Source organism: Pseudooceanicola onchidii (assembly GCF_004959925.1).
GTDB lineage: Bacteria > Pseudomonadota > Alphaproteobacteria > Rhodobacterales > Rhodobacteraceae > Pseudooceanicola > Pseudooceanicola onchidii.
In genome coordinates this window covers 224,771-279,777 of the sequence record NZ_SPUW01000002.1, presented here as the reverse complement: position 1 = coordinate 279,777, position 55,007 = coordinate 224,771, and the positions used below count along the sequence as shown (strand labels likewise).

60 protein-coding genes (2 of these 60 running past the window's edge) are annotated in these 55,007 nt (G+C 63.1%); 24 read left to right on the top strand and 36 right to left on the bottom strand.

Annotated features, from left to right (window positions below):
• Positions 1-284, bottom strand: partial view of a glycine reductase gene (locus E4S58_RS09285; protein ID WP_136636133.1) — the beginning only. 616 nt of this gene lie to the left of the window's left edge; only the first 284 of its 900 coding nucleotides appear in the window; its start codon is at positions 282-284; the stop codon falls past the left edge of the window.
• Complete coding sequence (gene pip, locus E4S58_RS09280) at positions 281-1,264, bottom strand: prolyl aminopeptidase (protein WP_136636132.1); 984 nt, start codon at positions 1,262-1,264, stop codon at positions 281-283. Before pip ends, E4S58_RS09285 begins: the two co-directional genes overlap by 4 nt.
• A 49-nt stretch (positions 1,265-1,313) precedes the next feature.
• On the opposite strand from pip, the gene ubiG reads away from it, so the two are divergent.
• Positions 1,314-2,075, top strand: coding sequence for a bifunctional 2-polyprenyl-6-hydroxyphenol methylase/3-demethylubiquinol 3-O-methyltransferase UbiG (ubiG, locus tag E4S58_RS09275; protein WP_136636131.1), 762 nt, complete (start codon positions 1,314-1,316; stop codon positions 2,073-2,075).
• A 3-nt stretch (positions 2,076-2,078) separates the two neighbouring features.
• Here the strand turns inward: ubiG and E4S58_RS09270 are convergent, their stop codons facing one another.
• Genes E4S58_RS09270 through E4S58_RS09255 form a run of 4 tightly spaced genes read right to left on the bottom strand, consistent with a single transcriptional unit; the run spans position 2,079 to position 4,363 of the window.
• The gene (locus tag E4S58_RS09270; protein WP_136636130.1) at positions 2,079-2,513 is read right to left on the bottom strand and encodes a MarR family winged helix-turn-helix transcriptional regulator; all 435 of its coding nucleotides are present in this window, start codon (positions 2,511-2,513) and stop codon (positions 2,079-2,081) included.
• Positions 2,510-3,343, bottom strand: a complete 834-nt coding sequence (locus E4S58_RS09265) for a carbon-nitrogen hydrolase family protein (protein WP_205965373.1) — start codon at positions 3,341-3,343, stop codon at positions 2,510-2,512. Before E4S58_RS09265 ends, E4S58_RS09270 begins: the two co-directional genes overlap by 4 nt.
• Positions 3,343-3,597, bottom strand: a complete 255-nt coding sequence (gene grxC / locus E4S58_RS09260) for a glutaredoxin 3 (RefSeq protein ID WP_136636128.1) — start codon at positions 3,595-3,597, stop codon at positions 3,343-3,345. Before grxC ends, E4S58_RS09265 begins: the two co-directional genes overlap by 1 nt.
• 31 nt (positions 3,598-3,628) lie before the next feature.
• Positions 3,629-4,363 (bottom strand): ComF family protein, encoded by a 735-nt coding sequence (locus tag E4S58_RS09255; RefSeq protein WP_136636127.1) that lies wholly within the window; start codon positions 4,361-4,363, stop codon positions 3,629-3,631.
• Positions 4,364-4,375: 12 nt separating this feature from the next.
• Here E4S58_RS09255 and E4S58_RS09250 point away from each other — a divergent pair, with 12 nt between their 5' ends.
• The 4 genes from E4S58_RS09250 (at position 4,376) to E4S58_RS09235 (ending at position 8,399) form a co-directional block, all read left to right on the top strand.
• Positions 4,376-5,200 (top strand): methyltransferase domain-containing protein, encoded by an 825-nt coding sequence (locus E4S58_RS09250; protein WP_136636126.1) that lies wholly within the window; start codon positions 4,376-4,378, stop codon positions 5,198-5,200.
• A 51-nt stretch (positions 5,201-5,251) separates the two neighbouring features.
• The gene (hemH, locus tag E4S58_RS09245) at positions 5,252-6,295 is read left to right on the top strand and encodes a ferrochelatase (RefSeq protein ID WP_136636125.1); all 1,044 of its coding nucleotides are present in this window, start codon (positions 5,252-5,254) and stop codon (positions 6,293-6,295) included.
• A 135-nt stretch (positions 6,296-6,430) separates the two neighbouring features.
• Entirely contained in the window at positions 6,431-7,363 is a 933-nt protein-coding gene (locus E4S58_RS09240; RefSeq protein WP_136636124.1) for an IS1595 family transposase, read from the top strand.
• Positions 7,356-8,399, top strand: coding sequence for a BstA C-terminal domain-containing protein (locus tag E4S58_RS09235; protein ID WP_205965372.1), 1,044 nt, complete (start codon positions 7,356-7,358; stop codon positions 8,397-8,399). The genes E4S58_RS09240 and E4S58_RS09235 overlap by 8 nt, the downstream gene beginning before the upstream one ends.
• Before the next feature lie 665 nt (positions 8,400-9,064).
• Here E4S58_RS09235 and E4S58_RS09230 read toward each other — a convergent pair.
• Together E4S58_RS09230 and E4S58_RS09225 are read right to left on the bottom strand one after the other, a co-directional pair.
• Positions 9,065-9,244, bottom strand: coding sequence for a hypothetical protein (locus tag E4S58_RS09230; protein WP_136636123.1), 180 nt, complete (start codon positions 9,242-9,244; stop codon positions 9,065-9,067).
• Positions 9,245-9,384: 140 nt separating this feature from the next.
• The gene (locus E4S58_RS09225) at positions 9,385-10,002 is read right to left on the bottom strand and encodes a L,D-transpeptidase (protein ID WP_136636122.1); all 618 of its coding nucleotides are present in this window, start codon (positions 10,000-10,002) and stop codon (positions 9,385-9,387) included.
• 182 nt (positions 10,003-10,184) lie between these two features.
• Here E4S58_RS09225 and dalA point away from each other — a divergent pair, with 182 nt between their 5' ends.
• The gene (gene dalA / locus E4S58_RS09220) at positions 10,185-10,724 is read left to right on the top strand and encodes a divisome-associated lipoprotein DalA (protein ID WP_136636121.1); all 540 of its coding nucleotides are present in this window, start codon (positions 10,185-10,187) and stop codon (positions 10,722-10,724) included.
• A 93-nt stretch (positions 10,725-10,817) separates the two neighbouring features.
• Here the strand turns inward: dalA and E4S58_RS09215 are convergent, their stop codons facing one another.
• The 6 genes from E4S58_RS09215 to hslO form a co-directional block, all read right to left on the bottom strand.
• On the bottom strand, positions 10,818-11,315 hold the full coding sequence (locus E4S58_RS09215; protein ID WP_136636120.1) for a L,D-transpeptidase family protein: 498 nt from the start codon (positions 11,313-11,315) through the stop codon (positions 10,818-10,820).
• A gap of 75 nt (positions 11,316-11,390) precedes the next feature.
• Positions 11,391-12,608, bottom strand: a complete 1,218-nt coding sequence (locus tag E4S58_RS09210; protein ID WP_136636119.1) for a class I SAM-dependent RNA methyltransferase — start codon at positions 12,606-12,608, stop codon at positions 11,391-11,393.
• Between the two features lie 39 nt (positions 12,609-12,647).
• The gene (locus tag E4S58_RS09205) at positions 12,648-14,489 is read right to left on the bottom strand and encodes an ABC transporter ATP-binding protein (RefSeq protein ID WP_136636118.1); all 1,842 of its coding nucleotides are present in this window, start codon (positions 14,487-14,489) and stop codon (positions 12,648-12,650) included.
• 43 nt (positions 14,490-14,532) lie between these two features.
• A complete protein-coding gene (locus tag E4S58_RS09200) occupies positions 14,533-15,687 on the bottom strand; it encodes a CCA tRNA nucleotidyltransferase (RefSeq protein WP_136636117.1) in 1,155 nt (384 codons plus the stop codon).
• Positions 15,687-16,289: a CoA pyrophosphatase gene (locus E4S58_RS09195; RefSeq protein ID WP_136636116.1), complete on the bottom strand. Its 603-nt coding sequence runs from the start codon at positions 16,287-16,289 to the stop codon at positions 15,687-15,689. The genes E4S58_RS09200 and E4S58_RS09195 overlap by 1 nt, the downstream gene beginning before the upstream one ends.
• Entirely contained in the window at positions 16,279-17,271 is a 993-nt protein-coding gene (gene hslO, locus E4S58_RS09190) for an Hsp33 family molecular chaperone HslO (RefSeq protein WP_136636115.1), read from the bottom strand. The genes E4S58_RS09195 and hslO overlap by 11 nt, the downstream gene beginning before the upstream one ends.
• Before the next feature lie 82 nt (positions 17,272-17,353).
• Between hslO and E4S58_RS09185 the strand changes: the two genes are divergently transcribed.
• Complete coding sequence (locus E4S58_RS09185; protein WP_136636114.1) at positions 17,354-17,788, top strand: NUDIX domain-containing protein; 435 nt, start codon at positions 17,354-17,356, stop codon at positions 17,786-17,788.
• 1 nt (position 17,789) lies between these two features.
• On the opposite strand, the gene E4S58_RS09180 is transcribed toward E4S58_RS09185, so the two are convergent.
• Positions 17,790-19,055 (bottom strand): PP2C family protein-serine/threonine phosphatase, encoded by a 1,266-nt coding sequence (locus E4S58_RS09180; RefSeq protein ID WP_136636113.1) that lies wholly within the window; start codon positions 19,053-19,055, stop codon positions 17,790-17,792.
• A 132-nt stretch (positions 19,056-19,187) separates the two neighbouring features.
• Between E4S58_RS09180 and E4S58_RS09175 the strand changes: the two genes are divergently transcribed.
• Entirely contained in the window at positions 19,188-19,520 is a 333-nt protein-coding gene (locus tag E4S58_RS09175) for an Hpt domain-containing protein (RefSeq protein ID WP_136636112.1), read from the top strand.
• Positions 19,521-19,544: 24 nt separating this feature from the next.
• Here E4S58_RS09175 and ilvA read toward each other — a convergent pair whose 3' ends face one another.
• Complete coding sequence (gene ilvA, locus E4S58_RS09170) at positions 19,545-20,771, bottom strand: threonine ammonia-lyase IlvA (RefSeq protein WP_136636802.1); 1,227 nt, start codon at positions 20,769-20,771, stop codon at positions 19,545-19,547.
• 116 nt (positions 20,772-20,887) lie between these two features.
• On the opposite strand from ilvA, the gene E4S58_RS09160 reads away from it, so the two are divergent.
• From E4S58_RS09160 to E4S58_RS09150, 3 genes are all read left to right on the top strand, one after another.
• Positions 20,888-21,964: a hypothetical protein gene (locus tag E4S58_RS09160; protein WP_169052635.1), complete on the top strand. Its 1,077-nt coding sequence runs from the start codon at positions 20,888-20,890 to the stop codon at positions 21,962-21,964.
• A 269-nt stretch (positions 21,965-22,233) separates the two neighbouring features.
• Positions 22,234-23,460, top strand: coding sequence for an argininosuccinate synthase (locus tag E4S58_RS09155; RefSeq protein ID WP_136636110.1), 1,227 nt, complete (start codon positions 22,234-22,236; stop codon positions 23,458-23,460).
• Positions 23,461-23,651: 191 nt separating this feature from the next.
• Entirely contained in the window at positions 23,652-23,936 is a 285-nt protein-coding gene (locus tag E4S58_RS09150; RefSeq protein WP_136636109.1) for an SCP2 sterol-binding domain-containing protein, read from the top strand.
• Here the strand turns inward: E4S58_RS09150 and E4S58_RS09145 are convergent.
• The 4 genes from E4S58_RS09145 to E4S58_RS09130 all read right to left on the bottom strand — a co-directional run bounded on the left by E4S58_RS09145 (position 23,917) and on the right by E4S58_RS09130 (position 28,492).
• The gene (locus E4S58_RS09145) at positions 23,917-24,639 is read right to left on the bottom strand and encodes a sulfotransferase-like domain-containing protein (RefSeq protein WP_136636108.1); all 723 of its coding nucleotides are present in this window, start codon (positions 24,637-24,639) and stop codon (positions 23,917-23,919) included. The two genes, E4S58_RS09150 and E4S58_RS09145, sit on opposite strands and share 20 nt — an antisense overlap.
• Positions 24,640-24,834: 195 nt before the next feature.
• Positions 24,835-25,248, bottom strand: coding sequence for a DUF7282 domain-containing protein (locus E4S58_RS09140; RefSeq protein ID WP_136636107.1), 414 nt, complete (start codon positions 25,246-25,248; stop codon positions 24,835-24,837).
• Between the two features lie 104 nt (positions 25,249-25,352).
• Entirely contained in the window at positions 25,353-26,231 is an 879-nt protein-coding gene (locus E4S58_RS09135; protein ID WP_136636106.1) for a ribokinase, read from the bottom strand.
• Positions 26,231-28,492: an NADP-dependent malic enzyme gene (locus E4S58_RS09130; RefSeq protein WP_136636105.1), complete on the bottom strand. Its 2,262-nt coding sequence runs from the start codon at positions 28,490-28,492 to the stop codon at positions 26,231-26,233. The genes E4S58_RS09135 and E4S58_RS09130 overlap by 1 nt, the downstream gene beginning before the upstream one ends.
• Before the next feature lie 143 nt (positions 28,493-28,635).
• On the opposite strand from E4S58_RS09130, the gene mutS reads away from it, so the two are divergent.
• On the top strand, positions 28,636-31,260 hold the full coding sequence (gene mutS / locus E4S58_RS09125; protein WP_136636801.1) for a DNA mismatch repair protein MutS: 2,625 nt from the start codon (positions 28,636-28,638) through the stop codon (positions 31,258-31,260).
• A gap of 54 nt (positions 31,261-31,314) precedes the next feature.
• On the opposite strand, the gene E4S58_RS09120 is transcribed toward mutS, so the two are convergent.
• Both E4S58_RS09120 and hrcA read right to left on the bottom strand, forming a co-directional pair.
• Entirely contained in the window at positions 31,315-31,875 is a 561-nt protein-coding gene (locus E4S58_RS09120) for a nucleotide exchange factor GrpE (protein WP_136636104.1), read from the bottom strand.
• Positions 31,876-31,884: 9 nt separating this feature from the next.
• Positions 31,885-32,949, bottom strand: coding sequence for a heat-inducible transcriptional repressor HrcA (hrcA, locus tag E4S58_RS09115; RefSeq protein ID WP_136636103.1), 1,065 nt, complete (start codon positions 32,947-32,949; stop codon positions 31,885-31,887).
• 91 nt (positions 32,950-33,040) lie between these two features.
• On the opposite strand from hrcA, the gene rph reads away from it, so the two are divergent.
• The 4 genes from rph to E4S58_RS09095 are packed head-to-tail and all read left to right on the top strand — an operon-like array spanning position 33,041 to position 35,865.
• Positions 33,041-33,754, top strand: coding sequence for a ribonuclease PH (gene rph / locus E4S58_RS09110; protein WP_136636102.1), 714 nt, complete (start codon positions 33,041-33,043; stop codon positions 33,752-33,754).
• A complete protein-coding gene (gene rdgB / locus E4S58_RS09105) occupies positions 33,747-34,355 on the top strand; it encodes an RdgB/HAM1 family non-canonical purine NTP pyrophosphatase (protein ID WP_136636101.1) in 609 nt (202 codons plus the stop codon). Before rph ends, rdgB begins: the two co-directional genes overlap by 8 nt.
• Positions 34,348-35,502, top strand: a complete 1,155-nt coding sequence (hemW, locus tag E4S58_RS09100) for a radical SAM family heme chaperone HemW (RefSeq protein ID WP_136636100.1) — start codon at positions 34,348-34,350, stop codon at positions 35,500-35,502. The genes rdgB and hemW overlap by 8 nt, the downstream gene beginning before the upstream one ends.
• Positions 35,503-35,505: 3 nt before the next feature.
• Entirely contained in the window at positions 35,506-35,865 is a 360-nt protein-coding gene (locus E4S58_RS09095) for a YbaN family protein (protein WP_136636099.1), read from the top strand.
• On the opposite strand, the gene E4S58_RS09090 is transcribed toward E4S58_RS09095, so the two are convergent.
• From E4S58_RS09090 to hemJ, 7 genes are all read right to left on the bottom strand, one after another.
• Entirely contained in the window at positions 35,849-36,736 is an 888-nt protein-coding gene (locus E4S58_RS09090) for a ParB/RepB/Spo0J family partition protein (RefSeq protein ID WP_136636098.1), read from the bottom strand. The two genes, E4S58_RS09095 and E4S58_RS09090, sit on opposite strands and share 17 nt — an antisense overlap.
• A gap of 12 nt (positions 36,737-36,748) precedes the next feature.
• Positions 36,749-37,558 (bottom strand): ParA family protein, encoded by an 810-nt coding sequence (locus E4S58_RS09085; protein WP_136636097.1) that lies wholly within the window; start codon positions 37,556-37,558, stop codon positions 36,749-36,751.
• Positions 37,551-38,153, bottom strand: coding sequence for a 16S rRNA (guanine(527)-N(7))-methyltransferase RsmG (gene rsmG / locus E4S58_RS09080; protein ID WP_136636800.1), 603 nt, complete (start codon positions 38,151-38,153; stop codon positions 37,551-37,553). The genes E4S58_RS09085 and rsmG overlap by 8 nt, the downstream gene beginning before the upstream one ends.
• Complete coding sequence (gene mnmG / locus E4S58_RS09075; RefSeq protein WP_136636096.1) at positions 38,153-40,030, bottom strand: tRNA uridine-5-carboxymethylaminomethyl(34) synthesis enzyme MnmG; 1,878 nt, start codon at positions 40,028-40,030, stop codon at positions 38,153-38,155. The genes rsmG and mnmG overlap by 1 nt, the downstream gene beginning before the upstream one ends.
• 12 nt (positions 40,031-40,042) lie before the next feature.
• Positions 40,043-41,326, bottom strand: coding sequence for a tRNA uridine-5-carboxymethylaminomethyl(34) synthesis GTPase MnmE (gene mnmE / locus E4S58_RS09070; protein WP_136636095.1), 1,284 nt, complete (start codon positions 41,324-41,326; stop codon positions 40,043-40,045).
• Positions 41,327-41,350: 24 nt separating this feature from the next.
• Positions 41,351-42,622: a transcription termination factor Rho gene (gene rho, locus E4S58_RS09065; RefSeq protein ID WP_136636094.1), complete on the bottom strand. Its 1,272-nt coding sequence runs from the start codon at positions 42,620-42,622 to the stop codon at positions 41,351-41,353.
• Positions 42,623-42,740: 118 nt separating this feature from the next.
• Complete coding sequence (hemJ, locus tag E4S58_RS09060) at positions 42,741-43,187, bottom strand: protoporphyrinogen oxidase HemJ (protein WP_136636093.1); 447 nt, start codon at positions 43,185-43,187, stop codon at positions 42,741-42,743.
• 420 nt (positions 43,188-43,607) lie between these two features.
• Here hemJ and E4S58_RS09055 point away from each other — a divergent pair, with 420 nt between their 5' ends.
• From E4S58_RS09055 to dnaQ, 4 genes are read left to right on the top strand one after another with little or no spacing between them, the layout of a single operon-like run.
• On the top strand, positions 43,608-44,204 hold the full coding sequence (locus E4S58_RS09055) for a Maf family protein (protein ID WP_205965371.1): 597 nt from the start codon (positions 43,608-43,610) through the stop codon (positions 44,202-44,204).
• Positions 44,201-45,037, top strand: a complete 837-nt coding sequence (locus E4S58_RS09050) for a shikimate dehydrogenase (RefSeq protein WP_205965370.1) — start codon at positions 44,201-44,203, stop codon at positions 45,035-45,037. Before E4S58_RS09055 ends, E4S58_RS09050 begins: the two co-directional genes overlap by 4 nt.
• Positions 45,034-45,627 carry a dephospho-CoA kinase gene (gene coaE / locus E4S58_RS09045; protein ID WP_136636091.1) on the top strand — a complete coding sequence of 198 codons (594 nt, stop codon included), beginning with the start codon at positions 45,034-45,036 and terminating at the stop codon, positions 45,625-45,627. The genes E4S58_RS09050 and coaE overlap by 4 nt, the downstream gene beginning before the upstream one ends.
• The gene (gene dnaQ, locus E4S58_RS09040; RefSeq protein ID WP_136636090.1) at positions 45,620-46,312 is read left to right on the top strand and encodes a DNA polymerase III subunit epsilon; all 693 of its coding nucleotides are present in this window, start codon (positions 45,620-45,622) and stop codon (positions 46,310-46,312) included. The genes coaE and dnaQ overlap by 8 nt, the downstream gene beginning before the upstream one ends.
• A gap of 2 nt (positions 46,313-46,314) precedes the next feature.
• Here the strand turns inward: dnaQ and secB are convergent, their stop codons facing one another.
• Both secB and E4S58_RS09030 read right to left on the bottom strand, forming a co-directional pair.
• Positions 46,315-46,803: a protein-export chaperone SecB gene (gene secB / locus E4S58_RS09035; RefSeq protein WP_136636089.1), complete on the bottom strand. Its 489-nt coding sequence runs from the start codon at positions 46,801-46,803 to the stop codon at positions 46,315-46,317.
• A 77-nt stretch (positions 46,804-46,880) separates the two neighbouring features.
• Positions 46,881-47,378, bottom strand: a complete 498-nt coding sequence (locus tag E4S58_RS09030; RefSeq protein ID WP_136636088.1) for an FxsA family protein — start codon at positions 47,376-47,378, stop codon at positions 46,881-46,883.
• A gap of 113 nt (positions 47,379-47,491) precedes the next feature.
• Between E4S58_RS09030 and E4S58_RS09025 the strand changes: the two genes are divergently transcribed.
• The 3 genes from E4S58_RS09025 to E4S58_RS09015 are packed head-to-tail and all read left to right on the top strand — an operon-like array spanning position 47,492 to position 49,760.
• Positions 47,492-48,151 carry a Tim44/TimA family putative adaptor protein gene (locus E4S58_RS09025; RefSeq protein ID WP_136636087.1) on the top strand — a complete coding sequence of 220 codons (660 nt, stop codon included), beginning with the start codon at positions 47,492-47,494 and terminating at the stop codon, positions 48,149-48,151.
• Entirely contained in the window at positions 48,148-49,182 is a 1,035-nt protein-coding gene (gene mltA / locus E4S58_RS09020) for a murein transglycosylase A (protein ID WP_136636086.1), read from the top strand. The genes E4S58_RS09025 and mltA overlap by 4 nt, the downstream gene beginning before the upstream one ends.
• Positions 49,179-49,760, top strand: coding sequence for a Smr/MutS family protein (locus E4S58_RS09015; protein WP_136636085.1), 582 nt, complete (start codon positions 49,179-49,181; stop codon positions 49,758-49,760). Before mltA ends, E4S58_RS09015 begins: the two co-directional genes overlap by 4 nt.
• Here E4S58_RS09015 and E4S58_RS09010 read toward each other — a convergent pair.
• From E4S58_RS09010 to hslV, 4 genes are all read right to left on the bottom strand, one after another.
• Positions 49,757-50,854: an alpha/beta hydrolase gene (locus E4S58_RS09010; protein ID WP_136636084.1), complete on the bottom strand. Its 1,098-nt coding sequence runs from the start codon at positions 50,852-50,854 to the stop codon at positions 49,757-49,759. The two genes, E4S58_RS09015 and E4S58_RS09010, sit on opposite strands and share 4 nt — an antisense overlap.
• Positions 50,855-50,917: 63 nt before the next feature.
• A complete protein-coding gene (hslU, locus tag E4S58_RS09005) occupies positions 50,918-52,225 on the bottom strand; it encodes an ATP-dependent protease ATPase subunit HslU (RefSeq protein ID WP_136636083.1) in 1,308 nt (435 codons plus the stop codon).
• Complete coding sequence (locus tag E4S58_RS09000; protein ID WP_136636082.1) at positions 52,222-53,298, bottom strand: hypothetical protein; 1,077 nt, start codon at positions 53,296-53,298, stop codon at positions 52,222-52,224. The genes hslU and E4S58_RS09000 overlap by 4 nt, the downstream gene beginning before the upstream one ends.
• Positions 53,291-53,857, bottom strand: a complete 567-nt coding sequence (gene hslV, locus E4S58_RS08995; RefSeq protein ID WP_136636081.1) for an ATP-dependent protease subunit HslV — start codon at positions 53,855-53,857, stop codon at positions 53,291-53,293. The genes E4S58_RS09000 and hslV overlap by 8 nt, the downstream gene beginning before the upstream one ends.
• 96 nt (positions 53,858-53,953) lie before the next feature.
• On the opposite strand from hslV, the gene E4S58_RS08990 reads away from it, so the two are divergent.
• Positions 53,954-54,847, top strand: coding sequence for a hypothetical protein (locus tag E4S58_RS08990; protein WP_136636080.1), 894 nt, complete (start codon positions 53,954-53,956; stop codon positions 54,845-54,847).
• A gap of 57 nt (positions 54,848-54,904) precedes the next feature.
• Here E4S58_RS08990 and trxA read toward each other — a convergent pair whose 3' ends face one another.
• Positions 54,905-55,007, bottom strand: the 3' portion of a protein-coding gene (trxA, locus tag E4S58_RS08985; protein ID WP_136636079.1) for a thioredoxin. Its footprint extends 218 nt past the window's final position; only the last 103 of its 321 coding nucleotides appear in the window; its start codon lies off the right edge, out of view; the stop codon is at positions 54,905-54,907.

Below are 55,007 nucleotides of genomic sequence, written 5' to 3'. Positions count from 1 at the left end.
ATCCGCAGGTCGTGATCCTTTCGGACGTCACCCGAATAGACCTGATAGAACTTCGCCGCGGCATTGTAGGGCGCGCCCGGACCCTGATCGCCCTTGTCGGCCTGATAGGGCGCGGCAGTGGTGATCAGCGCCAGTTTCGTCTCTGACACCGGCTTTTTGAGTGGTGTGAAGGGCGTGTCGACGTGATGCGCCCAGACGTAGGGGTTGTCGAAGCCAAGCGCGAGATACCAGTCACGGGTGCGTTGCATGTATGGCACGGGCACATCGTGCGGCGCGACGCTCATGCGGTCACGCCCTCGGCGGCGATCCGGTTCATCGCGCGCACCAGTTCGGCCGAGATGCCGGGTTCGGACAGGGCATGCCCCGCATCGCCGACGATCCGCAATTCGCCACCGGGCCAGCGCGACGCAAGCTCATAGGCGGTGACCGGCGGGCAGATCATGTCGTAGCGGCCCTGCACGATCACACCGGGGATATCGGCGATCCGGTCCACGCGGTCCAGGATCTGGTGATCGTCGCCAAGCCAGCCGTGGTGCGTGAAATAGTGGTTTTCAAGCCGGGCGAAGGCGCGGGCATATTCCCCCGGCGCTTCGCCGCCATGGCCGGTCGAGGTGATGGTGGCCAGCGCGTTTTCCCACGACGACCAGGTGCGGCCAAAGCGGACCTCTTCGCTGAGATCGCCGGAAAACAGCCGCCGGTGGTAGGCGGCGATCATGTCACCGCGTTCCTCGGACGGGATCGGGTCGCAGAACCGCGCCCAGGCCTCCGGCCAGAACTGACCGGCGCCGCCCTGGTAGAACCAGTCAAGCTCGCGCTGCGTCATCAGGAAGACACCGCGCAGGACAAGCCGCATCACGCGATCCGGGTGCGTCTGCGCATAGACAAGCGACAGCGTCGCGCCCCAGCTGCCGCCGAAGACGATCCAGCGGTCGATGCCAAGCGTCTGCCGGATCAGGTCGATATCCGCGACAAGGTGCCATGTGGTGTTGTCGGTGACGCTGGCGTGGGGCCGCGACCGGCCACAGCCGCGCTGGTCGAACAGGATCACGCGGTAGACCGAGGGGTCGAAATAGCGCCGCATCGCCGGGCTGCATCCGCCGCCGGGGCCACCATGCAGCACGACGACCGGCACCCCGTCGGGGTTGCCGCATTGTTCCATGTAGACGGTGTGGCCGTCACCGACGTCCAGCATCCGCTGATCGAACGGGTCGATCGGAGGATAAAGGTACGACACTGCGCTCTTTTGGCCCGAGGACTTGTCCATGCTCTGCCCTATATAGGTTGAAATGCAGCATGACCTCAGGATTCCGGAAATGCAATCAGACGCCCAAACCGCGCCCAAATCCACCATCGACCCCGCCGAGGTCGCCAAGTTCGAAGCCATGGCCGCCGACTGGTGGGATCCCGACGGCAAGTTCAAGCCGCTGCATATGCTGAACCCCTGCCGGTTGGACTACATCACCCGCCAGATCGCGGCAGAGTACGACCGCGACCTGTCTGCGGACCGGCCCTTCGACGGGCTGCGCATCCTTGATATCGGCTGCGGTGGCGGGCTGTTGTGCGAACCCATGGCCCGGCTTGGGGCCACCGTCGTGGGCGCAGATGCCGCCGAACGCAACATCCCTGTCGCCCGTATCCACGCCGAACAGTCGGGGCTTGAGATCGACTATCGCCACACCACGGCCGAGGCCATGGCCGCGGATGGCGAACAGTTCGACGTCGTGCTGAACATGGAGGTCGTCGAACATGTCGCCGACCCGCTGTCCTACCTGACCGCCTGCCACGATCTGCTGAAGCCGCGCGGGCTGCACGTCTGTTCGACGATCAACCGCAACCCGAAAAGCTTTGCCATGGCCATCGTTGGCGCCGAATACGTGATGCGCTGGCTGCCCAAGGGCACGCACGACTGGCGCAAGTTCATCACGCCGGACGAATTGTTCGACCTGATGCGCAAGGCGGGGCTGGATCCGGTCGATCGCAAGGGGTTTGTCTTCAACCCGGTCAGCTGGCAGTGGCGCCTGTCGGATCGGGATCTGAGCGTGAACTACGTGACCGCCTCGATCCGCCCGGAATAGAGCCTATTCAAGCTTGCCGCGCAGTTCCCGCAGGATCGGCAGGACGGCGCGCACGCGGTCTGCGCCAAGCTCTCCGATCAGGTCTTCGACCATGGGCGAGATCCCTTCAAGCGCGGTGTCCCGGGCCAGCCGACCGGCCTTGGAAATCCCCACCATCTTGCGCCGCGCATCGTCCCAGTCGGGGCGGATGTGGACATAGCCGGCCCATTCCAGTTTCGACAGCGTGTTGGTCATCGCCCCACGCGTCACGTGGAAGGTCTGGGCCAGCTGCGCCGGCGATCGTTCCTGCGCGACATGCGCCAGATGGTTCAGAACGGAGAAGTGTGAAATCTCCATCCCCTTGGGCATCGCCTTGGACAGGCGGTTCCGGACCAGCTGATCGGCGGTCAGGATCTCGCTGAAAAGCGCGATCGCAAGGGCATTCGTCGGGTCGGTCATTCGGCCAGAGTGAACCCCCGATCATGGGTGAGCGAGGGGACACGACGCCGCGCCTGATCGACCGCCTCGAGGTCGATGTCGACCAGGTAGACGCCCGGATCGGTGCCCGCATCCAGCAGAACCTCGCCCCAGGGCGCCACGACCATCGAATGGCCGTGGGTGCTGCGCGGTTTGCCTTCCGTCGTGGCATGGGTACCGCATTGCGCCGGCGCCAGGACGAAACAGCCGGTCTCGATCGCCCGCGCGCGCAGGATCGGTTCCCAGTGCGCCGCGCCGGTCACGGGCGAAAAGGCCGCCGGGATCGTCAGGATCCGCGCGCCCGCATGGGCCAGCGTGCGGTAGAGTTTCGCGAACCGCAGGTCATAGCAGATCGTCATGCCGATCTTGGCGAACCCGGCATCGGCGACCACCGCGCGATCCCCCGGACGATATCCCGCGCTTTCGCGATAGGTCTCCTCGGGCGTGACCTCGACGTCGAACATGTGAATCTTGTCGTACCAGCCGGCGATGTCGCCCGAAGGTGAGATCAGGAAGGACCGGTTGGCAAAGCGCCCGTCGGCATCGGTGGTCTTCACGCCAAGCGATCCGATCAGCAGCCAGACCTTCTGCGCCACGGCCTCTTCGATCAGGCCTGCCAGAAAGCTGTTGCCCTCCTGCGGTTCCAGCACCGCCTGCTGGTGCGCCCGGCTGGTCGAGACGCAGTTGGTGACCTCGGGCGTCAGGACGAATTCGGCGCCCTTCGCGGCGGCGTCGCGGATCATGCCGCGCACCATCGCAAGGTTATCGGCCGGCTGGTCCGACGAAGTGATCTGCAGAAGCGCGACCTTCATCAGGCCGCCAGCATCGGATCAAGCTTGCCCGCGCGCTCAAGCTCGTACAGGTCGTCGCAGCCACCGACGTGTGCACCGTCGATGAAGATTTGCGGCACCGTGTGGCGGCCCGCCTTCTGCATCATCTCCTGCTTCTTCTCGCTGTCGCGCATCACGTCGATTTCTTCATAGGCCACGCCCTTGCCGTCCAGCAGACGCTTGGCGGCATGGCAGAAGCCACAGATCGGGGTTGTGTAGATCACAACGGGTTTCATGGTCAGCTCCGGGATTTGGTTTATCCGGAACCTATGTCTCTTTGACCGCCCGCGCCAGTGTCAGCACGGAAACGGTCTGCGCGCCCCCCTGCAAAAGCACCCCTGTGGCCGCCGAAAGCGTCGCGCCCGAGGTCATGACGTCATCGATCAGCATCACAGGACGGTCGCGCATCCGCCCCGCGCGCGCCGTGTTGAGCGTCAGGGCCATCGCCATCGTGTCAAACCTATCCTGCACCGTCATGCCGTCCAGCACCGGGGTCTTGGCGGGGCGCAGCAGCAGATCAGGGCAGAACGCCAGCCCCAGGTGCCGCGCCACCCCGCGACCCAACAGCACCGACTGGTTGTAGCGCCGCTTGATCCGGCGCCGCCAGTGCAGCGGGATCGGCGCGACCAGCATCCCCGGTTGCACGATGTCGCGCGCGGCCCCGGCCATCCAGACGGCGGCGGGCCCCGCGATATCCAGCCGGTCACCGTGCTTCAGCCCCAGCACCAGCTTGCGCCCCGTCCCGCGATAGATCAGCGCCGTGCGCCCCGCCTGCCAGGGGCGCGGCAAGCGCAGGCAATCGTCGCACAGCTCGCCCTCTTCGGCATGATCGGCCAGCAGGGGCGCGCCGCAGGTCTGACAGACCGGCGCACCGACAAAGGGGGTGTCCCGCCAGCAGGCACCGCAAAGCCCATGGTCGACCGAGACCAGCGCATCACAGGTCAGGCAGGTCGGCGGATAAATCAGCCGCAGCCCCGTTTGCAGTATCGCGGCTGCCCGCATATCTATGCCTCCATGTCCGGAACCGAGCCCCCCCGCCTGACCGATCGCACCGCCCTTGGCCGCAACCGCGCCCGGGCGCAGGCCGAGGCGCTGTTCCTGCACGACCTCGCCATCGAGGATCTTCAGGATCGCCTCGCCATGGTTAACAGGTCATTTACGTCGCCCGTGATCGTGACCGGACACCCCGCGAAATGGGCCGATTTCCCGGGACTAGAGCCGAAGGTGATCGCCGACGACGATGTTCTTGACCTGGACCAGGGCGCGCATGACCTGGTGATCCACGCCATGGCGCTGCACTGGGCCGACGATCCGGTTGGCCAGATCATCCAGTGCACCCGCGCGCTGCGACCCGACGGCCTGTTCCTGGCGATTCTGCCCGGCGGGCAGACCCTGACCGAACTGCGCGCCGCGCTGGCGCAGGCAGAAAGCGAGATCACCGGCGGCCTGTCGCCCCGTGTCGCCCCGATGGCCGAGATCCGCGATCTTGGCGCGCTGTTGCAACGCGCGGGCCTGGCCCTGCCGGTCGCCGACGGCCATCCCTTCACGGTCAGCTATGCCTCGCCCCTGCACCTGATGCGAGAGCTTCGGGCCATGGGCGAAGGCAACGCCCTGCACGCCCGCCTGCGTCACCCGACCCGTCGCGCCATTCTGATCCGCGCCGCCGAGATCTACGTAGAGGCCTATGGCAGCGACGCGCGCATCCCCGCCACATTCGAGCTGATCACCCTGACCGGCTGGGCCCCCGACGACAGCCAGCCCAAACCGCTGCGCCCCGGGTCGGCGGCACAACGGCTGGCAGATGCGCTGAATGCGCGCGAAGTGCCGCTGAAGGATTGACGGACCGGGCAAAGTCGCTAGGTCCGGGACAACAGATGTAAGGGACAGAATATGAGCGAATGCCCGGCCCATGCGCCCGCCGATCACCCGAAACTGCCGAAGGAAAAGGTCGGCATCCTGATCGCCAACCTCGGCACGCCCGATGACACCAGCTATTGGCCGATGCGGCGCTACCTGTCCGAATTCCTGTCGGACAAACGGGTCATCGACTATCCCCGGTGGAAGTGGCAGCCGATCCTGCAGGGCATCGTCCTGTCGATCCGGCCGTTCAAATCCGGCGCGGCCTACAAATCGATCTGGAACGAAGAGGCGAACGAATCGCCGCTGATGACGATCACCAAACAGCAGGTGGCCAAGCTGACCACGACGCTGACCGCCCGCTACGGCGACGCCGTGATGGTCGACTACTGCATGCGCTACGGCAATCCGTCGACCAAGTCGAAGGTCGAAAAGATGGTGGCGGCAGGATGTACGAAAATCCTGTTCTGCCCGCTGTATCCGCAATACGCCGGCGCCACGACGGCCACCGCCAACGACCAGTTCTTTCGCGCCCTGATGGAGGAAAAGTGGCAACCGGCCTCGCGCACCCTGCCGCCCTATTTCGACGATGCGGCCTATGTCGACGCGCTGGCGCGGTCGGTGGAACGCGCCTATGCGGCGGCGGATCAGGAGCCGGACATCCTGATCTGTTCCTACCACGGCCTGCCGTTCCGCTATCTGACCGAAGGTGACCCGTACCACTGCCAGTGCCAGAAGACGACGCGGCTGCTGAAGGAACGGCTGGGCTGGGCAGACGACCGGATCATGACGACCTTCCAATCGAAATTCGGCCCCGAGGACTGGCTGCAGCCCTACACCGTCGAAGAAGTCGCGCGGCAGGCGGAAAAGGGCAACAAGAAGATCGCGGTGATTGCCCCGGCGTTTTCGGCGGATTGCATCGAAACGCTGGAAGAGATCAACGAAGAGATCAAGGAAAGCTTTGAACACGCTGGCGGTGAGAGCTTTACCTACATTCCCTGCCTGAACGACGACGATGCGCATATCGCGGCACTGACCGGCAAGATCGCCGAGAACCTGAAGGGCTGGCTGGACTGATCCGGCGGCCCTGCGGCACCGTCTGCGCGCGATACGCTTTGCGCAAATGAAAGGGACCTACATACTTAACTAGCCAAAAATTGCTTGACGTGATCGGCGGGTTTGGCTAGTTATGTTCGGGAAAGGATTTTCCCTATGTGCAGCGACAAGCCCGAAACCCTCTCCACCTTCGAATTCTTCCGGAAGTTCCCGGATGAGGAAGCGGCGCGGAAGTTCTTCGAAACTCGCCGTTGGGCTGATGAGCCGGTTTGCGGTCACTGCGGATCGGTCAATGTGGTTGAGGTCAAGAACCACAAGCCGATGCCCTACCGTTGCCGTGACTGCCGGAAGCATTTCAGCGTCCGCACCGGCACCGTGCTGGCCGAAAGCCGCCTTCCCCTTCAGAAGTGGTTGCTGGCGATCTACATGCTTACCAGCGCCCGCAAGGGTATTCCCAGCACACAGATGGCGCGGGAACTTGGCGTCACCCAGAAAACCGCATGGTTCCTCGCACAGCGCATCCGCGAGACTTGGCTGAAAGACCGCGACGACCACATGGACGGTCAGGTTCAGGTTGATGAGACCTACGTGGGCGGCAAAGAGAAGAACAAGCACGCCAGCAAGAAGCTGAATGCCGGTCGCGGCGCTGTCGGCAAGACCGCAGTTGTCGGCGTCCGGTCGGAAACTGGTGAGGTTCGCGCCGTCCCGGTTGCCAGCACTAAAGCGTCCACGCTTCAGCGCTTCGTTCGGGATCACGCCAAGACCGGCGCAACCATCGTCACCGACCAGCACGGCGGCTACATCGGCCTTGAGGCCAGCGGCTACACCCATATCCGGATCAACCATTCCGTAGGCGAGTATGTCCGCGACATGGCGCACACCAACGGCATCGAAAGCTTCTGGGCGCTGCTAAAGCGCGGTCACTATGGCATCTACCACTACATGAGCGCCAAGCACCTACACCGCTACGTGAAGGAGTTCTCCTTCCGTCACAACACGTCCAAGGTCGGCACCATGGACTTCATCAACATGACCATCGAGCGCATGGCCGACAAACGGCTGACATACAGGAGGCTGATCAATGCCTGATGAGAAGAAAGACGTCATCGAACCTATCGACGCGACCTTTGATGAGGTTGTTGGAGCAGTTGCGCCTAAAGCCCACAAGGCGGCACCCCAAGACGGTAATAACTTCAAGTACTTAGGCAAGGTTTCTGCTGAAAGTCCGGCACCCCCTGTGCAACTACGCCTTGACCTCGGCATTCAGGTTGAGCGTGAAGTTAACGGCATTGAAATGGGCGTCCTACAAAACGGCATGCCATATCTTACGCAACGCGGGTTGGCTCAAATGACCGGCGCGGCCCGAGCGACTATTTACGAGGTTACCCAAGAGTGGGAGCAAACGTTCGGCGATCCGATCCCCCCACGCGGAAGGATGGCATTCTTCAAGGACTATCTCTTCAAGAACGGGTATGACGAGCCGCGAATGTTCATCGAGATTTCGAAGAACGGCTCTCCATACTACGCCTACCCGGACATTGTTTGCATGGCGTTCGTAGAGTACTTCGCGTTCGAAGCGCAGAGGACCAATGAAACTGCGGTTGCAAACTACCGCAACCTTGCTCGTTACGGACTTCAGCAGTTCATCTACAAGGCGCTGGACTATGCGCCTGAAGATAAGTGGCGATACTTCAATGATCGCGTTTCGTTACTCAAGGACAGCTCGCCGGACGGCCACTTTATTCTGTTCTCCGAGACGACCGGCCTCGCCGTGGACCTGATTAACGCCGACCTGACCGTGAATGACAAGACGCTGCCTGACATCAGCGTAGGGCTGGCCTGGGGCAAGTTCTGGACCGAAAACAGCCTTGAGGAGCGCTTTGGGCCGCGCATCAAATACGAACACAACTACCCGGACTACTACCCCCAATCCGCTAGCAATCCGCAACAACCATGGGCATATCCGGACGAAGCCCTGCCAACCTTCAGACGGTGGTTCCGGCACATTTACTTACCGACAAAATTCCCGAAATACATCCTGACCAAGGCGAACCTTCTCAAGGGCGGCAAGGAGGAAGCGGAGCAAATCGCGGCGCTCTTCGAGCAAAAGCGACTGGAGGGCTGATCCGCAATATCTGGTGAAAATGCCAAAATGTTCCGCGCTAACACCCAATTTCTGGTCGCGCCGTGGACTCGCGATTAAAGGTGTGTTAACGACAAAAAGCACGGCTAGGATTCGTGGTCCTGCCGTGCTTCCCGTAACGCCGTTTGGGGGCGCTCTGATGTTATATAACGCTTGTCTTGTACCGTCGTTTAGACGGATGGGTCAACCCCCGGCGGTTCCTTCTGATGCCAACAAGAGGAACTTCTCATGGCAAACTACATCGTAACTTACGACCTAAACGGACCTAACCCGTCTCACCAAGAGATGGATAAACTTCTCTCTCGGCTGGGTTCGAATAGGGCAAGGATTTTGGAAACTGTATGGTGGCTCGACTACGACGGGACGGCTGTTCAGCTTCGTGATCATCTGAAGACCATTCTCCGAAAAGAGGACTCGTTAATGGTGTGCAGGTGTTCTTCGGCTGCATGGCAGAACCTCCTAGTTGATGGGCTTGCTGACGCCTGGAATAAAGCCGCCTAACACGCCTAAAGTAAGGCGACACATCGACTCAGGGCCGGTTTTTCGGATCGGCCCTGCTGATCGGGTCGGCTAGTTAAGTATATAGACCCCAAATGAAAAGGGCGGTGCCGAGGCACCGCCCTTAACCTGAATTGCTTCAGGTGATCTTAGCTTGCAGCTGCGACGGCAACAACGGCCAGCAGCAGGAGCGGGATCACGATGCCAGCGGACGAAGAGGTGGTCTCTTCGACAACGACCGGTGCTTCGATAACCGGCTCGGCGTAGGAGCCTGCGGTTGCGGTCGAAGCGGCTGCTGCCAGAGCGGCGGCGAGAACGAGTTTCTTCATAGTATCCTCCAGATATTCGCTGGAAGGCACACACACCTATCCAGCACCCAAGACTTACCTCGTACTTCGTTCTAAGCAGCAAACCCGCGCGATTGCAAATGCTTGTTAACACCGCGCCATGCTGCAACGCCGCAATGTCGTCAAATAAGCAACACCTGCGTACCGACGTTGGTCAGGTCGAACAGCTCGGTAATGTGTTCGTTGTAAAGGCCGATGCAGCCGTTCGACGACCGGCGGCCGATCTTGCGGGTGTCGTGGGTGCCATGGATGCGGTAGTAGGTCCAACCCAGGTAGAGCGCGAGCGGCCCAAGCGGGTTGTCCGGCGCGCCGCCTTCGACCACGGCGGGCCATTCGGGGTTGCGCTTCTGCATCGCGGGGGTCGGACGCCAGGTCGGCTTGACGACCTTCTGCACGACCGAGGTCCGGCCGCGGCGGGTCAGCTCTTCCGAGACCGGGACCGACGACGGGTAGAGTTTGTAGACCGATTGGTCTTCCGACCAGTAATGCAGCGCGCGGCTGTCGATATCGACAAGGATCGCGCCATTTCTGGTGTTCGAGAAATACGGCCGCCAGTCCAGAGACCGGAAGCTTGAGATATTGTGGCGCACGACTTCGTTAGGGTCACGCTCGACCTCGGTCGAATTCTCGAAAGGGGATGCGTAAAGCCCTGAGTTGCTGGTCTGTCCAAGCGCGGGGCTCGCGAGGACCGCGGCAGAGCCGGCAAGAAAGGCGCGGCGGGAAGGGGAACGTCTGCTCATGTCTGACCTGACTGAAATGGTTCTGTGGAAGGATTCCGGATGTGCCCTACAATATGGCGCGAAAACGACAGAGACAAATCAAAGCCGCGCGACAGGCCGACTCACGCTGATGTGGGTTTGATCGTGGGCACGGCTTTCGCTAGGACTGACCGAAAGATGAAGCACATACGGGACGAAAACTGATGCGGCTACCCCTCATGATCGCAGCGGCACTGGTCGCACTGACCGCCTGCGCGCCGGTCCCCACCTCGCAGCCGCAACGGCTGGGGACGGATGGCAAGCCGCTGCCCAAACTCTATCGCATCCCCGCGAACGGAAAGCAGAAAATTCCCTACGAGGTGCTGGATGCCGTGAACAGCTTGCGCGCGGCCTCGGGCGCGCCGCAGGTGACGCTGGACAGCCGCCTGACCGCCGCCGCCGCGACCCACGCACAGGATATGGCGCGGCAGAATCGGCCCTGGCACTTCGGCTCGGACGGGTCGTCGCCGATGGATCGTGTCCAGCGCGTAGGCTATTCCGGCGCCATGCTGGGCGAAAACATCTCGGAAACCTACGAGACCGAGATCGAGACGCTGTCGGCCTGGATGGACCAGGACGACACCCGCCGCGTGATCCTGGACCGCCGCGCGCGGGACATGGGCTTTGCCTGGTACCAGGAATCCAGCGGCAAGCTGTGGTGGACGATGATCATGGGTGGCGGCACCGGCACGCCCGGCAGCTGATCGGGGATGGGGGCTTTGCCCCCGCCTACGGCTCCCCCAAGGTATTTCGAACCAGAAGAACAAGGGCCCGCGATCACGCCGGGCCCTTTTTGCTTACGGGTAGACGGTGATGACCGTGCCGTCGTTGACCATCGCATAGATGTCTTCGATCTCGTGGTTCTTCACCGCGATGCAGCCGGCCGTCCAGTCCCGGCGCGAGACCTTCTTGAACCGTTCCGGCTGGCCATGGATGAAGATGTCCCCGCCCGGTCGCTGGCCCTGCGAGGTCGCGAAGGCCACGTCGTTTGTGTTGGGGTAATTCATCCCGACGGACAGGTAGAATTCGCTGTTCGGATTGCGGCGGTCGATCAAGTAGGTGCCTTCCGGCGTCTTGCCGTCCCCTTCGAACTGCTTGTGCCCGACCGGCGCGAAGCCAAGGTCGATGTTGTAGCTTTTCAGCACCTTGTCGTGGTGCATCAGGTACATCTTGCGGTCGCCCTTGTAGACGAGCACGCGGGTAACTTCGGGGCCGTTATAGGTCTTGAACTTGGACGCGCAGCCCGACAGCGCAAAGGCCATCGCGACCGCGAGGATCAGGGAAATGAAACGCATGAAGACTGCCTCGGGTTTTTGGGCCTTATACCCTGAATCGACCCTGTCCGAGAAGGGGCCGCGGCCCCCTCACGATCATGTGAGGCGGAAGCCTGCCACCAGTTCGACATGTGCCGACCAGCGGAACTGGTCGACCACGGTGACCGGCCCCATCCTGTAGCCCGCCGCGATCAATCGCGCCGCATCGCGTGCGAAGGTCACCGGGTTGCACGACACATGGGCGATGACCGGCACGCCGGAGTGCGCAAGTTCGGTGACCTGCGCTTCGGCCCCGGCCCGGGGCGGGTCGATGACCACCGCGTCGATCTTCCTGAATTCGTCGCGCAGCATCGGATTGCGGAACAGGTCGCGCACCTCGGCCTGCACTTTCTTGAGGCCCTGCGCCTCGCGCCAGCCGCGATCCAGCGCACGGATCATCGCCTTGTCGCCCTCGACCGCCAGAACTTCGGCCCGCTGCGCCAGCGGCAGGGCAAAGGTGCCCGACCCGGCAAAAAGGTCGGCGATGCGCGATGCGTCGCGGGTGATGTCCTGAACCGCAGCCAGCAGCGCGGCCTCGCCTTCACGGGTGGCCTGAAGGAAGGCGCCGGGGGGCGGGACCACGCGGGCGGGACCAAAGGGCTGCGACGGCGGACGGCGGGTGGCCATGACCTCTCCGTCCCAGGTCAGTCGGGCCAGGTCATGCTGTTCGGCCAGTTGCGCCAACGCGGTCTCCAGCTCGCGGTCCAGCGGCTTGCCTCCGCTAACGGCCAGATCGAGACCCGAATCCGACAGCGTCGCCTGCACGTCCAGCTCGCCCTTGCGCGATCCGCCGGTCATTGCCAGGGCCTCGGCCACCGGCAGGGCGGCCAGCAGGTCGGGATGCAGCAGCTGACAGTCCGGGATCTCGACGATCGTGCCCGAAGCGCGGCCATGGAACCCGGCCAGCGCCCCCTTCTTGGTCCGCCTTGCCGACAGACCCGCCCGCCGCCGCGACCGTGGCGGAGATGTCTCTATTCCGGCGATTTCGGCGTCGATCCCCTGCGCGCGCAGCGCTTCGGCCACGATGCCCACCTTCCACCCGGCGACAAAATCGTCGGACGCATGCTGCACCCGGCAGCCGCCACAGCTTTTGAAATGCCGACAGGGGGGCGCGACCCGATCGGCCGAGGGCGCCTGGATCCGGATGTCGGTCAACCGCTGCCCGTCGAGGGTGCCGCTGACCCGTTCGCCGGGAAGGGTCAGGGGCGCAAAGATCGGGCCGGGGGCGATCCCGTCGCCGTGGTGGCCCAGCTTCTGGATGGTGATATCGGTCATGCCGCCCGGATAGCGCGGTCGGGGCTACAGCGCCAAGCCCTATTCGGCAGCGTCCTGCGCGCCGAAGAACCCGCCGGACTGACGCGCCCAGTAGCGGGCATAGAGACCACCGCGATCCAGAAGCTCCTGATGGGTGCCGATCTCGGCCACGCGGCCGTCGTCGAGCACCGCGATCCGGTCCATATGGCTGATCGTCGACAACCGGTGCGCGATGGCCAGGACCGTCTTGCCCTCCATCACGCGTTCCAGCGCCGACTGGATCGAGGCCTCGACCTCGCTGTCGAGCGCCGAGGTCGCTTCGTCCAGCACCAGGATCGGCGCGTCCTTGAGGATGGCGCGGGCCAGCGCGATCCGCTGACGCTGTCCACCCGACAGCTTCACGCCCCGTTCCCCCAGCCGCGCCTCATACCCTTCGTTGCCAAGATGATCGGCCAGGGTGCGGATGAAATCGTCGGCCTCGGCCTTCGCGGCGGCGGCAAAGACCTCTTCCTCCGACGCCTCGGGATTGCCGTAGCGGATGTTCTCCATCGCCGACCGGTTGAACATCGCGGTTTCCTGCGTGACCATGCCGATCCGTCGCCGCAGGCTGTCCTGCGTCACGTGGCGCAGATCCTGACCGTCGATCAGAATGCGACCCTGTTCCGGGTCATAGAGCCGAAGCAACAGCGCCACCAAGGTCGATTTCCCGGCGCCCGAAGCCCCGACAATCCCCAGTTTCTCGCCGGGGTGGATCGTCAGGTCGATGTCCTGAACCCCGCCGATGTCGCGCCCATAGGCGAAGGAGAGGCGATCGAACCGCACCTCCCCTTTCGGGACGCTCAGGTCGACTGCATCCGCCGCGTCGTCCAAACGGTGCGGCCGGGCCAGCGTGCGCATGCCGTCTTCGAGCTCACCGATATTGGCCGAGATCCCCATCAGCGTGAACGACACCCAACCGGTCATCTGGGCCAGACGGATCGCGACGGTCCCGGCCGCCACGACCGACCCGATGGAGGTTCCGCCCGACGACCAAAGCCACAGTGACCCGCCGACCAGCAGAACGGGCAGCACACCGGCCAGGGTCATCAGCCAGATCCGGAAGGCGACCGAAACCTTGGCAAAGTCGAAAGCACGCGCGCGGAACTGGTTGATCGCCGACAGCGCCACCCGGTCTTCGTGGTCGGAATGGGCGAACAACTTGACCGTCTTGATATTGGTGATCGTGTCCACCACCTGCCCCGACACCATGGCCCGCGCCGCTGCCCGCGCCTTGGACCGTTTGCGGATCCGGGGCAGAAAGTACCGGATCAGAGCCACATATCCCGCCAGCCACACCAAAAAGACCACGACCAGCCAGGGGTCGATCGAAAAGATCAAAGCCCCGGCCCCGATCAGCGACGCCAGCGCGAAGACGACCGAATTGATCGTCTCCATCGTGATTTCGGTCATGGCCGAGGCACTTTGCATCTGCTTTTGCGAAATGCGCCCCGCGAAGTCGTTGTCGAAATAGGTGACGCTTTGGCCCATGGTCCAGCGGTGCAGGCGCGACAGGGTCAGGCTCCAGACATTGGGCATGATGAAAAGCGTGTTGGCGGCCGAAGACAGGCCCATCAGCACCGGCCGTGCCAGGATGAAGAAGGCCACCGCGAACAGGATCATCGCCAGACTGTCGCCGGTGAACGCGGCGTCGGGGCCCGCTTCGGTCGCGCGGTCGATCACCGCGCCCAGCACCCAGGCCGATCCGACCTCGACCGTGCCGGCGATCGCGGCCAGGACACAGGCGACCGTCACCACGGGCCAGGCGCCGCGCAACAGCCAGTTGGCATAGGCCAAAAGTGTCACCGGCGGCGGGCCGTCGGCGCGTTTGAACGGGTCGATGAAGCGGGTCGTGTCGAAAGGCATGGGCGGCAATCCTTTCGGCAAATCTAGCGTAATTCGTCGCGGATCAAAGATCCCCGCCTGCAAGCAGGGCCTTGCGATCGAGGGTAAAGCCCGATGCGATCCAACGATCCTCAAGCTCGGCCAGTTTCTGACCCAGCGCGGGACCGGTAAACCCGGGCATCAGATCGGCGGCCCTGACAGGGAACTGCACAATGGCCCCCGCCTGCGCCGCGGTCAGGGCGGTGGGATCCAAGGGTGTCTCGAACATGGCGGCGCGAAGCAGCAGGATATCGCGGGCGGCGTCATAGCCGTGTCGATATCCCAGCTCTCCGGGTCCTGTCGGCTCTCCGATCTCCGTGCGCAGGATGACCAGCCGCTTGGCGTCGTCGCGAGACAGGCGGAGGTCTGCATCAGGCTCTGATCCGCCCAATAGAGCCATTCTGCGGATCGGGTCAGCCTGCATGTCCCCCTCAAGATGTACGAGCAGGGCAAGCGCGCGATCGTCCGACCCGGGCAGCACCCGGGCCAGGACACCGGTCTGCCGCATCACGGCGACCGAAGGGGCGGGATCGGGGGCGGTAAGCAGCTTGCGCATCTCGTGCCCGATCCGTTCCTTCGACAGCCGGGCGATGCCATCCGCCCCCTCGGCGATGGCGGCCAAGGCCTCGGCGTCCATGCCTTCGTCCGGGTCGCCATACCAGGCATGGAACCGGAAGAACCGCAGGATCCGCAGGTAGTCTTCGGCAATCCGCGCCGCCGGATCGCCGACAAACCGCAAACGCCGCTCCCTCAGGTCAGGCAACCCACCCAGGGGATCGACGACCTCACCCTCGGGGGTGGCATAAAGGGCGTTCATCGTGAAATCGCGCCGCGCGGCGTCTTCGGCCACATCGGTCGAGAAATGGACGACCGCATGCCGCCCGTCGGTTTCAACATCGCGGCGAAAGGTCGTGACTTCGTGGCCGAGCCCCTCGGCGACGAGGGTCACGGTGCCATGGTCGATCCCCGTCGGCACCGCCTTGATCCCGGCGGCGCGGGCCAGGTCGATGACACGGTCAGGGCGGGCGTCCGTCGCGATGTCGATGTCACCAATGGGGCGGTTCAGCAGCGCGTCCCGGACACAGCCACCGACGAAGAGCGCAAGGTGGCCACCGTCGGTCAGCGCCCGGCAGACCGCCCGGGTTCCGGGATGATCCAACCAGGCGCCCGTGATCCGCATCAGGCCAGCCGGTCCGCCAGGACGCGGCAGATCCGCGCCGTCGCACCCCAGATGTAATAGGGGCCCCAGGGCACGGTGAAATACTGCCGACGCTGACCGCGCCAGCGTCGTCCTTCGACCGAATAGTTGGCCGGGTCCAGCAGGTGCGACAGCGGCACGTCGAACACCTCTTCGACCTCGCCGGGTTCGGGAATTCGCCTGAAATCGTCTCTGATCCGGGCCACCACGGGGGTGACGGAAAAGACGCTGACGGTCTCATGCCGGGGCAGATATCCCAGCACCTCGACCTGATCCTGCGGCAGGCCGATCTCCTCCTCCGCCTCGCGCAGGGCGGCGGCGGTGGCGTCGGCGTCCGTGTCCTCCTGCTTGCCGCCGGGAAAGGCGATCTGGCCAGGGTGATGCTTGAGGTGCGAGGTGCGCTTGGTCAGAACGACCCAAAGCGCACCATCCCGTTCGATCAGCGGCACAAGCACGCCCGCGGGGCGCAGTTTGGCGGGCGGCATCATCGACTGCCCGCCGTTCAGGTCGAAATCCGACGATCCTTCCCCTTCAACCGCAAGCGCGGCGCGGATGCGGTCGAATGTGGCGTCGTCAGCCCGCATTCCCGCCCTCGGCTTCGAACCCGACGGTCTTGGGGTCCATGACGTAATGCGCGCCGCAGAACTGGCAGTCGGCAGTCACGGTGCCCTCTTCGGTGGTCATCTTCTGGATGTCCTTCGCCGAATAGATCGACAGCGACTGCCGCACCTTGTCCTCGGAACACGAACAGCCGAACCGCACCGGCTGCGCATCGAAGACGCGCGGCTGTTCCTCGTGAAACAGCCGGACCAGAAGGTCGGTCGGCGTGATGCTTGGCCCGATCAGTTCAAGGTCGTCCACCGTATCGAGGTGGAAGTTCACGCGGTTCCAGTTTTCTTCCTGGTCGCCGTCGATCAGATCGGCCGCGGTCAGCAAGCCTTCTTCACCGGCCCCGCCTTCGCCCGCCACGTGGACACCGGCCTTGGGCATCACCTGGATCATCACGCCACCGGCGCGCCAGTGTTCGACGCCGCCCGCTTCGGTCGATTTGCCGAAGGTCAGCGAGAACCGCGTCGGCAGCTGTTCGGACTGGGCAAAATAGGCTTCGGCACACGCCTTGATGGACCCGCCGGCGATCGGGGTGATCCCCTGGTAGGGCTGCGTGCCCGGACCCTGGTCGATCAGCACCGCAAAATAGCCGTTGCCGACCTGATCGATCGGAGCGCCATTGGTCAGCCGGTCCTTGTCAAAAGAAGCGTAGGCGCGGATGCGCGCGGGCTCCCCCTCTTCTGTCGGGCCATAGTAATCGGTTGCGATCATGCGGACCGGGCCGTCGGACTGCACCTGCAGCGACAGTTTCCAGCGCAGCTTGATCGTCTGGCCGATCAGCGCCGTCAGCAGCGCCATTTCGGCGACCAGTGCTTCGACCTGCGGGGGATAGTTGTGCTGTTTCAGGACATTGCCCAAAACACCATCCAGCCGGGCCACCCGGCCGCGCACGTCCGACACATCAAGCTGGAACGGCAATACAGTGTCGTCCCAGGCAAGTTTCTCACCAAGGGTCATGGGGTTTCCTTCCGCGCCTACGATTGGCATATCTTGCGCAGCACCTATGGGCAAGGACGCCCGGTTACAAGGGAACCCCGCCATGCGCCGTTACGGACACCCGCCCGAAGAGGGCACGCGATACACGCCGCGCGCCGGGGTTTACGCGATCCTGCCGCAGGGTGGCAGCCTTCTTCTGACCCACCAGGCCGAACCTGATCCGGAATTCCAGCTGCCCGGGGGCGGCGTCGATCCCGGAGAGTCCCCCCTGCGTGCCCTGCACCGCGAGGTCTACGAGGAAACCGGCTGGCACATCGCAGATGCGCGGCGGGTCGGCGTGTACAAGCGGTATGCCTACATGCCCGAATACGACAAATGGGCCGAGAAGCTGTGCACCATCTATGTCGCCCGTCCCGTACGGCCCAAGGGCGCGCCGACCGAACCGGGGCACAGCGCGATCTGGATGCCTGCCGACATGGCGGTCGACCTCATGGCAGATCCGGGCAGCGTGGCGATGGTGGCCCGGCTGATCCGCTAGGTCAGTCGTATTCCAGCAGGATCGCCGAGACGTCGTCTTCGAACCATTGCTCTGCCCGGTCCTGCGCCAGGGTCCAGACCATCGATTCAAGCAGGGCATTGCCACGGCTGTCGCGGATCCGGTCCAGCATCCGGACAAGGCCGTCATCGCCCAGCATGGTGCCGTCGGCATCCGTGCATTCGGTGATCCCGTCCGACACCAGCAGCAGGCGATCGCCGGGGAAAAGCCGGTCTTCGACCCTGTCGAACACCGCCTCATCCAGCAGGCCGACCGGGAAACCACCCTGCCCGATCAGATCGATCCGCCCGTCCGCGCGCAGGACGACGGGGTGCGGATGGCCCGCCTGCACCATCTGGACCCGGCCGCTGACCAGGTCGACCTCGGCCAGAGCGAGGGTGAAGTAATGTGCGCTCGCCATCTCTGTCAGCGCGATGGCGTTCAGGCGACCGGCGATTTCGTGGGGCGGCAGCCCGTCAAAACCCTGGTCCGCCCCGATCAGACCGACGTTCTGGTTCGGAACCGCGGACGACAGGACCCCCGCCAGCCGCGCCGTCATGAGGGCCGAGCTGATCCCGTGCCCCGACACGTCGATCGAATAGATCACCACCCGGTCGGCACCGATCGGGTAATGCCCCACCAGATCGCCACCGACCCGCCCCGCAGTCCGCAGGATCTGTGACACCTGCGCCCGTCCGAACCGCACCTGCCGTTCGCGAACAAGCGACTGCTGCAGCTTCTTCGCCTCGAGCAGGTCACTGTCGATGGAGTCGTAGAGCTGCTGCAGTTCATGCAAGGTTTCTTCGATCAGGTGGTTCTTGCGCGTCAGTTCGCGGTGCATCGCATGGATGCGCCCGCCAGCCGCAAGCCGCGCCCGCAATTCACCCGAATTCACCGGTTTGGTAAGGAAATCATCGGCCCCGCTGTGAAGCCCTTCGGCCACGTCAAGCTTGTCGGCCTTGGACGACAGCAGGATGAAATAGCCGTACTGGTCCTTCGGCAGATCCCGGAAGGCACGGCAGAAATCCGGCCCCGACATCCCGGGCATCATCCAGTCCGAGATCACGATGTCGGGCGGTGTCCGACGGCAAGCCTCCAGCGCTTCATCGCCCGACGCGGCTTCGGTCACCTCATACCCCCAGCGTGACAGGGTCACCGCAAGGATACGCCGCTGCATCCCGCTGTCATCGACAACCAGAACGCGCCGCGCGTCGTCCGCCGACCCCTGACCTGCGGGTCGCAGACCGATATGTTCCAATGCTGGGCTCATGCCGCCTGCCGAAAACCTCGATCCCCAAGGGTCTAGACGCAGCGATCTAACGCACCGTTAAACCTAAAATTTTCGATTCCGCTCAAGGAAATGGTAAGCCTGCTGATCTAGCTTGGACCCGGATTGGAGGGCATGCCGATGCTGATCGACTGGACCAAGGTGACCGAACTTGCCGCCGACGTGGGACGCGAGGGGTTCGACGAAGTGCTGGATCTGTTCCTGCAAGAGGTCGAGACCGCCCTGCAGACCATGGCCATGTCCGAGGATCTTGAAGCGGCGCTGCATTTCATCAAGGGCTGCGCGATGAACCTGGGCTTCACCGACCTCGCCACCCGCTGCGCTTCGGGCGAGGCACGCGCGGCGTGCGGCCAGCCCGACAGCGTCGATCTGGATGGCATTCACCAATCCTATCGCGACAGCCGCGATCTTTTCATGTCGGAATTCCGCGCCCGCCTTGCCGCCTAGACCGGGCCGCCCGGACCGGGCGACCTAGATCAGGAACTCAGCCAGGATCGTATCCTGCGTGATGTCGCGATAGGCGAACCCGCTGTCCTGAAGCCGCGCGAACAGACCTTCGAAATCCGCGGCCTCGCGCACCTCGATCCCCAGCAGGATCGACCCGAAGTTCCGGGCGGATTTCTTCAGGTATTCGAACCGGGTGATATCGTCGTTCGGCCCCAGCAGGTTGAGGAAATCCTTCAACGCCCCCGGCCGCTGCGGCAGGCGCAGGATCAGGTACTTCTTCACGCCCGAATAGCGCTGTGCCCGTTCCTTGACCTCTGGCAGGCGTTCGAAATCAAAGTTCCCGCCCGAGGTGATGCAGATCACCCGCTTGCCCCGGATGTCGTCGCGGATCGAACTCAGCGCGTCGATGGCCAGCGCCCCCGCCGGTTCCAGCACGATGCCTTCGATGTTCAGCATCTCGAGCATGGTGGTGCAGATCCGGTCCTCGGGCGCCGACAGAACATCTTCGGCGGCAATCCCCTTGAGCCGGGCAAAAGGCTTGGCCCCGATCCGCGCGACCGCAGCACCGTCGACAAAACTGTCGACCTTGTTCAGGGTCACCGGCTCTCCGGCATCGACGGCGGCGGCCAGGGACATCCCGCCCGTCGGTTCCACGAATTTCAGTCTCTGTTCCGGGCCGAAATAGCTTCGGATCCCTGCGGACAGCCCGCCCCCACCCACCGGCAGCACGATCAGATCCGCACCGCCGGGCATGTCCGCCTCGATCTCGGCCGCGATGGAGGCCTGCCCGAGGATGACGTCCTCATCGTCGAAAGGCGCCAGGAAATGGCCCCCCTGCGCCCGGCAGAACTCCTGCGCTTCGGCCAGAGTGTCGTCGAAGTAATCCCCGACCAGCCGGATCTCGACCTGCTCTCCGCCAAAGATCTTGGTCTTCTCGATCTTCTGCTGCGGTGTCGTCACCGGCATGAAGATGACGCCGCGCACGCTGAAATGACGGCACATGTAGGCCATGCCCTGCGCGTGATTGCCCGCGCTGGCACAGACGAACAGCCCGGCGCCCTCGGCCCGGCGCATGGCGTTGAACGCCCCGCGCAGCTTGTAGGACCGCACCGGTGTCAGATCTTCGCGCTTGAGCCAGATGTCGGCGTCGAACTTGTCCGACAGATGGTCGTTGCGCATCAGCGGCGTGGCCGGAAACACCTGCCGCATCGCAACCATGGCCGCCCGCGCGCGGTCCCGGAAATCTTCTATCTCGCTCATCCCTCAGCAATGACCCGCCCAAGATTTCCTGACAAGTGGCGTGATCTTCGTTTCGCCACATTTCCTCAGATACTGCGACGAAACGAACCATTAAGGACTCTGCCGAAATGCCAGCTGCACGTACCCTCTGCTCCGTGATCGCCGCATCGACCCTGATGCTCTCTCCGATGGCGGTTGACCTGCCTGGCCTTGGTCCGGATGCCGCCTATGCCAAGGGCAATGGTGGCGGCAACGGCGGCGGCAACGGGGGTGGAAATGGCGGCGGAAACGGCGGTGGCCAGGGCGCTGGCAACGGCGGCGGTCATGGCGGAGGAAAGGGCATGGGTGGCGGCAAGTCCGCCAATGCCGGGGGATCCGGCAAGGGTCAGGGCGCCGGTCGCGGCGCAGGCCAAGGTCTGGGCAAGGGACTCAAGGGCTTTTTCGGCGCGCTGAGCGGCAAGCAAACCCAGTCACGCCAGACCGCCAAGGTCAGCCGGACCACGACGGCCAAGGTGAAGGCGACGCAATCCAAGACCGCGCGCCCCGCGCGGCAAAGCCAGATCGTGACGACGTCCGCCCGGCCGCCACAAAGATCCAAAGGCCCCATTGCGTCCGAGCTTAAGGGCCTCAATGCCGCGCACGCCAACTATCACGCCTACGCAAATGCCAGCCCGAACAGTCAAGTGGGCCGCATCGCGACCTTTGCGGCCGCCTATGCCGCCATGGAGGGCCTGCAAGCCGATGTCGTCACCGCCGAGCTTGCTCTGGAAGCGGCCCGGGCGGATCTGGTGGGCACGGAAACGACCATCGCCGCCATCGAAGCCGAATTGGAGACCGAGAAGGCCGCGGTCACACCCGATGCGGACAAGATCGCAAGCCTCGAAGCTGATCTGCAAGAGACCAAGGAGCTGGCCGATACCCAGGCAGAGGCGATCGAAAGCGAGGTTCAGGCAGTGGAAGACGCGACCATCGCGCTGGCCGAAACCGAACAGGCGATCGATGACGCCTTGCCAGAAGCCAAGGACCTGTCGCCCGAGGCCATGGAAGCCTTCCGCGACATGATCGGCGACAAGCCTTCGCAGGCCGCGGCACTGCGCGATGCCCAGGACACGACCGACAGCGAAGAGGACGTCATCGACGACGAAACCGCGACAGAGGTCACGACGCCGCCCGTCGATGACGAGATCATCGTCGCATCCGAATGACGTGACCGGGGGCCGGGATGGCCCCCGCCACCCTCCTGGCCAGACATGCGCCCGCCCTGTGACGGCCAGCATATCCTTCATTCCGACGCATCGACCCATCATGCAATGATCTCTGTTGCCCGCGTCGGATCTTCGCCGCACAGCCAAGCCGCGCCCGGTCGACTCCATGTGACGCCAAGATGCGTCACATCCTGTCACGCAGGCCCATCACCTTGCCCCCCTTTCAAAAAAGGGCTATCGCCTCGCCGGACCACGCAAAGGGGAAAGACATGAGCGCGCCGAAGAAAGTCGTCCTGGCCTATTCCGGAGGTCTCGACACCTCGATCATCCTGAAATGGCTGCAGACCGAATATGGCTGCGAAGTCGTGACCTTCACCGCCGACCTCGGCCAGGGAGAAGAGCTCGACCCCGCCCGCAAGAAGGCCGAACTGCTCGGCATCAAGCCGGAAAACATCTACATCGAAGACATCCGCGAAGAATTCGTCCGCGACTTCGTCTTCCCGATGTTCCGTGCCAACGCGCTTTACGAAGGACTTTACCTGCTGGGCACTTCGATCGCGCGTCCGCTGATTTCCAAGCGTCTGGTCGAGATTGCCGAAGCCACCGGTGCCGATGCCGTCGCCCACGGCGCGACCGGCAAGGGCAACGACCAGGTCCGCTTCGAACTGTCGGCCTATGCGCTGAACCCCGAGATCAAGGTCATCGCCCCCTGGCGCGAATGGGACCTGTCCTCGCGCACCAAGCTGCTGGCCTTCGCCGAGGAAAACCAGATCCCGATCGCCAAGGACAAGCGCGGCGAGGCCCCGTTCTCGGTCGATGCGAACCTTCTGCACACCTCGTCCGAAGGCAAGGTGCTGGAAGATCCCAAGCAGGAAGCGCCCGACTACGTGCTTCAGCGGATCACCCGCCCCGAAGACGCGCCGAACGAACCCGAATACGTCGAGATCACGTTTGAGAAGGGCGATGCGGTCGCGATCAATGGCGAGGCCATGTCGCCCGCCACGATCCTGACCAAGCTGAACGAACTGGGCGGCAAGCACGGCATCGGTATCCTTGACCTGGTGGAAAACCGGTTCGTCGGCATGAAGTCCCGCGGCGTCTACGAGACCCCCGGCGGCACCGTCCTGCTGGAAGCGCACCGCGGCATCGAACAGATCACGCTGGACAGCGGCGCGGGTCACCTGAAGGATTCGATCATGCCCCGCTACGCGGAACTGATCTACAACGGCTTCTGGTTCTCGCCCGAACGCGAAATGCTGCAGGCCCTGATCGACAAGAGCCAGGAACACGTCACGGGCACCGTCCGGCTGAAACTCTACAAGGGCTCCGCCCGCACGGTCGCCCGCTGGTCTGATCACTCGCTCTATTCCGAGGCCCACGTGACCTTCGAAGAAGACGCCGGCGCCTATGACCAGAAGGACGCGCAGGGGTTCATCCAGCTCAACGCGCTGCGGTTGAAGCTTCTGGCTGCCCGGAACCGCCGCCTCAAGGGCTGATCCGCTCCGCATAGCAATCGAAAAGCCGCCGGTCCCCGACCTGGCGGCTTTTTCATGTCTTCACCTTCCCCAAATACTCCGGGGGGGCCCGAAGGGCGGGGGCAGCGCCCCCTTGGCCCCCGCAACGCCGCGTCACGCTTGCCAAATCTTCACGTCTCACCGCTATCTTCCGCAAAACCGATGAGGCCCCCATGACCCTGACCGAAATTGCCGCCACCCTGCAGAAGGCGCTGGATCGCAAGCCGCTGGACAACTCGATCAAGTTCGACTGCGGCGACGACGGGGCGATCACGCTTGATGGGGCCACGGCGCATCTGGCCGACCGGGACGCCGATTGCACCATCCGCATTTCCGAACCCAACCTGGCCAAGCTGATCGCGGGCAAGCTGAACCCGATGACTGCCTTCGCCATGGGCAAGATCAAGGTCTCGGGCGATATGTCGGTCGCGCTGAAACTCAGCCAGCTGCTGGGCTAAGCTTCACCGCCGCAAGACGGTCGTAGAACGGCATCGCGGCCTCGGCCATCTCCGCCATCCGCCCTTCCAGAACCGGCAAATCCCCCTCCGGACCGGCGAACCCGGTCGAGGCATGGACCGCTTTGTACCAGACCGGCGCCCAGACACCGTCGACCGGTTTCGGCCCGGCGTCCCACGCCAGCATGGCGGGATCCCACGGCAGACCGATTTGGTCGCACAGCCTGCGCAGCATGCCCTCGGGGTCGGCCCGCACGTCAGACCCTTCGATCACCACCGGATCGATCCCCTGCGCGACAAGATCATCGTAGATCCCGGCCAGCTGAACCGCGCCGATATCTTCCAGTTGCGCCTCGGCGAAGCCCTTGGTGAAGGACGCGACCACGCGTGCCGGGTGACGGATCAGCAGGACATGCGCCATACCGCTCCACCAGTCGCGACGGATGTGGGGCAGCATGTGCTGTGCCATGTGTTTGTGATAGCTGTGCGGCGTCGACTCCGCATGTAACAGAGACGCAATCACCACCTCTGGATCCGTCGGCTGCGACGCGAGAACCTCGTCCCGCATCGGGTGGTCCTTGCCCGTCGCCGCAAGGTAGGCCGCATAAAAGGGTTCATCCACGGCGCCGCAATCCGCCCGGTTCGCAAAGGCGTACATCAGCGCGGTCGAGATATTGCGAGGGCCAGACCAGCAGGCGATTTTCATGGATACGTCCCGATCAGTGTCCGCGCGACGCTAGAAGCCGCACGATCAATTGCCAAGGGCGGGACCAAAACGCGAGGGAAGGCCGCGAGACTGGGCTGCGGCCTTCCCTGACCACACATATGGGGACCTTGAAGAAGGTATGCGTAGTCTCGAACCGCCGCGGTCACCCGCGACGGCCGACCTCGACAAGAGGTGTTACTTGGCGGTGATCGTCGCCATGACCAGGTTGCCTTCGGGCTTGATCGGGCCGTCTTCCTTGGCACCCAGGGTGTATTCGAAGACGCCGGTCTTCATACCGCCCGCTTCGGAATGCACCATCAGCATCAGCATGTCGCCGGATTTGACCTCTTCGGTCAGGATGGCCGAGACATCCATGTTCTCGCCCATCTTCAGCGGGGCGTAGCCGACAACCGGGCCCGGCTTCATTTCGCTGTCGGTGCGATGCACGACCAGCCAGCCGTTTTCACCGGCAACAACCTTGGAGGCCGTCACGGTACCGCCAGAGACGTCCTGATCGGCGCCTTCAACCATCGGGGCCATGCCGTGGCCTGCTGCGAAGGCGACGCTGGCGGAAAGGGCGAATGCGGTGGCAGTGATAAAGGTCTTCATCTTCAACTCCGTGTTTGGGGCTGGGCCCTTGTCGGCCCATCACCCCTAATCACGGACGGTCGGGATGCAGAGTTTCACGCGACACACAGTTTTTCGAAAAAAGATCAGTTGGCGTCGAAATAGGCGTCGATCTCGGCCTGGGTCGGGATGACATCCGCCGTGCCAAGGCGCGTGACCATGACGGCCCCCGCCCGGGCCGCAATGTCGATCGCAGAGGCCATGTCGTGACCCTGATCCAGCGCCGACAACAGGTAGCCGGTAAAGGTATCGCCCGCCCCCGTGGTATCGACGACCTTGACCTTCGGCGCGGGAAAATCCCGTGTTTCCCCTGAAACAGTGTCGATCCAACGGCATCCGTCCGCGCCAAGCGTGATGACAATATCGGCGACGGGAAGCGTGTCGATCCGGCGTTCCAGCGCAGCCTCAAGCTGCGCGGCCTCGACCGCGTTCAGGACCAGAAGATCGATGTCGGCCATGATCTCGCGCACCGCATCCACGGTGAAGGGCGCCGCGGCATAGGCCGTGCGCAACCCCCGCGCCTTGGCAGCCCGGGCAAACCCCACCTGTGCGCTTGTCTCGTTCTGACAGACCGCGATATCGCCCGGTTCGGCACCGGCCAGAACCGTATCCATCGCGGTGTCGTCCATGGCGCGGTTGGCCCCGGCGACGATGATGATCTGGTTCTCTCCGGCCTGATCAAGGGCGATAATGGCGTGGCCCGACACGGTATCGACCTGGGTCAGATGCGTGACGCCGACGCCATAGTCGTTAAGCCGGTCCTTCATCCAGGCCCCGTCCGACCCGACCGCACCGATGTGTTCGACCCGCGATCCCGCGCGCACGGCGGCGACCGACATGTTCGCCCCCTTCCCGCCCAACCCGCGCTGATGGCCCAGCGCGGTCAGCGTTTCCCCCGGTTCGGGCAGATGCGGCAGCCGGTAGACCAGATCCGCGTTGACCGAGCCGAGGTTCCAGATCGTCATCAGTTCACCTTGCAGGCGGCCAGAAGGGCCATGTTCATGATGTCGCTTACGGTCGAATTCGTCGAACAGATCTGGATCGGCTTGTCGACGCCCGACAGGATCGGACCGATCACGGTCGCCCCGGCCATTTCCTGCATCAATTTGACACTGATGCTGGCCGAATGACGCGCCGGCACGACAAGGATATTCGCGTTGTCGGTCAGCCGCGCAAAGGGAAACTGTTCGCGCGCCCGGGCGTTCAGCGCCACGTCCACGGTCATCTCGCCCTCGTATTCGAAATCGACGCCACGCTCTTCCAGAACCTTGGGCGCGATGTGCATCTTTTCGGCGCGTTCCGACACCGGGTAGCCGAAGGTCGAGAAGCTGACGAAAGCCACCCGCGGCTCAAGCCCCAGGTCGCGCGCGACCTCGGCGCAGCGTTCGGCGATGTCGGCCAGGTCTTCTTCGTCCGGCCATTCGTGAACCAGGGTGTCCGAGATCAGGACGATCCGCCCCTTGTGGATCACCGCCGTCACACCGGCAGCCCCATGGGCCGCGTCGGCGTCGAAGACGTGGTTGATCAGTTCAAGCACATGCGCGGATTTGCGCGTCGCGCCCGTGACCAGCCCGTCACCATGCCCATGCGCCAGCATCAGGGCGGAAAACACGTGGCGGTCCCGTGCGGCCAGTCGATGCACATCGTGCCGGTCGAACCCCTTGCGCTGCATCCGGCTGTAGAGGAAGGACTTGTATTCCTCCAGATGCTCGGTTTTCGCTGCGTTCGTGACTGTTATCTCGTCGAAGGCATCGCCCAGACCGGCCGCATCCAGCTTGGCCTTCACGTCTGCATCGCGGCCCACGACGATCGCCTCGCCCAGACCGGCACGCTGATACTGCACGGCGGCGCGCAGCACCCGGGGGTCGTCGCCTTCGGCAAAGATCATGCGGGCCTGCGCATTGCGGGCGCGGGTGTTGATCGACCGCAGGATCGAGGCCGTCGGATCCATCCGGCTCTTCAAGCTCAGCTCGTAGGCGTCCATGTCGACGATCGGACGCCGCGCCGCGCCGGTTTCCATCCCGGCCCGCGCCACGGCAGGCGGAATGCGGTGGATCAGGCGCGGATCAAAGGGCGTCGGGATGATGTAGTCGCGGCCGAAGGTCAGCGACCGGCCATAGGCCATGGCGACCTCGTCCGGCACGTCTTCCCGGGCCAGTTCGGCCAGGGCTTCGGCGCAGGCGATCTTCATCTCGTCATTGATCGCGCGGGCGTGGATATCCAGGGCCCCGCGGAAAAGGTAGGGAAAGCCCAGGACGTTGTTCACCTGGTTGGGGTAATCCGACCGCCCCGTGGCGACGATCACGTCCTCGCGCACCTCGTGCACCTCTTCCGGCGTCACCTCGGGATCAGGGTTCGCCATGGCAAAGATCACGGCGTCCTTCGCCATGCTCATCACCATGTCCTGCGTCACCGCGCCCTTGACCGACACGCCAAGAAAGACATCCGCCCCCTCCATCGCCTCTTCCAGTGTGCGCAGGTCGGTCTTCACCGCATGGGCCGACTTCCACTGGTTCATCCCCTCGGTCCGGCCCTGGTAGATGACGCCCTTGGTATCGCAGACGATGCAGTTCTCATGCTTCGCGCCCATCCGCTTGAGCAGTTCGATGCAGGCAATCCCCGCTGCCCCCGCGCCATTGAGCACGATCTTGCAGTCCTCAATCGCCTTGCCCGAGATCTTGAGCGCGTTCAGCAGCCCGGCGGCGCAGATCACGGCTGTGCCGTGCTGGTCGTCGTGGAAGACAGGGATGTCCATCTCTTCCTTCAGGCGCTGTTCGATGATGAAGCACTCGGGCGCCTTGATGTCCTCAAGGTTGATGCCGCCGAACGACGGGCCCATCAGCTTGACCGCGTTGATGAAGGCCTCGGTGTCTTCGGTATCAAGCTCTAGGTCGATCGAATTCACGTCGGCAAACCGTTTGAACAGGACCGACTTGCCCTCCATCACCGGCTTCGAGGCCAGCGCGCCAAGATTTCCCAGCCCCAGCACCGCGGTGCCGTTGGAAATCACCGCAACAAGGTTGCCCTTGTTGGTATAGTCATAGACCGTTTCGGGATTGGCATGGATCGCCTCACACGGCACGGCGACACCCGGCGAATAGGCCAGCGACAGGTCGCGCTGCGTCGTCATCGGAACGGTCGCCTGAACCTCCCACTTGCCCGGGGTAGGCTCCAGATGGAACGCGAGCGCATCTTCCGGCGTGATCCGCGATTTCGACTTGGCCATGGGTCTCTCCTCCTTGGGCTTGCGCGTGATACACAAGCGCCGCGCTTCGCTCAACCATTTCGGCTTTTACCCATTGGTCGGGCTTTGTAAGGTCCGGGCCACGAAACCCGGGGGGCACCGTGAGCAAAGACACCGTCACGCCGATGATGGCGCAGTTTCTTGACATCAAGGCAGGCTATCCGGACGCCCTGCTGTTTTATCGGATGGGTGATTTCTACGAACTGTTCTTCGACGATGCCGTCGCTGCCTCCGAAGCGCTGGACATCGCGCTGACCAAGCGCGGCAAGCACCTGGGCGAAGACATCCCCATGTGCGGCGTGCCCGTGCATTCGGCGGAAAACTATCTGCTGACCCTGATCCGCAAGGGGTTTCGCGTCGCTGTCGGCGAACAGATGGAAAGCCCGGAAGAGGCGAAGAAACGCGGCTCCAAGTCCGTGGTCAAACGCGACGTCGTGCGGCTGGTCACCCCCGGCACGCTGACCGAGGAATCGCTGCTCGACGCGCGCCGCCACAACTACCTCGCCGCCTTTACGGTCATTCGTGACGAAGGGGCGCTGGCCTGGGTCGATATTTCGACCGGTGCGTTCCACGTGATGCCCCTGCCGCCTGTTCGTCTCGGGCCAGAACTCGCGCGGCTTGGCCCGTCGGAAATCCTGATGTCCGACGATCAGGACCGCGATTACGCCGAAACAGTGTCTGATTTCGGGATCTCGCTGACGCCGCTGTCGCGCGGATCGTTCGACAGCACCGGCGCGCAGGATCGGCTGTGTCGGCTCTTCAAGGTGTCGTCGCTGGATGCCTTCGGCACCTTCACCCGGGCCGAGGTCGCGGTGATGGGCGCCATCGTCGATTACCTCGACATCACGCAAAAGGGCAAACTGCCGCTTTTGCGCAAACCCGTGCGCGAAGCGGCCGATCGCAGCGTGCAGATCGACGCCGCGACCCGCCGCAATCTTGAGCTGACCCATGCCCTGTCCGGCGGGCGTGCCGGGTCCCTGCTGCATGCCATCGACCGCACCGTGACACCGGGCGGCGCGCGGTTGCTGGAACGGCGGCTGTCCAGCCCGTCGCGCACCCTGTCGGTGATCAACGACCGCCTCACCGCCGTGGACGCCATGGTCGAGGACCGCGCGACGGCCCGCGACCTGCGCGATGCGCTGCGCCGCGTGCCTGATCTGGACCGCGCGCTGTCCCGCCTCGCCATCGACCGCGCCGGGCCGCGCGACCTGGCCTCGATCCGCAACGGGCTGACCCAGGCCGATGAGATCGCGCATCGCCTGCAGGGTGCCGACCTGCCCGCCCTGATGGCCGAAGCCACAACCCAGCTGACCGGCCACGATGACCTGCTGTCCACTCTCGACGCCGCACTGGTTGCCGAACCGCCCCTGCTGACCCGCGATGGCGGCTTCATCGCCCAGGGGTACGACGCCGATCTCGACGAGGCGCGCAAGCTGCGCGACGAAGGGCGCGGCGTCATCGCCGGGATGCAGACCGACTATGCAGAGCTGACCGGGATCAACGCACTGAAGATCAAGCACAACAACGTGCTGGGCTATTTCATCGAGGTCACGGCCACCCACGCCGACAAGATGCTCTCTGAACCGCTGTCGGACCGGTTCAAGCATCGCCAGACCACGGCGAACCAGCTGCGCTTCACCACGCCCGAACTGTCGGAAATGGAGACGCGGATCCTGAACGCCGGCGGTCGCGCGCTCGAGATCGAAAAGCGGCTCTATGACGGGCTGAAAGCGGCCATTCTCGACCGGGCCTCCGAACTGACCGACACCGCCCGCGCGCTGTCCGAACTGGATCTTGCCACAGCGCTCGCCGATCTGTCGCTGGCGGAAAACTGGACGCGGCCGCATGTCACCGAAGACCGCAGCCTGCGGATCACCGGCGGGCGCCACCCGGTCGTGGAACAGTCGCTGCGGCGTGACGGCCAGCCCTTCATCGCCAACGACACCGATCTGTCGGGCGTTCCGTCGTCGATCTGGTTGCTGACCGGTCCCAACATGGCCGGTAAGTCGACCTTCCTGCGCCAGACCGCGTTGATCGTCCTGCTGGCGCAGATGGGAAGCCACGTCCCCGCGCAAAGCGCTGAAATAGGCACTGTTTCGCAGCTTTTCAGCCGTGTCGGAGCATCCGACGATCTGGCCCGCGGCCGGTCGACCTTCATGGTCGAAATGGTCGAAACCGCCGCGATCCTGAACCAGGCGGATGACCGCGCGCTGGTCATCCTTGACGAAATCGGCCGGGGCACCGCGACCTATGACGGCCTGTCCATCGCCTGGGCCACGCTCGAACACCTGCACGAGGTCAACCGGTCCCGCGCGTTGTTCGCCACGCATTATCACGAGATGACCGCACTGGCCGGAAAGCTGAGCGGCGTCGAAAACGCCACCGTCGCCGTGCGCGAACACGACGGCGACGTCATTTTCCTGCACGAGGTCATCCGGGGCGCCGCAGATCGCAGCTATGGCGTGCAGGTCGCCCGCCTGGCCGGCCTGCCCGATGCTGTCGTCGCCCGCGCGCGCGAGGTACTGGACGCACTGGAAAAAGGCGAACGCGAAGGCGGCAGCAAACCGAAGGCGATCATCGACGACCTGCCGCTGTTCGCCGCCGCCGCACCGCCCGCGCCGTCCAAACCCGCGATCCCGGAACAGTTTGCCCAGGTCGCTGACCTGCTGAATACGATCAACCCCGACGACCTGTCCCCGCGCGAGGCGCTGGAAGCGCTCTACAAACTGAAAGAGGCGTCACGCATCTAGCGCAACGCCTCTCTTCATCTTGCCAGAAATACTCCCGCCGGAGGCAGGACCGGGTCAGCTCGCCGGCATCGACGACACGCCGACCTGCGCCGGGCGCAGCAGGCGGTCGGACAGCCAGAACCCTTCGGCCGAGACCTGGATGATCTCGCCTGCCTTGGTCCCGGGCACCGGGGCTTCGAACATGGCTTCGTGGATGTTCGGATCGAACTTGTCGCCGACTTCGGGCGAAATAGGCTCGATTCCGTGCTTCTTGAAGGTGTTCAGAAGTTCGCGCATCGTCAGCTCGACGCCCTCGATCAACGCCGAATTCTCTTCCGTCTTCTCGCCCGCCGCATCCAGCGCACGGACCATGTTGTCGTAGACTGGCAGCAGATCGCGGGCCAGTTTGGACCCGCCGTACATCTCGGCTTCGCGGCGCTGCTTGTCAGCCCGCTTGCGCGCGTTTTCGGCCTCGGCCATCGCGCGCATCCACTTGTCCTTCAGTTCGTCCCGTTCAGCCTTCAGCTCGTCCAGCTCAAGCGCTTCGTCCGTGAACTCTTCCAGATCATCCGCGTAGGTTTCCGCCTCGGCGGCGTCCACGTCATCGAGGAAATCGTCGTTCTCAGGGTTCGCCATGTCTCACCTCTATGTCCGGTCCGCGATCATCCGGCCGACCAGCTGTGCGGTGTAGTCCACGATCGGAACGATCCGCCCATAGTTCAGCCGGGTCGGCCCAATCACGCCGACCGCACCGATTATCTTACGATCCGCGTTCATATAGGGAGAGACCACCAGAGAGGAACCCGAAAGTGAAAAAAGTTTGTTCTCTGAGCCGATAAAAATGCGCACACCCTCGCCGCCTTCGGCCAGATCCAGAAAATCGGCAATGTCGCGTTTGCGTTCCAGATCGTCAAAGAGTGTGCGGATGCGGTCCAGGTCTTCCTCGGCCGAGTCATCGCCCAGCAGATTGGCCCGGCCGCGCACGATCAGACGTTCGTGACGCGCGCCCTGATCGTCCCATTCGGCCCACCCCGAATCGATCAGGTCACGGGCAAGGCTGTCGATCTCTTGCCTGCGCCGCGCGATTTCTTCCGCGATCACGCGGCTCAGCTCGCTCAGCGTGCGGCCTTCGATGATGGCGTTCAGGAAATTCGCCGCCTCGCGCATCGAACTGGGGGTCTGGCCCGGCGGCGGCGTGAAGATGCGGTTTTCGACGTGACCGTCGGCAAAGACCAGGACGACCAGCGCCCGGTCGTGGCCAAGGCTGACAAATTCGATATGCTTGATCGGCGCTTCGTGCTTGGGCGCCAGAACCAGCGACGCGCCCTGCGTCGCGCCCGATAGCGCCGATCCGATCCGGTCAAGCAACCCGCCGACATCGCCACCGTTCGGCCCGACGGTGGCGTCGATCATGGCACGGTCCGTGGTCTGAAGATCCCCGACCTCGAGCAGCCCGTCGACGAACATCCGCAGCCCCTGCTGCGTCGGGATCCGTCCGGCGCTGACATGCGGTGATCCCAGCAGACCGAGGAATTCAAGATCCTGCATCACGTTGCGGATCGTCGCGGCCGACACCTTTTCGTTCATCAGCCGCGTCAGCGTGCGCGACCCCACGGGTTCGCCGCTGGCAAGGTAACCTTCGACCACGCGACGAAACACCTCGCGCGAGCGGTCGTTCAGGTCTTCGAGAATTTTGGTCGTGTCGTTCATCCAGAGATCAGACAGTTTCGCGTGGTTTCAGTCCGGGGTTGCCTTATCTGTCGCCCCGGGACTATCCCGAAGTCGATAAGGAGTTTGCCCCATGCGACCATCAGGACGAGAATTAAGCGAAATGCGCGCGGTTTCAATCGAAACCGGGATCACGAAACATGCAGAAGGGTCATGCCTGATCAAGGTCGGCGACACGCATGTGATCTGCACAGCGACCATCGAAGACCGCGTGCCGCCCTTCATCAAGGGCTCGGGCCTGGGTTGGGTGACGGCCGAATACGGCATGCTGCCCCGGTCGACCTCGTCCCGCATGCGGCGCGAGGCATCCGCCGGCAAACAGGGCGGAAGAACTGTTGAAATTCAAAGGCTTATCGGTCGCTCGCTGCGCGCGGGCGTTGATCGCGTCGCCATGGGCGAACGCCAGATTTCGATCGACTGTGACGTGATCCAGGCCGATGGCGGCACCCGCTGCGCGTCGATCACCGGCGGCTGGGTTGCCCTGCGCCTTGCGGTGAACAAGCTGATGAAGGCCGGCGATATCGTCTCTGATCCGCTGGTCGATCCGGTCGCGGCTGTATCCTGCGGCATCTACGCCGGTCAGCCGGTCCTTGACCTCGATTATCCCGAGGACAGCGATGCGGGCGTCGACGGCAATTTCATCATGACCGGATCGAAACAGCTGATCGAGGTGCAAATGTCCGCCGAGGGCGCGACCTTTACCCGGGCCCAGATGGACGAGCTGATGAACCTTGCCGAAAAGGGCGTCGGCGAGCTGGTCGAAATCCAGAAGGCCGCCTGTGCGTAAGTTCACCGGAACCGAGCTGGTCATCGCCAGCCACAACAAGGGGAAGCTTCGCGAGATCGCGGAGCTTCTGGCCCCCTTCGGCATTTCCGTGACCTCGGCCGGCGATCATGGTCTGGACGAGCCCGAGGAAACCGAAGACAGCTTTGTCGGCAATGCGAGGATCAAGGCGCATTATGCCGCCAGGGCGACCGGCCTGCCCGCCCTGTCCGATGACAGCGGCATCACGGTCGACGCACTGGACGGCGCGCCGGGCGTCTACACCGCCGATTGGGCCGAAACGCCAGACGGCCGCGATTTTCCCATGGCGATGACCAAGGTCTGGACCCTGCTGGAAGAGCGCAACGCCCCTGCCCCGCGCACTGCAGCGTTCAACTGCACGCTGGTCCTGGCCTGGCCCGATGGCCATGACGAGGTTTTTGAAGGCCGCGTTGACGGTCAGGTGGTCTGGCCGATGCGTGGCGATCAGGGCTTTGGCTTTGATCCCGTGTTCCTGCCCGATGGCGAGACCGAAACGTTCGGCGAAATGGATCCGGCGAAAAAGCATGACATGTCGCATCGCGCCGATGCCTTTCGCAAGCTCGTGACGGGCTGCTTTGACTGAGGATTGGGAAGCCGGCGGGTTCGGCATCTATATCCACTGGCCCTTCTGCGCGGCCAAGTGCCCCTACTGCGACTTCAACTCTCATGTCTCGCGACAGATCGACGAAGACCGCTGGCGCCGCGCCTACCTGAACGAGATCGACCGTCACGCCGCGGAAACCCCGGGCCGCGTGGTCCGGTCGATTTTCTTCGGCGGGGGCACACCCAGCCTGATGGATCCCGCCACGGTCGCAGCCATCCTGGATCGGATCCGGATGCGCTGGCCGCAGGCGAATGATCTGGAAGTCACGCTTGAAGCCAACCCCGGTTCCGTTGAATCCGGTCGGTTTAGAGACTATTTCGGCGCCGGTGTGTCTCGTGTGTCCATGGGCGTGCAGGCGCTGAATGACCGTGATCTTCAACGGCTGGGTCGGATCCATTCCGTGGATGAGGCCCTGCGCGCCTTCGATATTGCCCGGTCAGTCTTTGATCGTGTGAGTTTTGATCTGATCTATGCACGGCAGGATCAGACGCCCGAGGATTGGCGCGCCGAACTTGGCCGGGCCCTGGATCTCGCCGTGGATCACCTGTCGCTGTACCAGTTGACGATCGAGGACGGCACCGCGTTTGGCGACCGCTACCGTATCGGCAAGCTACGCGGCCTGCCGGACGAGGATTCGGCCGCCGCGATGTACGACATCACGCAAGAGGTCACGACCAACGCCGGGTTTCCCATCTACGAAGTGAGCAATCATGCCCGCCCCGGCGCGGAATCACGGCACAACACACTGTATTGGCGGTATGGCGATTATGTCGGGATCGGTCCCGGCGCGCATGGACGTCTGACCCTGAATGGCAAACGTTTTGCGACCGAGGCGATCCGGATGCCAAATGGATGGCTCGACGCCGTCGATCAAGGCAGCGGCGACGCCGGACGGTCTGTTCTGACGACCGAGGACCAGGCCACTGAATTCATGCTGATGGGGCTGCGTCTGGTCGATGGTGTCGACATGCGGCGGTATCAAGACCTGGCTGGCCGCCCCGTGTCACCGCAGGCAATCGGGTCGCTGCAGGATCTTGGAATGGTCGAGGTCGAGGCCAATATCCTGAGGGTTACGGATCGGGGCCGTTTGGTTCTGAACTCTGTCATCGCAACGCTGTTGGAGTGAGCCATGCGGTTTGTCTGGGCCGGGTTGGGAGGAGTGAGCCTGCTGTGCGGGTTGATCGGTGTCGTCCTGCCACTGATCCCGACCGTGCCCTTCCTTTTGCTGGCCACCTTTTGCTTTGCCCGATCATCTGAGAGGTTACACAACTGGTTGTTGGATCACCCCAGATTTGGCGGGCCAATTCGTGATTGGCAACAATATGGCGCGATTTCCAGACGTGCGAAGGGCCTGGCCACGGTCAGCTGCCTGGCCGTCCTAGGCCTGTCTCTGGCCCTGGGACTTCGGTGGCAGTTGATCGCGATCCAGGCCCTGACGCTGAGTTGCGTTCTGGCGTTTCTATGGACGCGCCCTAATGCTCCCCGCTGAGCATGCGGCACAGCGTGTCGAGCTGATCCAGCGACAGGTACCGGATCGTCATCGTTCCGCTTTCGGTGCCGGGTTCATGTGACAGGGTGACCTTCATTTTCAAAGCCGCCGACAGGTCGCCTTCCAGCGCTTTCGTGTCCGCGTCCTTTTCCCGCGGCGTGGATGGTTTCGCCGGTTTCGGGTCTGACTTCGTCTCGTTGGCCAGCCGCTCCGTCTCTCGTACGGACAAGCCTCCGGCAACGACGCGTGCCGCAAGGGTCGACGGATTTTCAGCCGTGATCAAGGCGCGTGCGTGGCCCGCGGTCAGTTTGCCCGCCTTCAACATCTCCTGCACGTCTTCGGGCAAGTTCAACAGACGCAAAAGGTTGGCGATGTAGCTGCGGCTTTTGCCCAAAGCCTCGGCCAGCTTTTCCTGCGTGTGACCGAACTTGTCCATCAACTGGCGATACCCGGCCGCTTCTTCGACCGGGTTAAGATCGGCCCGCTGAATGTTCTCGATAATCGCAACTTCGAGCACTTCGGTGTCATTGTAGTCCCGAAGGATGACCGGCACTTCGTGCAGCTTGGCGATCTGCGCAGCCCGCCACCGACGTTCCCCGGCGACGATTTCATAGTCGCCTCCGACCTGGCGCACGATCAGGGGCTGGATAATCCCCTTTTCCTTTATCGACTGCGCAAGTTCGTTCAGCTGATCTTCCGTAAACGTGCGACGCGGCTGATCGGGGTTCGGCCGAACCTGTTCAATCGGAACGATCGTGTCGGCACGACGCGGGGCGGATGCTTCGCTGGTCTCAACCTGGTCATTTGATACATCCGCCATCAATGCGGACAGGCCACGCCCAAGACCCCGGTTCTTTGGTTTGTTGCTCATCTGATCCTCCCCTTACGCGTCTGCAGCTTCGTTTTTCTTGATGAATTCCTGGGCCAGGGCCCGGTAAGCCTGTGCGCCCTTGGACGTGGTATCGAACGTGAGAACCGGCATCGCGTAGGAGGGCGCCTCACTAACGCGAACATTGCGCGGGATCTTCGTCGTGAAAACGATGTCCCCGAGGTTGTCGCGCGCGTCGGCCTCGACCTGTTGGGACAGGTTGTTGCGTGCGTCGTACATCGTCAGAACCACACCTTCGATCCTGAGCTTGGAATTCGCCGACTGGCGGATTTCCCGGATCGACAGCATGAGCTGCGAAAGACCCTCGAGCGCAAAGAATTCGCTTTGCAGCGGCACGAGGACGGAATGCGCCGCAACCATGGCGTTGACAGTCAGAAGGTTGAGCGAGGGCGGACAATCGATCAGGACGTAGTCGAACTCGTAGCGCTCCATCGCGGGCTGGCGGAGTGCGTCGCGCAGAAGAAAGCTGCGCTTTTCATTGGCGATCAGTTCGATGTCGGCCGAACTGAGATCGACGGTCGACGGGACGATCGAAAGGCCTTCAACCTCGGTCTTTAGGATCACGTCTTCCAATGCCGCGTCGTCCAGCAACAATTCGTATGTCGTGTTTTCCCGGGCGTCCGTTTCAATACCCAGTCCGGTCGACGCGTTGCCCTGCGGATCAAGATCGATGATGAGAACGTTGTGGCCCATTTCAGCCAGCGCCGCAGCAAGATTAATGGTCGTCGTGGTCTTCCCCACCCCACCTTTCTGGTTTGCGATCGCGACAATCTTGGGACCATGGACGGTCAACAGATCAGACATGCTCGATTTCCTCGATTCTCAGTATGACGGCCTCTGCATCGGTGTTACTTGGATGAACGGAGTGAGTGAAGCGCCATTCACGCTGCGCATCCTCAATTTCGGTTTTCCAGCTTCGCCCCTTCGGAAAAAGAAGCGTCGTCGTGTTTTTTCCATGACGCTGCGCAAATCCTAGAAGGGTCGAGAGCGATGAGAGAGCCCGCGCGCTGATGATATCCGCGCCGATCGGAGGCGCGCTTTCGATCCGCGCATTGATCACGTCGACCTTTATGCCGACCTCTCGGGCAACGGTCCGCAGAAACACGCATTTCCTCTGGTCGGATTCCAACAAAGACACGTGCGATGAAGGATCGTTCTCGGCCAGGATGATGGCGACCACCATGCCGGGAAAGCCGCCTCCGCTGCCGATGTCGAGCCAATGCGCGTCTTTGACCTCAGCCAAGCTGACCAGCTGTGCGGAATCGACGAAATGACGATCCCATGCGGACGCAAGGGTGGCCGCAGAAACAAGATTTATCTTTGGCGACCACTTTTCAAGCAGCGTCAGATAGGTCTTCAGCCGATCATTTGTTTCACGTGAAACACTCGAGATGTCCATCAAGCTTGCAGCCTTCTGGCATCCGTTTTGGCCTTTCGAATGCGAGCAAGGATCAACGTCAACGCCGCCGGAGTCATCCCTTCGACGCGACCAGCCTGAGCCAAGTTCGTCGGCCGGAACTGAACAAGCTTGGCTTTCAGTTCATTCGACAAACCCACCAGCGCATTGAAATCAAAATCGTCAGGGATGGCTTCGTGTTCATCCTTCTTCAACGCATCGACGTCCCGCAACTGGCGCTCAATATATTTCGCATACAGCGCATCGGTTGCAAGCTGCTGACGAATTTCAGGCGCCAGAGCGGAAACTTCCGGTTCCAAAGCCTGAACTTCCGCCATTGTCACATCAGGAAATGACAAAACATCGAACAGAGTCCGCTTGGAACCGTCGTTACTGGCCTTGATGCCAGCGACCGAGAGTTCTTGCGGCGTATAGGCCTTGGCAGTCAGAACGTCCTTGCCAAACCCCAACTGTTCCATCTTCGCTTGAAACTCAGCCTGCCGCGCAGGGCGAATACAGCCAATCTCCATACCAAGGGGCGTCAACCGTTGATCGGCATTATCCGCACGCAACGACAAACGAAACTCCGCTCGGGATGTGAACATCCGGTAAGGTTCCGTCACACCGCGAGAGGTTAGATCGTCGACCATAACGCCGATATAGCTGTCCGTACGACCGAACTCGACCGGATCCTGATCCATGGCCGACTTCGCGGCGTTCAGCCCGGCAACCATCCCCTGCGCTGCAGCTTCTTCGTACCCAGTGGTTCCGTTGATCTGCCCAGCCAGAAACAGCCCGGGCACGGATTTCACACCCAATTGCAGGTTCAATGATCGAGGATCAACGTAGTCATATTCAATCGCATAGCCAGGCTGAAGGATAACCGAATTCTCCAATCCGCGAACTGAATGCACGTAGTCTTCCTGGACATCAACGGGAAGCGAGGTTGAGATCCCGTTGGGGTACACCGTGTGATCATCCACCCCCTCGGGCTCAAGGAAGATCTGGTGCGAGGTTTTTTCAGCGAAACGCACGACCTTGTCTTCGATAGACGGGCAATACCTCGGACCCACCCCCTCAATATTGCCGCTATACATCGCGGACCGTCCAAGATTTTCCCGGATGATCTCGTGCGTGCGTTCGTTGGTATATGTGATCCCGCAAGCGATCTGCTTGGCGCTAACCGTTTTGGACAGGAACGAAAACAGCACCGGCTCCGCGTCCCCTGGCTGTTGCTCCAAAACCGACCAGTCGATCGTGCGTCCATCAAGCCGCGGCGGCGTACCGGTTTTCAACCGACCCATTCTCAGCCCGAAACTATCCATGCGCTCAGCCAGACGGACCGAGGGTTTGTCACCCATGCGCCCGCCGGGTTTCGTTTGATCGCCTATATGGATTACGCCACGCAAGAACGTTCCGGTCGTCAAGACAACCGATCCCGCGTCAATAGCCGCGCCATCCGCCAACACGACGCCGCTCACACGAACACCGTCCATACGGAAATCGACCACCTCACCCTCAACGATTTGCAGGTTGGGTGTCGCCTCAAGTTCCGCAAGCATCTCGGTGCGATAGATCTTTCTGTCCGCTTGCGCACGCGGCCCCTGTACTGCGGGCCCTTTGCGCCGGTTCAGCAGGCGGAATTGGATCCCGGCAAGATCTGCAATGCGACCCATCACGCCATCCAAGGCATCTATCTCACGTACAAGGTGCCCTTTACCAAGTCCTCCGATGGCTGGATTGCACGACATCACGCCAATCCCGTCACGCTTCAGCGTAACCAAAATCGTCCGCGCGCCAAGGCGCGCGGACGCTGCCGCCGCCTCGCATCCCGCGTGCCCGCCCCCGATTACCACCACATCGACGTCAGAATGTTTCACGTGAAACACCTCTCACTTTCCTATGCAGAAACTTGAAAAGATGTCGTCCAACAGGGATTCGACATCCACCAAACCGATCAAAGATTCCAAAGCGCGCACGGCAGAACGAATCTCCTCCGCCGCCAGTTCAACGCCATCTGACCCACGTTCTACCAGATCAACAGCAACAGCCAAACGCTCCAGGGAACGCTCCATCGCCAGCCTGTGCCTATGACGCGTCGCCACACCGGACCCGGCCGCCAAACCTTCCAGCCGAGTTCGAACCGACCCAACCAGCCAATCCAAGCCTTCCCCGGTTCTCGACGAAATCCGTCCGTCCCCAGAACCGACGACATCAGATTTCGAGACCACGACAAGATCTCCCTCCAACCAGTCGAACGGCGGCGCGTCCCCCTCCTCAACCAAGAAGATCCGCAGATCGGCAGACAGCGCACGATCCTTAGCACGCTGAACACCAATCGCCTCCACGGGATCAAGGGTATCCCGAACTCCGGCGGTATCCAGCACGGTTACCGGCAACCCTCCTAGGTCCATGCGAACCTCGATCACGTCCCGCGTCGTCCCGGCGATATCCGACGTGATCGCCGCCTCGCGCCCTGCCAGCGCGTTCAACAACGTCGACTTCCCGACATTCGGCGCTCCGACAATCGCAACCTCGAACCCCGTCCGAACACGTTCCGCGATTCCCACACCCGCAACCTCAGCCGCCAGGCTCGCCGATACACCTGACAGAAGATCACGAACCTCTGGCGTCACATCCACCGGCACATCTTCATCGGCAAAATCGATCGTGGCCTCAAGCAAGGCTGCGGCCCGGATCAGATCCTTCCGCCACCCAGCCGCCTTCGCGCCAAGCTCACCCGCCAAGACACGCTGCGCTTGCCGCCGCTGTGCTTCCGTCTCGGCATCAATAAGATCCGCCAGGCCTTCGACTTGGGCCAGATCCAGGCGCCCATTCTCCAGCGCGCGCCGGGTGAATTCCCCCGCTTCCGCTTGCCGCAGGCCAGCCAACCCCGACAGCTCGGTCAAGACAGCCGCCACCACGGCGGTGGATCCATGCAGCTGCAATTCCGCGACCTGCTCTCCGGTAAAACTTGCGCCCGCGTCGAACACCAGGACAAGCGCCTCGTCCAGCACTCCGCCCGATCCCCGAACCTGACGCAAGGATGCGACCCGAAGCGGCGGCACCGACCCGCATAGGTCCTCGATCGCTGTCCAGGCAGAGGGTCCCGACAAACGCACGATAGCGACGCCCGCTTTTCCGGGCGCCGTCGCCAATGCAAAGATCGTGTCCATTCCCGCCCCTCCCGAGGCGCCGGTTTACCCGTTCATCGACTCGAAGAATTCGCCGTTCGTCTTGGTCTGCTTCAACTTCGAGATCAGGAACTCGATCGCGTCCGTGGTCCCCATGGGGTTCAGGATCCGCCGCAACACGAAGGTCTTCTGCAGATCGATCTTGTCGGTCAACAGGTCTTCCTTCCGGGTACCGGACTTCAGGATATCCATCGCCGGGAAGACGCGTTTGTCGGCAACCTTGCGATCCAGCACGATTTCCGAGTTACCGGTCCCTTTGAATTCTTCGAAGATCACTTCGTCCATTCGGCTGCCTGTGTCGATCAGGGCGGTCGCGATGATCGTCAACGACCCGCCCTCTTCGATGTTCCGCGCCGCACCAAAGAACCGCTTCGGCCGCTGCAGGGCGTTCGCATCCACACCACCGGTCAGAACCTTGCCCGACGACGGCACCACGGTGTTGAAAGCCCTACCAAGTCTTGTGATCGAGTCCAGCAGGATAACAACATCTCGCTTATGTTCGACCAGGCGCTTGGCCTTTTCGATCACCATTTCCGAAACCGCCACGTGACGCGTCGCCGGTTCGTCGAAGGTCGAGGAAATGACCTCGCCCTTCACCGACCGCTGCATGTCCGTCACTTCTTCCGGACGTTCGTCGATCAGCAGGACGATCAGGTAGCACTCAGGATGGTTGGTCTCGATCGAATGCGCGATGTTCTGCAGCAGAACCGTCTTACCCGTCCGCGGAGGCGCCACGATCAGCGACCGCTGCCCTTTCCCGATCGGCGCCACAAGGTCGATGATCCGGGCCGACCGGTCCTTGATCGTCGGATCCTCGATTTCCATCTTCAGGCGCTGATCCGGATAGAGCGGCGTGAGGTTGTCAAACGACACCTTGTGCTTGGCCCGCTCCGGCTCTTCAAAGTTGATCTTCTGGACCGAGGTCAGCGCAAAGTAGCGCTCGTTCTCATCGGGCTCCTTCATCAGCCCCTCGACCGTATCGCCGGTCCGCAGCGAATACTGGCGGATCATGTCAGGCGACACATAGATGTCATCCGGACCCGGCAGATAGTTCGCCTCGGGCGAGCGCAGGAACCCAAAGCCGTCCTGCAGTACCTCAAGCACGCCGTCGCCGCCGATCTCCCACTCCTCGTCCGCGCGTTCGCGCAGGATCTGGAACATCATCTCGCCCTTCCGCATGGTCGAGGCGTTCTCGATCTCCAGCTCTTCTGCCATCGACAGAAGGTCCTTCGGGCTCTTCGCCTTCAGATCGGACAGATTCAGACGGTTGATAGTCATGGAAAACTCCGGCGACCGGCCCAAGGGGCACGCAGTCTGGTCAGAATGGGGAATCGCTCCACCCGGACGGGCGGCTTGGTCGCGGTAATTAGGGACCGGCGGCCCCAAAGTCAACGCTTCAGAACTTCACCACCACCGACAGCACGATCACGACCATCAGCAGCGTCGGCACTTCGTTCATCATCCGGTACTGTCGGCCGGTCACGCTGTTCGTACCGGCCTCAAGGTCCTTCCGACGCTTGCCAAGCCAATGATGGAACCAGGTCATCGCGATCACCGCCACCGCCTTCGTCCAGGGCCAGACCATGCCCCAATCGACGATACCGGGCGTGAACACCAGCATCAGCCCGAAGACCCAGGTCGCGATGCTGGCCGGGTTCATGATCAGCTTCAGCAGCTTTTTTTCCATCATCTGGAACGTTTCGCGCATCTGCGCGTTATCCGCTTGTTCCACGTGGTGTACGAAAAGCCTGGGCAGATAGAACAGCCCCGCCATCCATGCAATCACGGACATGATGTGCAGGGACTTGGTCCAGGGATAGAGGGACGCGAGCAGGTCAGTCATAGGGCCTCCCTAATAATAAATATAAAAGAAGAAAAGATTGATGAATATTGTAGGGACGCCAAAACCTGTGGATTACCTGCTTCGCCACAATCTTGCCCACATTCTGCCACATCCTGTGGATGACCATGTGTGAACTTGCCCGTGGTCTGTGTAAGACCTCAGAATAAACCAATTCAAAACAATGATTTGCGTCTTAATCCCGGTCCAGATGGGTCTTGGGATAATCTCTGTGGCAAGTTCGGGATGATGCGGGGAAGACAGGTGTCATCCACGCCACCCAAGTTATCCTTCCCCCCAGAGGGATGGATGCAGGGATGGCGCGGGAGAACGGGGATGGTTTCCCACCCCTTGTCTCCGGTCTGTGGATCTTACAGAAACAGTCCTTAACAAACTCCTAACGTAATCCCGGAAGTTATCCACATGCCGGACCTGATCCTTGCCTCCGGCTCTGCCATCCGGGCCGAGCTTCTGACCCGCGCCAACGTGCCCTTCACCGTGCGGACCGCTCCGGTCGACGAAGAGACGATCAAGCAATCACTGCTGGCCGAAGGCACCCGTCCCCGCGACATCGCCGACGCCCTGGCCGAGGCCAAGGCACAGCGCATGGGTCAGAAATGCCCGGAGGATTTCGTGCTGGGCTGTGACCAGGTGCTCGACCTTGAAGGTCAGTTGATGTCCAAGGCGACCACCCGCGATGAGGCCGCCGACCATCTTCGCCAGCTCTCCGGCAAGACGCACAAGCTCCACTCAGCAGCCGTCATCTTCCACGAAGCCCGCCCGATCTGGCGGTTCGTGGGCGAGGCGCGACTGACCATGCGCCCGCTGTCCGACGCCTTTTTCGACGCCTATCTGGCCCGCAACTGGCCTACGGTCGGCCAGTCGGTCGGCTGCTACATGGTCGAAGCCGAAGGGGCGCGGCTTTTTGCACGGATCGACGGAGATTATTTTTCGGTCCTCGGCCTGCCATATCTTCCCCTTCTGACATACCTCGCCGATCGAGGAGTGATCGACCAGTGACCGCCCTGCCCCGCATCCCCCTGGCCGCCGTCATCGGCTGCCCCGCCGCCCATTCCCGGTCGCCGCACCTGTTCCGGCATTGGCTGACCCAGCATGACCTGCCGGGCCACTACGTTCCCGCGCATGTCGAGCCCGAAGATTTCGAAACCGTCCTGCGCACCATGGCCCGGATGGGGTTCGTCGGCGCGAACGTCACCCTGCCCCACAAGGAACAGGTTCTGAAAATTGCCGATGTCGTGACAGATACCGCTCGGCGGATCGGCGCCGCAAATACCGTGACGTTTCAAGACGATGGCGTGATCCATGCAGACAATACCGATGCGTATGGATTTATCTCGAACCTCCATCAGGATGCGCCGGACTGGCAGCCCGCCTCTGCGCCCGCGCTGGTCCTTGGCGCCGGCGGCGCGGCCCGCGCGATCATCGTCGCGCTGCTCGACGCTGGCGTCCCCGAGATCCGGCTGACCAACCGCACCCGCACCCGGGCAAAGGATCTGGCGACCACCTTTGGTCCTGCCGTAACCGTGGTCGACTGGGCGGATGCCGCCGCGCAGATCACCGACTGCCTGACCGTGGTCAACACGACGTCCCTCGGGATGGCGGGCAAGGATCCCCTTCTGCTCGACCTCGCGGCGCTGTCGCCGGATCACCTGGTCACCGACATCGTCTATACGCCTTTGCAGACCGAACTCCTCAAGACCGCGTCCCAGGTGGGCTGCACGACCGTCGACGGCCTTGGCATGTTGCTGCATCAGGCGGTGCCCGGGTTCGAACGCTGGTTCGGTGTGCGCCCCGAGGTGACCGAAGAAACCCGAAAGGCGGTGCTGGCATGACCTATCTTGTCGGTCTGACCGGATCCATCGGCATGGGGAAATCGACCACGGCCAAGCTGTTTGCCGAAGAAGGCTGTGCCGTCTGGGATGCTGACGCCGCCGTGCATCGCCTCTACTCTCCGGGCGGTGCGGCCGTCGGTCCCATGCAGGTGGCCTTTCCGGACGCGATCATCGATGGCGCGGTGTCTCGCGATCGGCTCAAGGCGGCGATCGCTGCCGACCCGACCGCCCTGCGCCGCATCGAACAGATCGTGCATCCGCTTGTCGCCGAAGATCGCCAGGCCTTCATCGCCGCGACCGACGCGGACATCGTCGTGCTCGACATTCCGCTTCTGTTCGAAGGCAGCGGTCACAAGCTGGTCGATACCACGGTCTGCGTTTCCGTCGACGCCGACACGCAGCGCGACAGGGTGCTCGCCCGCGGCACCATGACCGAAGCGCAGTTCGACATGATCCGCGAAAAGCAGATGCCGGATGCGGAAAAGCGCGCACTGGCGGATCACGTCATCATCACCGATACTCTCGACCATGCCCGCGATCAGGTCCGGGCCATTGTCGCGAAAATCAGGGAAAAGATCGAAAATGCGTGAGATTGTCCTTGATACGGAAACGACAGGCTTCGATCCCCAACAGGGCGACCGGATCGTCGAAATCGGCGCGGTCGAACTGTGGAACCACGTCGCCACCGGCAAGACCTACCACGTCTATATCAATCCCGAACGTGGCATGCCGCAGGAGGCCTTCGAGGTTCACGGGCTGGGCGATGATTTTCTGCGCGACAAACCGAAATTCGCCGAGATCGCGCAGGGGTTCCTGGATTTCGTCCAGAACGACAAGCTGGTGATCCACAACGCCAGCTTCGACATGAAATTCCTGAACGCCGAACTTGGCTGGCTCAACCTGCGCCAGCTGCCGTTCGATCAGGCGATCGACACGCTGGCCATCGCCCGGCAACGCTTCCCCGGCTCGCCTGCCTCGCTCGATGCGCTGTGCCGTCGGTTCGGCATCGACAACTCCTCGCGGACGCTGCACGGCGCGCTTCTCGACAGTGAGATCCTGGCGGAAGTCTATCTGGAACTGATCGGGGGCAAGCAGCCGGATTTCGGCCTGTCCACGACATCGCGCGGATCGAACGGGTCGGACGACGACGACTGGCGTCCGCGTCCGCGACCCACGCCTCTTCCGTCACGCATCACGGAAGAAGAAGCCGCCGCCCATGCCGAATTTGTGGCCAAGCTGGGCGACGGCGCTGTCTGGAAGCAGTTTCAGTCCTGAAATCAGGCCTGGGCTGCGGGCTGTTCTGCGGCGCGGCGCTGAAGTTCGGTCCGGTAGAGGCCGACGAAATCGATGTTGTCGAGGTTCAGCGGCGGGAAGCCACCGTCGCGGGTCACGTCGGACACGATGCGGCGCACGAAGGGGAAGATCATCCGCGGGCATTCGATCAGAAGGAACGGGTGCAGCTGATCGTCCGGCACGCCTTCGATGTTGAACAGGCCGACATATTCCAGCTCGAGCACGAACAGCGGGTCTTCGGTGCCCTGTGCGTTCGACCGCACGGTCAGCTTGATCGTCACTTCGTACTGGTTCGCGGCGTCACGCTTCTGGGCGTCCAGCGCCACCTGCACCTTCACGTCCGGCTGCACCTGGCCCGAGGCCTGCTTGCGCGCCAGAATGTTTTCGAAGGACATGTCGCGCACGTACTGGGTCAGCACGTTCATTTTCACTTGCGGGGCTTCCTGCGCCGCACCGTTCGCGTTTTCCGCCATAATAACTCTCCCAAAGGGTTTTTCGGTCGACATGCCCATTATCAGGATGCCGACCGTGTCTCAATGCTTTCCGCCGATCAGTGCCGGGTCCACCCCGACGACGGGTTGTGCGTCGGACGCTTGGGCGGCTCGACCTCGTGATAGGTGCCATCGATCACGTCATCCCGGGCAGGGCCTGCGCGATGCGGCTGCGGGCGGGCCTGTTCGGCACCCATGCTGAAGGACGCGACCTTCACATTCCTGCGAAGCCATTTGAACGCGGCATGGCGCACCGGCGGTGTCAGCAGGGCAAAGCCCACGGCGTCGGTGAAGAACCCGGGCGTCAGAAGCAGAACGCCGGCGACCAGGATCATCGCGGCATCGGCCAGCGGTTCGGACGGGTCGCGCAATTCATTGAAACTGCGGCGCAGGTTGTTCAGGGCCATGGCCCCCTGCGCCCGAACCAGCCAGGTGCCCAGCAACGCGGTGCCAAGGACGATCAGCAGGGTCCAGCCCAGCCCGATCAACCCGCCCACCTGAATGAACAGCGCGATCTCGATCATCGGGACGGCAATGAATGCCAGCAAGAGCCACATGGCGACCTCCGGGTTTTGTGCGGTGCGGTAGACTTACCGTAACCTGTCACCTACATAAGAACGAACCCGGGCACTTTCCATGCTCCGGGCAGAAACCAGCCCAAGGGGTATCGATGAATTCGCCGATCTTACAGCTGCTCGTCCTTGCCGGGATTGCCGTTTTTCTGATCCTTCGGTTGCGCAGCGTTCTGGGCACGCGCGAGGGGTTTGAAAAGACACCCGTGCCCAAATCCGACCCTGCGCCGGATCGTCGCAACGACTTCGAGGTGATCGAAGGCGGGCCGGATCCGGACATCGCCGATCACGTTCCTGCCGACAGCCCTGCCGCCGAAGCCCTGGCCAAGATGAAGGCGATCGAGCCGGGATTCTCGGTCTCGGAATTCCTGTCCGGTGCCCGCGGCGCCTATGAGATGATCCTGATGGGGTTCGAACGGGGTGAGATGGAAGACATCAAGCCGTTCCTGTCGCACGAGGTCTACGAAAGCTTTGCCTTCGTCGTGAACGACCGCGATGCCAAGGGTCTGAGCGTCGAATCCGATTTCGTCGGCGTGAAGGAACTGCAGCTGGTGGATGCCGAATTCGACGACGCCACCAACGAAGGCGAACTGACCGTGCGTTTTGTCGGGCAGCTGACCTTCGCCGTGCGCGACCGCGCCGGCGAGGTGATCGAAGGCGATCCGAAGGCCGTGAAGACCCAGCGCGACGTCTGGACCTTTGCCCGCGCCATGGGCACCAACGATCCCAACTGGCAACTTGTCGCCACGGGCGAATGACGCTGGTGCGGCTGGCAGCCCTGCTGGCCGCGCTGACCCTGCCGAACGCGGGGGCGGCGTCGGACACGTCGCTGAAGATCCTCGACTATTCCGACCTGTCCGGCTGGGCCGAGGATGACCATTCCGCCGCCCTTCGCACCTTCCTGAACACCTGCCCTGATCTGACGGCGCCCGATTGGCAGCCGATCTGCGCCATGGCCGCGCAGCAGACCAACGCACGCACCTTCTTTGAGCTGTTCTTCACCCCGGTCCTGATCGGGGACGAGGATCAGGCCCTGTTCACCGGATATTTCGAACCCGAGCTTGACGGATCTCTGATCCGCACCGGCCGTTTCCGCTATCCGATCTATCGCCTGCCGCCCGAAGCCCGGGACCGCCCCTGGCTGTCGCGGCGCGAGATCGAAACAACTGGCGCGTTGACCGGCCGCGGGTTGGAGATCGCCTGGGTCGACGACCCGGTCGAACTGTTCTTCCTGCAGATCCAGGGGTCCGGCCGCATCCGCCTGCCGTCTGGAGATGTGCTTCGCGTCGGCTATGGCGGCAAGAACGGCCACGACTATAAATCCATCGGGCAGGAACTGGTCCGGCGCGGTGTCTATTCCGCGCATCAGGTTTCGGCCCAGGTCATCAAGAACTGGGTGCGGCGCAATCCTGTCGATGGGGCCGAACTGCTGCGTCACAACCCGTCCTACGTATTCTTTCGCGTGGTCGATACGGTTGCGCACGAAGATGGCCCGGTGGGTGCCATGATGCGGTCGGTCACGGCGGGGCGGTCGATTGCGGTCGATCCTCAGTTCACGCCGCTGGGTGCCCCGGTCTGGATCGAAAAGGCAGGCAACGTCCCGATGCATCGCCTGATGGTCGCGCAGGACACCGGGTCCGCGATCAAGGGGCCGCAACGCGCCGACATCTTCATGGGCACCGGTGACAAGGCCGGTCGCGCGGCCGGACGGCTGCGTGATCCCGGACGGATGGTTGTGCTTCTGCCGATCCAGCGCGCCTATGCCATGCTGCCCGAGGACCGGCTATGAGCCGCCGCCTGCGCCCGGATGAACTCGACCTCTGGAACCGGGTCGCCGAGACCGCGGAACGGATGCACCGTCCGCGTCCGCGCGACGAGGTCAAGCCGGGGTCCAAACCGCGCAAGCCCGTGGCGCAGCCCGATCCGATCCCTACATTCCGGCTGGGGCAGGGGGCGCAGGGCACATCGCCGCCGCATGATCTGATGGGCACGGTCAGCGACCGCGTGCGCAACGCCCCCGTGCGGATGGATCGCAAGACCCACACCAAGATGAAACGCGGCAAGCTGCGCCCCGAAGGCCGGATCGACCTGCACGGCATGACCATGGATCGTGCCCACCCCGCCCTGACCGGGTTCATCATGCGATCGGCGTCGGAAGGGAAACGGCTGGTGCTGGTGATCACGGGCAAGGGCAAGGATCGCGACGAAGACGGCCCGATCCCCGTCCGGCGCGGGGTTCTGCGCCACAATGTGCCACATTGGTTGTCCGTTCCGCCGCTGTCGCAACTGGTGCTTCAGATCACGCCCGCGCATGTCAGCCACGGCGGGGGCGGGGCCTACTACGTCTATCTCAAGCGGCTGCGTTAAAGCCCGAACAGCCCCGGCGACAGGATCACCTGTGTTGCGTTCTGCACGCTAATCGCGACGCCCGGCAATCCACCCCGCCGCGCGGTGGTTGTCGTGAAGGTGCTGTCGAGCTCGGCACTGCGCGACAGCAGCTTGATCAGCGCCGGTGACGATCCTGCGGTGAAATGCGATTCCGCCAGCTTGCCGCTGAAGGCCGTCACATCCACCACCGTCACCTTCAGATCCGCGATCGTTTCGGTATCGGCAAGCGTGCCCAGACGCGTCGACCGCCCGTTGATCCGGGACGACAGCTGCAAGGCGCGGTCTTTCTGCGACACGAAGATCGCGAAAGGCTGGGGCAGGGCGCGGATGCGATGCGCCTGCGCCTTGAACAGATCGATGTCGATGTCCGGAGAGATCAGGACCACCCCGTCCAGTATCCGGTCCGGCAGCCCCGGCTCGGCGATGTCCATCTGGCGCAGCACCTCCATCACCAGCATGGCGCCCAGCGAATGTCCGACGATCACCACGTTGCGCGCACCGGATCGGGCGACGTCGCGCAGCATGTCCTCTAGACCGTCACGGGCGAACAGCAGGCTGTCCCGATCGTGGGAATAACCAAGCGGATGGGCGATGCTGGGCCAGGAATAGTGAAGCGCCAGGCCGTGAAGTTCGAAGTCATGGACCAGCTGCGCGGTGCGAAACACGCCATCGGCAAAGGCATTGTTGTAGCCGTGCACGTAGATCGTGATATCCCGCTGCGCCGGGGGCAGGGCGGTCAACCGGTCGCGCAGCGCGGTGCGAAACCCCGTCCGGTCGCCAAGACCCTGGCTGTCGGTCATGACGAAATGCTTGCCCGGCACCGCCCGACGATAGGAAACCGGCACGGCGCCAAGGTTGCGCGCCGTCGGAATCGACACGTCGATCCCGAGGTATTCGAACCGATCGCTGCGGTGCGCGCCGTAAAACCCGGTGGCCTCACGCGCCCGATTGGTCACCACCAGCACCTGCTGGCTGTCCCCGACATTGACGGCGGCGGGAACAAGCGGGGCGTTTGTCGGGTCGGCACAGGCCGCCAACGTGAAAGACAACAGGAACGCCAGTAAGATCCGCATGGTCCGGGCCTGATCGAAAGACGCCCTTTCGATAGCCCGAACCCGGGGGTCACGCCAGTGGGATCACAGCACGTAACGGCTCAGGTCGGCCGAGGCCGCAAGCTTGCCGATATTGTCCTGCACGAAGGCTTCGTCGACCGAAATGGTGTCGCCCGCCTTGTCCGGCGCATGGAAGCTGAGTTCCTCGAACACCCGCTCCATGATCGTGTAAAGTCGCCGTGCGCCGATGTTTTCGACCGATTGGTTTACCTCGGCTGCGATCCGGGCGAGCGCGGCGATGCCGTCCTCGGTAAAGTCGACGGTCACGCCCTCGGTCTGCATCAGGGCGGTGTACTGGCGGGTCAGGGCGTTGTCGGTTTCCGTCAGGATCGCCACGAAATCGGCCTCGGTCAGCGACTGAAGCTCGACCCGGATCGGCAGGCGGCCCTGCAGTTCCGGCAACAGGTCCGATGGTTTCGCGACGTGGAAGGCGCCCGACGCGATAAAGAGGATATGGTCGGTCTTGACCGGCCCGTACTTCGTCGAAACGGTCGTGCCTTCGATCAGAGGCAGCAGGTCACGCTGCACGCCTTCGCGGCTGACATCACCGCCGCGCGCATCGGACCGGGCGCAGACCTTGTCGATCTCGTCCAGGAAGACGATGCCGTTTTCCTCGACCGCCGATAGCGCCGCGCGGTTGACGGTTTCGTCGTCCAGCAGCTTGTCGGCCTCTTCGCCGATCAGCACCTCGTAGCTTTCCGACACCTTCATCTTGCGCTTCACCGTGCGCCCGCCGAACGCCTTGCCGAAGATATCGCCCAGGTTCATCATCCCCATCTGGCTGCCGGGTTGTCCCGGAATATCCATCATTCCCATGGGGTTCGAGGTATCGGCGATCTCCAGCTCGATCTCGGTATCGTCCAGTTCACCACTGCGCAGCTTCTTGCGAAACATCTCGCGCGTGCCGTCGCGGGCGTCGGTCCCGGCGATCGCGTCGATCACGCGGTCCTCGGCCATCTGGTGCGCCGAGGCCTTCACGTCATCGCGCATCTGTTCGCGGGTCATGGCGATGGCGCTGTCCATCAGGTCACGCACGATCTGTTCCACGTCCCGGCCGACATAGCCGACTTCGGTGAACTTGGTTGCCTCGACCTTGATGAAGGGCGCGCGGGCCAGTTTGGCCAGGCGGCGCGAGATCTCGGTCTTGCCGACGCCGGTCGGTCCGATCATCAGGATGTTTTTCGGAAACACCTCGTCGCGCAGGTCATCGGCCAGTTGCCGACGCCGCCAGCGCGACCGCAGGGCCACGGCCACGGCGCGCTTGGCGTCCTTCTGGCCAATGATGAACCGGTCAAGTTCCGATACGATTTCGCGGGGGGTGAGGTCGGTCATGTAAGCTCCATGTACGGAGGAAGTTTAGATTTGCCCGGAAAGTCGGGCAGCGCGCGCAGCAACTTGCCGCGCGTTTCGGTCCAGTAGGTACCAAGAAGGGTGACGAAGATGCCAAGGATCAGCAGGATCCACAGCCACATGTTGTCGCCCTCGGCGGTGCGCAGCACCACGCCCAGCAGCACGGCGATATACCCGATGCCAGCCGTCAGGAAACTGCGCCGGTCGATGATCAGCGCCAGGCAGGCGATAATCGCCAGCGACAGGGCCAGCAGCGCATACCCGGTCGCCGTCTGCATGTTGTAGAAGGTCAGCGCCACGGTGTTCACCAGCGCCAGCGCCGCCAGCAGGTGAAGCCAGAACCCGGACGCCGCCTTGCGTCCCAGCCGATGCGGATCGGACATGTCGAACCACATGCCGACCAGAAAGGCGCAGATGCCGAAGATCAGTGTTCCGAAGGCAAGGTTATAGCCCGACCGAAGATCAAAGAGATCGGTGAACTCGGCGCCAAGCGTCACGGGCACCAGTGATTTCGTGGCAATGGCGACAAAGGCCATGCCGGTCAATCCGATCAGGAACATCGTGAAGGGCAGGCGAAAGACGCGGTACCAGATGGCCAGCGCTGCCGCCGTCACGCCGCAGACGACGAAGCCCCAGAGGGTCGATCCGGTCAGTGACAGGCTCCACTGTCCCGTCAGGTCGGCCACCGTGCCGAAGACGCAGAAGGCATAGCCGATCACCAGCGCGATTGACGGAAGGACCATGCGACGTTTCAGGGTGAAATACCGCGCCAGGTAGAAACAGACGACTGCAACCGCCACCAGCAGTACGGCAGGCCGCCCAAGGGCGAATGCAAAGGGCAGGACGGCGCTGAACAGCAGGCCCAGCCCGACGGTCACGAAGATTTCAGAAAATCCGCGAAACAATTCAAAGGGTTCATCATCCGCGACCTGTGCCGCGCGGGTGCCCACACGTTCCTCGGCCAGCGTCAGAACCCGGGTGGCCTGCGCTTCGGTCAACGCCCCGGCGGCCACGGCGGCGCGCAGGTCGTCCCGGCTGAAGGCCGTTTCAGCCACCGATCTCTTCCACGGTGAGATTTCCGTTGGTGTAGACGCAGATATCCGCCGCGATGCCCATGGCCTTGCGGGCGATGCATTCCGCATCGAGGTCGGTGTCGATCAGGGCCCGTGCGGCGGCCAGCGCATAATTCCCGCCCGACCCGATGGCCGCGATGTCGTGTTCGGGCTCAAGCACGTCGCCAGCGCCGGTGATCACGTAAAGCTCCGTGCCGTCCGTCACGATCAGCAGCGCCTCGAGCTTTTGCAGGTATTTGTCCGTCCGCCAGTCCTTGGCCAGCTCGACCGAGGCGCGCTGAAGCTGTCCCGGCGTCGCCTCAAGCTTGGCTTCCAGCCGTTCCAGCAGGGTGAAGGCATCGGCCGTCGATCCGGCAAAGCCGCAGACCACGTCGAACCCGCCCGGCGACAGCCGCCGCACCTTGCGCGCGGTGCCCTTCATGACGGTCTGGCCCATGCTGACCTGTCCATCACCGGCCACCACCACCTTGCCGCCCTTGCGGACGCCGATGATCGTGGTGCCGTGCCAGCCGGGAAAATCGCCGCGATCGTTGTCTGCCATGCCAGGTCTCCTTGCGTTGACGCTCTATATGCGGTCGCGGTTGCGCAGGGACAACCCCGCCTTGCGAGCGCCCCGGGTCGCGGCTAGCGTCACGCCATGACCGAACGGGCCACGCTTTTCCTTGAACCCACGCTTCTGAAAAGCGCCAAGGACCGAGAACACAATTTCCTGAACCACGTGATCGGTGTGCTGACGGACGGTGGCTATCGGGTCGACCTGCGGCCCGATCACGACGGGTATCGCCCCGAACATGGCCGCGCCCTGACCCACATGTCGCCGCCACCCCCCGGAGGTCTGTGCTTTCGGCGGGTCTATCACTATCCCTTCTGGGCGATCGAACAGACGTCGGAACGTTGGCATTGGTCCACGGCAAAGTCGGCCTATTTGCCTGATTTAGTGCCTGATACCGAGGCGCGAGGCTTTCATCGTCGCTGGCGTGATCGGGTGTTCCCCCGCGCGGCTACGGCGACCCGTGACGGGTTCGTCTACGTGCCGCTGCAGGGCCGTCTGCTGGACCATCGGTCGTTCCAGTCCTGTAGCCCGCTCGATATGCTGCGCCACACGCTCGCCGCTGATCCGACGCGGCCCGTCATCGCCACGCTGCACCCGAAGGAACACTATTCCGAGGCCGAACTGACCGCCCTGCGCAAACTTGCCACGCATCCCCGTCTGACCCTACGGACCGGCGGGATGGAAGCCCTGCTGCACGGGTGCGATTACGTGGTCAGCATGACCTCGGCCGCGGCCTTCAACGCGATCTTCTTCGGCAAGCCCTGCATCCTGTTCGGCCAGATCGACTTTCACCACATCATGCTCTCTGCCCGGCCCGATGACCTGTCGGCTTTCGACCGGATTGCGGATCACGCCCCCGACCATGCGCGGTATCTGTGGTGGTTCTGGCAGCACCAAAGCATCAACGCGGGTCGGCCCGAAGTCCGCGACCGCATTCGGGCGGCGCTGCAACGGTGCGGTTGGCCGATCTCTGGTTGAGCCAAAGAAAAAGGCGCCCGCTGGGGGCGCCTTGCATCATCCCATGAGGGACGGCGGTCAGATCGACTCTTCGATCCAGGCCTTGAGCGATGCTTTCGGCGCAGCGCCGGCACGGTTCGACACCACTTCGCCGTTCTTGAAGATGAACAGGGCCGGAATG

Coding starts and splice junctions, on each gene's coding strand:
- pip (WP_136636132.1), bottom strand. CDS start 1,264: ATGGACAAGTCCTCGGGCCAAAAGAGCGCAGTGTCGTACCTTTATCCT.
- ubiG (WP_136636131.1), top strand. CDS start 1,314: ATGCAATCAGACGCCCAAACCGCGCCCAAATCCACCATCGACCCCGCC.
- E4S58_RS09270 (WP_136636130.1), bottom strand. CDS start 2,513: ATGACCGACCCGACGAATGCCCTTGCGATCGCGCTTTTCAGCGAGATC.
- E4S58_RS09265 (WP_205965373.1), bottom strand. CDS start 3,343: ATGAAGGTCGCGCTTCTGCAGATCACTTCGTCGGACCAGCCGGCCGAT.
- grxC (WP_136636128.1), bottom strand. CDS start 3,597: ATGAAACCCGTTGTGATCTACACAACCCCGATCTGTGGCTTCTGCCAT.
- E4S58_RS09255 (WP_136636127.1), bottom strand. CDS start 4,363: ATGCGGGCAGCCGCGATACTGCAAACGGGGCTGCGGCTGATTTATCCG.
- E4S58_RS09250 (WP_136636126.1), top strand. CDS start 4,376: ATGTCCGGAACCGAGCCCCCCCGCCTGACCGATCGCACCGCCCTTGGC.
- hemH (WP_136636125.1), top strand. CDS start 5,252: ATGAGCGAATGCCCGGCCCATGCGCCCGCCGATCACCCGAAACTGCCG.
- E4S58_RS09240 (WP_136636124.1), top strand. CDS start 6,431: ATGTGCAGCGACAAGCCCGAAACCCTCTCCACCTTCGAATTCTTCCGG.
- E4S58_RS09235 (WP_205965372.1), top strand. CDS start 7,356: ATGCCTGATGAGAAGAAAGACGTCATCGAACCTATCGACGCGACCTTT.
- E4S58_RS09230 (WP_136636123.1), bottom strand. CDS start 9,244: ATGAAGAAACTCGTTCTCGCCGCCGCTCTGGCAGCAGCCGCTTCGACC.
- E4S58_RS09225 (WP_136636122.1), bottom strand. CDS start 10,002: ATGAGCAGACGTTCCCCTTCCCGCCGCGCCTTTCTTGCCGGCTCTGCC.
- dalA (WP_136636121.1), top strand. CDS start 10,185: ATGCGGCTACCCCTCATGATCGCAGCGGCACTGGTCGCACTGACCGCC.
- E4S58_RS09215 (WP_136636120.1), bottom strand. CDS start 11,315: ATGCGTTTCATTTCCCTGATCCTCGCGGTCGCGATGGCCTTTGCGCTG.
- E4S58_RS09210 (WP_136636119.1), bottom strand. CDS start 12,608: ATGACCGATATCACCATCCAGAAGCTGGGCCACCACGGCGACGGGATC.
- E4S58_RS09205 (WP_136636118.1), bottom strand. CDS start 14,489: ATGCCTTTCGACACGACCCGCTTCATCGACCCGTTCAAACGCGCCGAC.
- E4S58_RS09200 (WP_136636117.1), bottom strand. CDS start 15,687: ATGCGGATCACGGGCGCCTGGTTGGATCATCCCGGAACCCGGGCGGTC.
- E4S58_RS09195 (WP_136636116.1), bottom strand. CDS start 16,289: ATGCGGGCTGACGACGCCACATTCGACCGCATCCGCGCCGCGCTTGCG.
- hslO (WP_136636115.1), bottom strand. CDS start 17,271: ATGACCCTTGGTGAGAAACTTGCCTGGGACGACACTGTATTGCCGTTC.
- E4S58_RS09185 (WP_136636114.1), top strand. CDS start 17,354: ATGCGCCGTTACGGACACCCGCCCGAAGAGGGCACGCGATACACGCCG.
- E4S58_RS09180 (WP_136636113.1), bottom strand. CDS start 19,055: ATGAGCCCAGCATTGGAACATATCGGTCTGCGACCCGCAGGTCAGGGG.
- E4S58_RS09175 (WP_136636112.1), top strand. CDS start 19,188: ATGCCGATGCTGATCGACTGGACCAAGGTGACCGAACTTGCCGCCGAC.
- E4S58_RS09160 (WP_169052635.1), top strand. CDS start 20,888: ATGCCAGCTGCACGTACCCTCTGCTCCGTGATCGCCGCATCGACCCTG.
- E4S58_RS09155 (WP_136636110.1), top strand. CDS start 22,234: ATGAGCGCGCCGAAGAAAGTCGTCCTGGCCTATTCCGGAGGTCTCGAC.
- E4S58_RS09150 (WP_136636109.1), top strand. CDS start 23,652: ATGACCCTGACCGAAATTGCCGCCACCCTGCAGAAGGCGCTGGATCGC.
- E4S58_RS09145 (WP_136636108.1), bottom strand. CDS start 24,639: ATGAAAATCGCCTGCTGGTCTGGCCCTCGCAATATCTCGACCGCGCTG.
- E4S58_RS09140 (WP_136636107.1), bottom strand. CDS start 25,248: ATGAAGACCTTTATCACTGCCACCGCATTCGCCCTTTCCGCCAGCGTC.
- E4S58_RS09135 (WP_136636106.1), bottom strand. CDS start 26,231: ATGACGATCTGGAACCTCGGCTCGGTCAACGCGGATCTGGTCTACCGG.
- E4S58_RS09130 (WP_136636105.1), bottom strand. CDS start 28,492: ATGGCCAAGTCGAAATCGCGGATCACGCCGGAAGATGCGCTCGCGTTC.
- mutS (WP_136636801.1), top strand. CDS start 28,636: ATGATGGCGCAGTTTCTTGACATCAAGGCAGGCTATCCGGACGCCCTG.
- E4S58_RS09120 (WP_136636104.1), bottom strand. CDS start 31,875: ATGGCGAACCCTGAGAACGACGATTTCCTCGATGACGTGGACGCCGCC.
- hrcA (WP_136636103.1), bottom strand. CDS start 32,949: ATGAACGACACGACCAAAATTCTCGAAGACCTGAACGACCGCTCGCGC.
- rph (WP_136636102.1), top strand. CDS start 33,041: ATGCGACCATCAGGACGAGAATTAAGCGAAATGCGCGCGGTTTCAATC.
- E4S58_RS09095 (WP_136636099.1), top strand. CDS start 35,506: ATGCGGTTTGTCTGGGCCGGGTTGGGAGGAGTGAGCCTGCTGTGCGGG.
- E4S58_RS09090 (WP_136636098.1), bottom strand. CDS start 36,736: ATGAGCAACAAACCAAAGAACCGGGGTCTTGGGCGTGGCCTGTCCGCA.
- E4S58_RS09085 (WP_136636097.1), bottom strand. CDS start 37,558: ATGTCTGATCTGTTGACCGTCCATGGTCCCAAGATTGTCGCGATCGCA.
- rsmG (WP_136636800.1), bottom strand. CDS start 38,153: ATGGACATCTCGAGTGTTTCACGTGAAACAAATGATCGGCTGAAGACC.
- mnmE (WP_136636095.1), bottom strand. CDS start 41,326: ATGGACACGATCTTTGCATTGGCGACGGCGCCCGGAAAAGCGGGCGTC.
- rho (WP_136636094.1), bottom strand. CDS start 42,622: ATGACTATCAACCGTCTGAATCTGTCCGATCTGAAGGCGAAGAGCCCG.
- hemJ (WP_136636093.1), bottom strand. CDS start 43,187: ATGACTGACCTGCTCGCGTCCCTCTATCCCTGGACCAAGTCCCTGCAC.
- E4S58_RS09055 (WP_205965371.1), top strand. CDS start 43,608: ATGCCGGACCTGATCCTTGCCTCCGGCTCTGCCATCCGGGCCGAGCTT.
- coaE (WP_136636091.1), top strand. CDS start 45,034: ATGACCTATCTTGTCGGTCTGACCGGATCCATCGGCATGGGGAAATCG.
- dnaQ (WP_136636090.1), top strand. CDS start 45,620: ATGCGTGAGATTGTCCTTGATACGGAAACGACAGGCTTCGATCCCCAA.
- secB (WP_136636089.1), bottom strand. CDS start 46,803: ATGGCGGAAAACGCGAACGGTGCGGCGCAGGAAGCCCCGCAAGTGAAA.
- E4S58_RS09030 (WP_136636088.1), bottom strand. CDS start 47,378: ATGTGGCTCTTGCTGGCATTCATTGCCGTCCCGATGATCGAGATCGCG.
- E4S58_RS09025 (WP_136636087.1), top strand. CDS start 47,492: ATGAATTCGCCGATCTTACAGCTGCTCGTCCTTGCCGGGATTGCCGTT.
- mltA (WP_136636086.1), top strand. CDS start 48,148: ATGACGCTGGTGCGGCTGGCAGCCCTGCTGGCCGCGCTGACCCTGCCG.
- E4S58_RS09015 (WP_136636085.1), top strand. CDS start 49,179: ATGAGCCGCCGCCTGCGCCCGGATGAACTCGACCTCTGGAACCGGGTC.
- E4S58_RS09010 (WP_136636084.1), bottom strand. CDS start 50,854: ATGCGGATCTTACTGGCGTTCCTGTTGTCTTTCACGTTGGCGGCCTGT.
- hslU (WP_136636083.1), bottom strand. CDS start 52,225: ATGACCGACCTCACCCCCCGCGAAATCGTATCGGAACTTGACCGGTTC.
- hslV (WP_136636081.1), bottom strand. CDS start 53,857: ATGGCAGACAACGATCGCGGCGATTTTCCCGGCTGGCACGGCACCACG.
- E4S58_RS08990 (WP_136636080.1), top strand. CDS start 53,954: ATGACCGAACGGGCCACGCTTTTCCTTGAACCCACGCTTCTGAAAAGC.